The organism is Acidaminococcus sp. AM05-11, assembly GCF_003472805.1.
GTDB classification, from domain to species: Bacteria; Bacillota; Negativicutes; order Acidaminococcales; family Acidaminococcaceae; genus Acidaminococcus; species Acidaminococcus hominis.
Genome location: NZ_QRMX01000014.1, coordinates 1 through 57,433, shown reverse-complemented (window position 1 = coordinate 57,433; position 57,433 = coordinate 1). Strand labels below are relative to the sequence as shown.

At 55.4% G+C, this 57,433-nt stretch carries 49 protein-coding genes and 1 tRNA gene; 45 read left to right on the top strand and 5 right to left on the bottom strand.

The annotated features are described in order from the left end of the window. Positions 1 to 597 precede the first annotated feature (597 nt). A complete protein-coding gene (locus DW089_RS07975; RefSeq protein ID WP_118287053.1) occupies positions 598 to 1,449 on the bottom strand; it encodes a LysR family transcriptional regulator in 852 nt (283 codons plus the stop codon). 117 nt (positions 1,450 to 1,566) lie between these two features. Here DW089_RS07975 and DW089_RS07970 point away from each other — a divergent pair, with 117 nt between their 5' ends. The 21 genes from DW089_RS07970 (at position 1,567) to DW089_RS07875 (ending at position 29,960) form a co-directional block, all read left to right on the top strand. Further along, the gene (locus tag DW089_RS07970) at positions 1,567 to 2,718 is read left to right on the top strand and encodes an iron-containing alcohol dehydrogenase (protein WP_118287052.1); all 1,152 of its coding nucleotides are present in this window, start codon (positions 1,567 to 1,569) and stop codon (positions 2,716 to 2,718) included. Between the two features lie 10 nt (positions 2,719 to 2,728). Continuing rightward, the gene (locus tag DW089_RS07965; protein ID WP_118287051.1) at positions 2,729 to 3,235 is read left to right on the top strand and encodes an HD domain-containing protein; all 507 of its coding nucleotides are present in this window, start codon (positions 2,729 to 2,731) and stop codon (positions 3,233 to 3,235) included. Then, complete coding sequence (locus tag DW089_RS07960) at positions 3,232 to 4,095, top strand: alpha/beta fold hydrolase (protein ID WP_118287050.1); 864 nt, start codon at positions 3,232 to 3,234, stop codon at positions 4,093 to 4,095. Before DW089_RS07965 ends, DW089_RS07960 begins: the two co-directional genes overlap by 4 nt. Positions 4,096 to 4,116: 21 nt before the next feature. Further along, positions 4,117 to 4,665: a nitroreductase family protein gene (locus tag DW089_RS07955; RefSeq protein WP_118287049.1), complete on the top strand. Its 549-nt coding sequence runs from the start codon at positions 4,117 to 4,119 to the stop codon at positions 4,663 to 4,665. A 164-nt stretch (positions 4,666 to 4,829) separates the two neighbouring features. Beyond that, positions 4,830 to 5,369 carry a flavodoxin family protein gene (locus DW089_RS07950; RefSeq protein ID WP_118287048.1) on the top strand — a complete coding sequence of 180 codons (540 nt, stop codon included), beginning with the start codon at positions 4,830 to 4,832 and terminating at the stop codon, positions 5,367 to 5,369. Between the two features lie 223 nt (positions 5,370 to 5,592). Further along, positions 5,593 to 7,065: a glucose-6-phosphate isomerase gene (locus DW089_RS07945; RefSeq protein ID WP_118287047.1), complete on the top strand. Its 1,473-nt coding sequence runs from the start codon at positions 5,593 to 5,595 to the stop codon at positions 7,063 to 7,065. A 166-nt stretch (positions 7,066 to 7,231) separates the two neighbouring features. Beyond that, positions 7,232 to 8,107 carry a DUF2971 domain-containing protein gene (locus DW089_RS07940; protein WP_118287046.1) on the top strand — a complete coding sequence of 292 codons (876 nt, stop codon included), beginning with the start codon at positions 7,232 to 7,234 and terminating at the stop codon, positions 8,105 to 8,107. Between the two features lie 36 nt (positions 8,108 to 8,143). Continuing rightward, on the top strand, positions 8,144 to 9,580 hold the full coding sequence (locus DW089_RS07935) for a hypothetical protein (RefSeq protein ID WP_118287045.1): 1,437 nt from the start codon (positions 8,144 to 8,146) through the stop codon (positions 9,578 to 9,580). Then, on the top strand, positions 9,546 to 9,707 hold the full coding sequence (locus DW089_RS11485) for a hypothetical protein (protein WP_160101811.1): 162 nt from the start codon (positions 9,546 to 9,548) through the stop codon (positions 9,705 to 9,707). The genes DW089_RS07935 and DW089_RS11485 overlap by 35 nt, the downstream gene beginning before the upstream one ends. Positions 9,708 to 9,928: 221 nt before the next feature. Next, entirely contained in the window at positions 9,929 to 12,070 is a 2,142-nt protein-coding gene (locus DW089_RS07930; protein WP_118287044.1) for an NAD-dependent epimerase/dehydratase family protein, read from the top strand. Next, the gene (locus DW089_RS07925; RefSeq protein WP_118287043.1) at positions 12,067 to 12,963 is read left to right on the top strand and encodes a hypothetical protein; all 897 of its coding nucleotides are present in this window, start codon (positions 12,067 to 12,069) and stop codon (positions 12,961 to 12,963) included. The genes DW089_RS07930 and DW089_RS07925 overlap by 4 nt, the downstream gene beginning before the upstream one ends. Further along, on the top strand, positions 12,956 to 14,797 hold the full coding sequence (locus DW089_RS07920; RefSeq protein WP_118287042.1) for a DUF2194 domain-containing protein: 1,842 nt from the start codon (positions 12,956 to 12,958) through the stop codon (positions 14,795 to 14,797). Before DW089_RS07925 ends, DW089_RS07920 begins: the two co-directional genes overlap by 8 nt. A gap of 12 nt (positions 14,798 to 14,809) precedes the next feature. After that, complete coding sequence (pelF, locus tag DW089_RS07915; RefSeq protein WP_118287041.1) at positions 14,810 to 16,261, top strand: GT4 family glycosyltransferase PelF; 1,452 nt, start codon at positions 14,810 to 14,812, stop codon at positions 16,259 to 16,261. Further along, entirely contained in the window at positions 16,237 to 17,706 is a 1,470-nt protein-coding gene (gene pelG / locus DW089_RS07910) for an exopolysaccharide Pel transporter PelG (protein ID WP_118287040.1), read from the top strand. The genes pelF and pelG overlap by 25 nt, the downstream gene beginning before the upstream one ends. Beyond that, positions 17,703 to 18,194, top strand: a complete 492-nt coding sequence (locus tag DW089_RS07905) for a hypothetical protein (protein ID WP_118287039.1) — start codon at positions 17,703 to 17,705, stop codon at positions 18,192 to 18,194. Before pelG ends, DW089_RS07905 begins: the two co-directional genes overlap by 4 nt. After that, positions 18,134 to 19,771 carry a hypothetical protein gene (locus tag DW089_RS07900; protein ID WP_118287038.1) on the top strand — a complete coding sequence of 546 codons (1,638 nt, stop codon included), beginning with the start codon at positions 18,134 to 18,136 and terminating at the stop codon, positions 19,769 to 19,771. Before DW089_RS07905 ends, DW089_RS07900 begins: the two co-directional genes overlap by 61 nt. 11 nt (positions 19,772 to 19,782) lie before the next feature. Further along, complete coding sequence (locus DW089_RS07895; protein ID WP_105326003.1) at positions 19,783 to 20,766, top strand: endo alpha-1,4 polygalactosaminidase; 984 nt, start codon at positions 19,783 to 19,785, stop codon at positions 20,764 to 20,766. A 143-nt stretch (positions 20,767 to 20,909) separates the two neighbouring features. Beyond that, positions 20,910 to 23,429 carry a GGDEF domain-containing response regulator gene (locus tag DW089_RS07890; RefSeq protein ID WP_158572341.1) on the top strand — a complete coding sequence of 840 codons (2,520 nt, stop codon included), beginning with the start codon at positions 20,910 to 20,912 and terminating at the stop codon, positions 23,427 to 23,429. 184 nt (positions 23,430 to 23,613) lie between these two features. Continuing rightward, the gene (locus DW089_RS07885; RefSeq protein ID WP_118287037.1) at positions 23,614 to 25,287 is read left to right on the top strand and encodes a GGDEF domain-containing phosphodiesterase; all 1,674 of its coding nucleotides are present in this window, start codon (positions 23,614 to 23,616) and stop codon (positions 25,285 to 25,287) included. Positions 25,288 to 25,600: 313 nt separating this feature from the next. Further along, positions 25,601 to 27,298 (top strand): sensor domain-containing phosphodiesterase, encoded by a 1,698-nt coding sequence (locus DW089_RS07880; RefSeq protein ID WP_105326000.1) that lies wholly within the window; start codon positions 25,601 to 25,603, stop codon positions 27,296 to 27,298. A gap of 142 nt (positions 27,299 to 27,440) precedes the next feature. Next, positions 27,441 to 29,960 (top strand): GGDEF domain-containing response regulator, encoded by a 2,520-nt coding sequence (locus DW089_RS07875; RefSeq protein ID WP_118287036.1) that lies wholly within the window; start codon positions 27,441 to 27,443, stop codon positions 29,958 to 29,960. 204 nt (positions 29,961 to 30,164) lie between these two features. On the opposite strand, the gene DW089_RS07870 is transcribed toward DW089_RS07875, so the two are convergent. Then, positions 30,165 to 30,241: transfer RNA gene (locus DW089_RS07870), tRNA-Val, on the bottom strand. A 216-nt stretch (positions 30,242 to 30,457) separates the two neighbouring features. Here DW089_RS07870 and DW089_RS07865 point away from each other — a divergent pair. The 10 genes from DW089_RS07865 to DW089_RS07820 all read left to right on the top strand — a co-directional run bounded on the left by DW089_RS07865 (position 30,458) and on the right by DW089_RS07820 (position 37,868). Next, positions 30,458 to 31,039, top strand: coding sequence for a peptidylprolyl isomerase (locus DW089_RS07865; protein ID WP_105325998.1), 582 nt, complete (start codon positions 30,458 to 30,460; stop codon positions 31,037 to 31,039). A 16-nt stretch (positions 31,040 to 31,055) separates the two neighbouring features. Next, positions 31,056 to 32,066, top strand: coding sequence for a PhoH family protein (locus DW089_RS07860; RefSeq protein ID WP_118287035.1), 1,011 nt, complete (start codon positions 31,056 to 31,058; stop codon positions 32,064 to 32,066). Further along, positions 32,044 to 32,526, top strand: coding sequence for an rRNA maturation RNase YbeY (gene ybeY / locus DW089_RS07855; RefSeq protein ID WP_105325996.1), 483 nt, complete (start codon positions 32,044 to 32,046; stop codon positions 32,524 to 32,526). Before DW089_RS07860 ends, ybeY begins: the two co-directional genes overlap by 23 nt. Position 32,527: 1 nt before the next feature. Beyond that, a complete protein-coding gene (locus DW089_RS07850) occupies positions 32,528 to 32,908 on the top strand; it encodes a cytidine deaminase (protein ID WP_105325995.1) in 381 nt (126 codons plus the stop codon). 2 nt (positions 32,909 to 32,910) lie between these two features. Then, complete coding sequence (gene era, locus DW089_RS07845; protein ID WP_233547576.1) at positions 32,911 to 33,861, top strand: GTPase Era; 951 nt, start codon at positions 32,911 to 32,913, stop codon at positions 33,859 to 33,861. A 190-nt stretch (positions 33,862 to 34,051) separates the two neighbouring features. Then, on the top strand, positions 34,052 to 34,876 hold the full coding sequence (locus DW089_RS07840) for a hemolysin family protein (protein WP_233547575.1): 825 nt from the start codon (positions 34,052 to 34,054) through the stop codon (positions 34,874 to 34,876). After that, on the top strand, positions 34,866 to 35,615 hold the full coding sequence (gene recO / locus DW089_RS07835; RefSeq protein WP_105325992.1) for a DNA repair protein RecO: 750 nt from the start codon (positions 34,866 to 34,868) through the stop codon (positions 35,613 to 35,615). Before DW089_RS07840 ends, recO begins: the two co-directional genes overlap by 11 nt. After that, positions 35,605 to 36,318, top strand: coding sequence for a hypothetical protein (locus DW089_RS07830; protein ID WP_105325991.1), 714 nt, complete (start codon positions 35,605 to 35,607; stop codon positions 36,316 to 36,318). Before recO ends, DW089_RS07830 begins: the two co-directional genes overlap by 11 nt. Positions 36,319 to 36,320: 2 nt before the next feature. After that, positions 36,321 to 37,076, top strand: coding sequence for an exodeoxyribonuclease III (locus tag DW089_RS07825; RefSeq protein WP_105325990.1), 756 nt, complete (start codon positions 36,321 to 36,323; stop codon positions 37,074 to 37,076). Positions 37,077 to 37,088: 12 nt separating this feature from the next. Next, positions 37,089 to 37,868 (top strand): ADP-ribosylglycohydrolase family protein, encoded by a 780-nt coding sequence (locus DW089_RS07820; RefSeq protein ID WP_105325989.1) that lies wholly within the window; start codon positions 37,089 to 37,091, stop codon positions 37,866 to 37,868. An 82-nt stretch (positions 37,869 to 37,950) separates the two neighbouring features. Here DW089_RS07820 and lgt read toward each other — a convergent pair whose 3' ends face one another. Next, on the bottom strand, positions 37,951 to 38,799 hold the full coding sequence (gene lgt / locus DW089_RS07815) for a prolipoprotein diacylglyceryl transferase (RefSeq protein WP_105325988.1): 849 nt from the start codon (positions 38,797 to 38,799) through the stop codon (positions 37,951 to 37,953). Positions 38,800 to 38,820: 21 nt separating this feature from the next. Next, the gene (locus DW089_RS07810; protein ID WP_255419950.1) at positions 38,821 to 39,507 is read right to left on the bottom strand and encodes a metallophosphoesterase; all 687 of its coding nucleotides are present in this window, start codon (positions 39,505 to 39,507) and stop codon (positions 38,821 to 38,823) included. A gap of 170 nt (positions 39,508 to 39,677) precedes the next feature. Here DW089_RS07810 and leuS point away from each other — a divergent pair, with 170 nt between their 5' ends. The 6 genes from leuS (at position 39,678) to DW089_RS07780 (ending at position 48,078) form a co-directional block, all read left to right on the top strand. Beyond that, a complete protein-coding gene (gene leuS / locus DW089_RS07805) occupies positions 39,678 to 42,170 on the top strand; it encodes a leucine--tRNA ligase (RefSeq protein WP_105325986.1) in 2,493 nt (830 codons plus the stop codon). A gap of 142 nt (positions 42,171 to 42,312) precedes the next feature. Then, positions 42,313 to 42,951 (top strand): ComEA family DNA-binding protein, encoded by a 639-nt coding sequence (locus DW089_RS07800; protein ID WP_105325985.1) that lies wholly within the window; start codon positions 42,313 to 42,315, stop codon positions 42,949 to 42,951. Between the two features lies 1 nt (position 42,952). Beyond that, a complete protein-coding gene (locus DW089_RS07795; protein ID WP_105325984.1) occupies positions 42,953 to 45,271 on the top strand; it encodes a DNA internalization-related competence protein ComEC/Rec2 in 2,319 nt (772 codons plus the stop codon). 2 nt (positions 45,272 to 45,273) lie between these two features. Then, a complete protein-coding gene (holA, locus tag DW089_RS07790; RefSeq protein ID WP_370450907.1) occupies positions 45,274 to 46,371 on the top strand; it encodes a DNA polymerase III subunit delta in 1,098 nt (365 codons plus the stop codon). 37 nt (positions 46,372 to 46,408) lie between these two features. Then, complete coding sequence (gltS, locus tag DW089_RS07785; protein WP_105325982.1) at positions 46,409 to 47,611, top strand: sodium/glutamate symporter; 1,203 nt, start codon at positions 46,409 to 46,411, stop codon at positions 47,609 to 47,611. Between the two features lie 194 nt (positions 47,612 to 47,805). Further along, on the top strand, positions 47,806 to 48,078 hold the full coding sequence (locus DW089_RS07780) for a hypothetical protein (RefSeq protein WP_118287033.1): 273 nt from the start codon (positions 47,806 to 47,808) through the stop codon (positions 48,076 to 48,078). A 132-nt stretch (positions 48,079 to 48,210) separates the two neighbouring features. Here the strand turns inward: DW089_RS07780 and DW089_RS07775 are convergent, their stop codons facing one another. Beyond that, complete coding sequence (locus DW089_RS07775; protein WP_231086443.1) at positions 48,211 to 49,164, bottom strand: YitT family protein; 954 nt, start codon at positions 49,162 to 49,164, stop codon at positions 48,211 to 48,213. A 190-nt stretch (positions 49,165 to 49,354) separates the two neighbouring features. Between DW089_RS07775 and ispE the strand changes: the two genes are divergently transcribed. From ispE to galU, 8 genes are all read left to right on the top strand, one after another. Next, positions 49,355 to 50,221, top strand: a complete 867-nt coding sequence (gene ispE / locus DW089_RS07770; protein ID WP_105327510.1) for a 4-(cytidine 5'-diphospho)-2-C-methyl-D-erythritol kinase — start codon at positions 49,355 to 49,357, stop codon at positions 50,219 to 50,221. Between the two features lies 1 nt (position 50,222). Beyond that, a complete protein-coding gene (locus tag DW089_RS07765) occupies positions 50,223 to 50,939 on the top strand; it encodes a GntR family transcriptional regulator (protein ID WP_105327509.1) in 717 nt (238 codons plus the stop codon). Next, positions 50,939 to 51,751, top strand: coding sequence for a pur operon repressor (gene purR / locus DW089_RS07760; RefSeq protein ID WP_105327508.1), 813 nt, complete (start codon positions 50,939 to 50,941; stop codon positions 51,749 to 51,751). Before DW089_RS07765 ends, purR begins: the two co-directional genes overlap by 1 nt. A gap of 85 nt (positions 51,752 to 51,836) precedes the next feature. Further along, positions 51,837 to 53,048 (top strand): threonine ammonia-lyase, encoded by a 1,212-nt coding sequence (gene ilvA, locus DW089_RS07755; protein WP_118287032.1) that lies wholly within the window; start codon positions 51,837 to 51,839, stop codon positions 53,046 to 53,048. Positions 53,049 to 53,078: 30 nt separating this feature from the next. Then, positions 53,079 to 54,449 (top strand): bifunctional UDP-N-acetylglucosamine diphosphorylase/glucosamine-1-phosphate N-acetyltransferase GlmU, encoded by a 1,371-nt coding sequence (gene glmU, locus DW089_RS07750; protein ID WP_105325966.1) that lies wholly within the window; start codon positions 53,079 to 53,081, stop codon positions 54,447 to 54,449. A 77-nt stretch (positions 54,450 to 54,526) separates the two neighbouring features. After that, a complete protein-coding gene (locus DW089_RS07745; RefSeq protein ID WP_105325965.1) occupies positions 54,527 to 55,492 on the top strand; it encodes a ribose-phosphate pyrophosphokinase in 966 nt (321 codons plus the stop codon). A 93-nt stretch (positions 55,493 to 55,585) separates the two neighbouring features. Next, entirely contained in the window at positions 55,586 to 56,167 is a 582-nt protein-coding gene (gene pth / locus DW089_RS07740; RefSeq protein WP_105325964.1) for an aminoacyl-tRNA hydrolase, read from the top strand. A 38-nt stretch (positions 56,168 to 56,205) separates the two neighbouring features. Next, entirely contained in the window at positions 56,206 to 57,087 is an 882-nt protein-coding gene (galU, locus tag DW089_RS07735) for a UTP--glucose-1-phosphate uridylyltransferase GalU (protein ID WP_105325963.1), read from the top strand. Positions 57,088 to 57,433 lie beyond the last annotated feature (346 nt).

The window sequence follows — 57,433 nt, the reverse complement described above, 5'->3', positions numbered from 1 at the left end:
CCATTGGTGATTCTTCATGAGCAAGAACAGCTTTGACAGCCTTTAATTTATCCTCTGCACTGACTTTCGATATAGACATTTTACATACTCTCCTTTCAACGAATCCAGGAGGTTTAACTATATGCCAGTCTACTTTATTCATAGCATACCACGCTTGAAGGAGGCATGCTAGGCCGCTGCTGGTCAAGTAAAGTCTGAACTATAGTTATAGTACCCGTATTGATAAACACTGGAGTTCTGACGGTTATGAATGGCCCCTGAGCGGTTCGCTGCTAGCCAAAGTGGTTCGCGGCTCGCTGCGCAGCTTCACCCTGCGGGTTCGCTTTGCAGGCCGCTATCACACGGCTCATATTAACCAATTCTCTGCGGCATATAGCCTTGAGAATTGGAGCTGAGCGCCAAGCGTTGTAGGGGCTGACAGTCCGCAGGACTGCCTGAGGAAGTTTGTTAGGATACAGTTATAAAGAACAAGAAAAATGGCTTGCGAACTCATTTAAGTTCGCAAGCCATTTTTCTTTCGGGGGTAAGTATTATTTTCCCCCCCCATTTTTTATTGCCTCTTTATTTTTTGCTTTCCTTTGCTATGATAGAGTTGTATTACAAAAGAGCCAAAAGCTGGCGCAGGGATTGTTCCATGAAGCCGTCCTTACGGTAGATGAACAGGGTGGGAAGGGTATCAAAGGGCTCGGGCAGGGGCTGCAGGTCCAGGGTGCCGGCGGCCGCAAAGGCACTGACCACGGCTTCGGGGAACAGGCTGATGCCCAGGCCGGCGCTGACGCTGGCCAAGATGGCTCCCAGGGAGGTAAATTCGATAATCTTTTCGGGAAGAAGTTCCCGGGAGGACAGGCAGGCTTCCAGGGTTTTGCGGTAGGAGCAGCCCTGGGGGAACACCAGAAGGGGTTGGCGGAGCAGGGCTTCTGCAGGGGTCCGGCTGCTGCCTTTGGGGGTTACCAGCACCAGCCGTTCGGTCTGCACCAGTTTGGTGCCTAACCCAGGGTGGCGCAGGGGACCGGCAGCAAAGGCTCCGTCCAGGGTATGGTCCAATACGCCCTGGAGGGAAGCGGCGGTGGTGCCGGTCTGGATGCGCAGGGCTACCTGGGAGTTTTCTGCATGATAGCGGGACAGGAGCGGGGGCAGCAGGGTCATGGCGGTGGATTCCATGGAGCCCAGAGTCAGGCTGCCTTTGGCGGTGCCGTCGTCTTTCAGGACGGCTTCGGTTTCGGCGGCCAGGTTCAGGAGTTTTTCTGCATACTGGAGCAGCTGTTCTCCTTTGGGGGTCAGGGTGACGCCGTGGCTGCAGCGATGGAACAGTTCGGTATGGAGTTCTTTTTCCAGCTGGCTGATTTTGGTGGAAAGGTTGGATTGGGCGTAGTTCAGTTTTTGGGCGGCTTTGGACAGGCTGCCTTCAGCTGCGACGGCCCGGAAAAATTTTAGTTCTTGGAGATCCATGGTCTGCCTCCTGTTTTTTGATGTGATATATAAAAATAAGATTACAGGTTATATATTTAATAATATACCACAGCCCTGAATGGGTGTAAACTAGCATTAGCAAAAGGAGAGAAGCATATGAGCAGAGTATTTTGCATTCCGAAAAAGGTGGTTACGGGCCAAGGGGCCTTGGAAGTTCTGGGCAGCGGGCTGGAAAGTTATGGGAAAAAGGCTCTATTGGTTACGGGCAAGCATGCGGTAAAGGACGGTACGGCGGGCCGGGTGGAAAAACTGCTGGAACAGCAGGGTATTGGGCTGGCGCTGTACGACGGGATTTCCGGGGAACCCACGGATACCATGATTCTGGAAGGGCTCCGGGAATACCGGGCTGCGGGCTGTGATTTTCTCATAGGTCTGGGGGGCGGCAGCCCTCTGGATGCCATGAAGGCCATTGGGGTGCTGGCGGTGCACCCTGGGAAGCTGTCGGACTACTTGGGCAAGGAGATTGCCGGGCCGCTGCCGGGAATGGTTGCCATTCCCACCACGGCGGGCACTGGGTCGGAAGCTACCCAGTTTACCATTATTACGGATACGGCAACCCAGGTAAAAATGCTGCTGAAAGGGGCGGCCCTGCTGCCGGACCTGGCCGTGGTAGATTCGGCGCTGTCGCTGTCGGCTCCTGCCAGGGTAACGGCTTCCACGGGCCTGGACGCACTGACCCACAGCATTGAGGCCTATACCTCCAAAAAGGCCCAGCCTCTGACGGACACCCTGGCGCTGTCCGCGGTGAAACGGATTTTTGCCAATCTGCCCACCGCCTATCGGGAGGGGCAGAATGCTGAGGCCCGGGAAGAAATGGCTATGGCGGCCCTGGAAGCGGGCATGGCTTTCAACAATTCTTCGGTGACCCTGGTCCATGGCATGAGCCGGCCCATTGGAGCGCTGTTCCACGTGCCCCATGGGCTTTCCAACGCCATGCTGCTGGGGGTCTGCCTGGAATACGCCCTACCGGGAACGTATGAGCGGTTTGCTGCCTTGGGCCGGGCCGTGGGGGCTGCAGAGGCCTCTTTACCGGACCACGCGGCTGCGGAAGCCTTTTTGGCAGCGGTGCGGGACCTGTGCGAGACCTGCCAGGTGCCCACTTTGGCCGAATACGGCGTTGACCGGGCGGCTTTCTTTGCCCAAATCGACAAGATGGCAGAAGATGCCATGGACAGCGGCAGCCCTGCCAACACCCGGCGGGTACTGAATGCGGGCGTGCTGAAAGAATTGTACAAGAAATTGTGGTAAGGAGGCCTTTATGCTGGAACCCTTGGAACGGCTGAAGCTTGCTATGGCGATTTATAATCAGGGAGATCCCAAACGGCTGCAGCACCTGCTGAAGGTGCACAGCCTGGCCCGGCTTTTGGGGCAGCTGGAGGGGCTGGACGGAGAAACACTGTTTCTCCTGGAAACCACGGCCCTGGTCCACGATATAGGCGCCCGGAAGGCGGAGGCCCTGCATGGGGCGGCGTTCCGGCGATACCACGAAGCCCTGGGGGTACAGGAAGTTCCTTCCGTACTGGAACCCTTGGGGTATACCCGGGAGCAGGTAGAGCGGGTGCAGTTTATAGTGGGGCACCATCACCAGTACGGGGCCATTGACAGTTTGGCTTTCCAGGTGCTGGTGGAGGCGGTTTTTATGGTGAATGCCTACGAAAAGCAGCTGCCGCTGACGGCTGTGGCCAATTTTCGGGATAGGATTTTTCGGACGGCCGAAGGCCGCAAATTGCTGAATACCATGTTTGGTCTAAAGGAGAAATCATGACAACATTTCATACCATCAAAGTGCAGGGCCTAGATATTTTTTATCGGGAGGCTGGAAATCCGGAGAAGCCGGTACTGGTGCTGCTCCACGGCTTCCCCTCGGCCAGCCATATGTTCCGGGACCTGCTGCCCCGGCTGGAACAGGATTTTCATATGTACGCCCCGGATTACCCGGGCTTTGGCCAATCGGCCATTCCTTCCCGCAAGGCTTTTGCCTATACCTTTGACCACCTGACAGAAGTGGTGGAGGGCTTTTTGGAGGCTTTGGGGCTGCATTCTTTCTTTCTGTATGTGTTTGACTATGGGGCGCCCATTGGTTTTCGGATTGCCAGGAAGCATCCGGACTGGATCCGGGGCATCATCAGCCAGAACGGCAACGTGTACGAGGAAGGACTGGGGGCCAAGTGGGCCGCTCGGAAGGCGTATTGGGAGCATCCCACGCCGGAACTCCGGGAGCAGTACAAAAGTGCTTTTGTCCCGGAGACCATTTATGGCCAGTATACCTTTGGCACGGAGCCGGGCAGTGTGTCTCCAGACGGGTATTCCCTGGATATTTTCTACACCCAGCGGCCGGAGTATGCAGAAATCCAGGCAGATTTGCTTTTCGACTACCAAAACAATGTGAAGCTGTACCCGGCCTTTCAGGAGTACCTGCGAAAGGAGCAGCCGCCGCTGCTAGCGGTATGGGGGAAGAACGATCCATCCTTTATCCCCGCTGGGGCGCTGGCTTTCCAGCGGGATCTGCCCCAGGCCGTCATCAAACTGGTGAACAGCGGCCATTTTGCCCTGGAATCCTGCTGTGAGGAAATTGCCCAGGCCATCCGGGAGTTTGCCAAGCCCTTGTGCCAAGGAACAAAATAAAAAAGAACCAAAGGAGTCAGTATGGAAACCATCGATTGCATCAAAACGCGCCGGTCCGTCCGGCAATTCACCGACCAGCCGGTAAGTCATGAGGAGCTGGAACAGATTATCCAATTGGCCGCCTATGCGCCCAGCTGGAAGAACACCCAAACTTCCCGGTTTATTGCGGTGTATGATCGGGCCAAGCTGACCCAGCTGGCGGAAGAATGTATTCTGGGTTTCAAAGGCAACTACAACACCATTTTGCACGCTCCCTGTCTGGTGGTGCTGACCACCGTGGACGGCAGGTCCGGGTACGAACGAGATGGTTCTTTCACCACCTCCAAGGGGACCCATTGGCAGTCCTTTGACGCGGGAATTTCGGCCCAGACCCTGTGCCTGGCCGCTCACCAGCTGGGGCTGGGAACGGTGGTCATGGGCATTTATGATGAGGCCAAGGTGGCCCAGGTGGTGGGGGTGCCGGAAGGCCAGTCCGTTTCGGCGCTGATTGCCCTGGGGCATCCGGCAGCGGTACCGGCCATGCCCAAACGCAAGGAGCTGGATACGCTGCTGTCCTACCGGGAAGGCTGAAACAAAGCAAAACAAAGTAAAACAAAGTCAGCTGGTCACTACTTTTATACGTTTTAGGCATGACTCTGCATAAAGGCAAAGTATTTGTTATAGAACCGGTATAAGCTTATAATATATAGCGATACGATGACAAAAAACGAGGTTAAGCTGTAGGGGGAGGAAATATGTCTAAAAAAGTTCTTGTGATTTCCAGCAGTTTGTGGAAAAACAGCAATTCGGAGGCGTTGGCCCGGGCCTTTGCCAAAGGGGCTGAGGAAGCGGGAAATGAAGTGGAGTTTGTGAGCCTGCAAGGCAAGGAGCTGCAATTTTGCATTGGCTGCCTGTCCTGCCAAAAGACCCAGCAATGCGTGCTCAAGGATGCTGCTCCGGCGATTGTGGCTAAAATGAAGGAGAGCCAGGTGCTTGCCTTTGCATCTCCCATCTATTATTACAGCATTTCCGGGCAGCTGAAGACGCTGCTGGACCGGGCCAACCCGCTGTTTCCTGCGGATTATCAGTTCCGGGATATTTATTTTCTCAGCGCAGCGGCGGAAGAGGATCCTGCCACCCCGCAGGGGGCGGAAACGGCCATCCAGGGCTGGGTGGACTGCTTTGCCAAGGCGCAGCTCCGGGGTACGGTGTTTGCGGGAGGCGTGACCCTGCCTGGAGAGGTAGAGGACCAGCCGGCGCTTGCGGAAGCAGAGGAACTGGGCAGGAACGTGTAACGGCGTTAAGGGAAAAGGCTTGGAAAATGAACGTTCATTTTCCAGGTCTTTTTTGTTGCGTACAAACTTTTCTTTGCTTTACTTTGCTAAAGATTCCCCGGTACTTTGTTCCAACTGGTGCAAAATTTGCAGGGTTTTGCAGGGTTGGGCACTTTCCTCTTTTCGGCAGGGATATTAGATGATATAGTAACAATAACGAATATGGCTGGGGGAAGGGATTTTTATGGAGGAATGTAAACGGTTTACGCTGCCTTCTGGTTTTGTGTTTGATGTGTCTAGGCTTGTGGGGGAAGGCCGCATTGACGCTGAGGAGCTAGAGCAGTTAAAAGAGCGGGTGCAGCAGGCGGCGGAAGGGCTGGCACAGTTGCGGCAAGCGGGTTTGGCCAAGGGGCATTTGTCCAAGGATGGGTCCCCGGAGCCGGTGTACTATGCCTGGCTGCCCTATGTGGCAGAGGGGCACCCCAATACCCCGGAGCTGCTCCGGAAACTGAAGGACTTTGGCCGGGGGGTGCGGCAAAAGTACGATGCGGTGGTTTTTTGCGGGGTAGGGGGCTCCTATCTGGGGGGTAAGGTGCTGTATGATTGTCACGCCAGCGCCTATTGGCCCCGGGAGGAAAAGGGCCGGGAACCGGAAATTTTCTTTAGCGGCAACAACCTGGATGCGGAAGATTTGGAACGGGTCTATGAGCGGCTGGTGCTGGCAGCCCGGCTTTTGCAGGTAACGGAACACCGGGCGTACCGGGTACTGCTGCTGCCCATTTCCAAGTCGGGAACCACCCTGGAGACCACGGCGGCCTTTCTCCATTTCTGGGCTGCGCTGCACCGGGAGGCGCAGCTGTTTCAGGTGGGAGGCGCAGTGGTGACGGACGCCCGGGCAGCAAACGGGCCCCTCAACCGGCTGGCGGCGGAGCACCAGTGGCCGCTTTTTGACGTGCCGGAGGGTGTGGGGGGACGGTTCAGCGTGCTGTCCACCCCGGGGCTTTTGACCGCAGCGGTGCTGGGCATGAATCTGGAGAAATTGCTCCAGGGCGCCCGGGATATGGACCAGTGGTGCCAGAAAAGCACCGTGTGGGATAATCCGGCCCTGTGCAATGCGGTGCTGAAGTATGCGGCGGCCAAAAATCACGGCTGTCCGGTGGAGATTTTCATGCCCTACGTGATGCGGCTGAAGGCCCTGGGGGAATGGTATGTGCAGCTGCTCTCGGAATCCCTGGGAAAACGGCAGAACCGGAACGGGGAGACGGTGTTCTACGGCCGGACGCCGGTGGTGGCCATTGGCACCACGGATATGCACGCCCAGACCCAGCTCCACCAGGACGGGCGCCGGGACAAGGTGGTGCAGTTCCTGTTTGTGGAGAATCGCCAGGACAAGATTGCCCTGCACAATCCTTTCCCGGAAATCCCGGAGTACAATCGGTACGAAGGGCTGGATGTGGGGAAGGCCCTGAAGGCGGCCCTGGAGGCCAACCAGGAGGCCCTGGCCGGGGACAACCGGCCAAGCGGACTGATTTCCCTGCCGCTCCTCAACGAATATTATTTGGGGCAGCTGTTCTACTTCCTGATGCTGAGCATTGGCTACGAAGGGGAGCTGGCCAATGTAGATGCCTATGATCAGCCCGGGGTGGAAGTGTATAAGAAATTGATGCAGGGGAAACTGGTTCCCCCTTTGCAGGCAGCGAAGCCCGAGCCTAGCTGAAATATAGAACAGACGTAGCGCTTTCTAGTATCTAGAAAACGGTACGTCTTTTTGCTTTGCCCAAAACTCTGCTTTCTGCGTCAACAAATCCGGCGGGATTCCTTTTTATCCAGGGGAAAATATGATAAAATCTATGCTGGAATCGTGTAGAAAGGAAGCCTGAACTATGTCACCCATTGCGGAAGATCGAATCATCTACCACTATTGTTCTGTAGATGGATTTATGAATATTATGAAGAACCGAAATCTGTGGCTGACAGAGGCTTCATTTACCAATGACGCCTGGGAGAATCAGATGCTGGATCCGGTGTTTGAACGGGCTTTGGCAGAGCTGGTATGGGACGGAGAAGTGGCCCAGGACCAGATGGCCCAGGCCAGGGACTTGTATTATCACCATTCGGCCTGCTTTATTTTTCTGGGGTGCTTTTCTTCGGAAGGGGATTTGCTGCCCCAATGGCGTTCCTATGCGGACGATGGCCGGGGCTTTGCCATTGGGTTTGCGCCCTCCAAGATGAACTTCGATACCCACAGCGTGCATTTGAATGCGGATTTCCCCAACAAGTATTTTTTGAAGGAAGTCATCTACATGAACGAGGCCCATACGGAACGGTTTATGCCTTTGGCCAAGAACTGGATCCGGATGCGGCTGACCCGGGGAAGACATTTCACCGGGCCGGAAATTCGCCGGGCCATTGCAGATGATGCGGCTTTTTCTTCCCTGCGCTACTACTGCAAAAACGACAGCTTTCAATTTGAGCGGGAACTGCGGGCACTGTGGCTGCCCATTCTCCTGAAAGATGAGAACGGGAACATGGTAAAGCAGAATGAAAAAGCCTATCAGCAGATCCGGTTCCGGGGTGAGCGGGATCAAATCATTTCCTATACGGAGATGCCCTTTGCGGCGGACTGTATCAAACGGATTGTCATCGGGCCGAAAAACGAGATGAAGAATCATCAGGATGTACTGAAGATTTTTCTGGGTGCTTCTGGCTATGACGATAAAAACATTGAAATTGGAGTTTCTATGAGTTCCTATCGCTAGGACTGGAAACTCTGCTGAACCAAAAGGAGAACTCGGATGACGGAAAAAGTAATGAATCTGCCAAGCCCTTCCATTTATGAAGTAATTGAACACAATTTGGACCCCAATCTGAAGCTGCCTCGGGAGTTTTCCCTGCGGGCCCATCGGCGCAGTCCAGGGGAAAAACTGGTGTATGCCGATGGTTTTATGGAGGGCAACCTGACGGGACCGGATCCGGGAGAAGAGACCAGCCAGGAACTGCTGGAGATTTTGGAAAAGCTGCGGGACAAGCAGTTTGGAGAAGCCCTGAAAGCCCTGAATGCCTTCTTTGACGAAGATGAGGAGCTGATGAATCCTTTGGTGGGCATGGTCCACGAGTTCATCGGCCAGCAGGATCAGGCTGTGGTAGGCGACCTGATTTATTTTGCCAAGCATCTGTTAGTGGAAACGGACCGGATTGAGCTGGTGAAGTTTGCTCTTACCCTGCTGGAATACTATCCTTCGGAATACGATATGGAAGTGGGCCGCCAGATTTTGGACCTGGCCCAATGCAATGAATTCACGCTGTTTGCCCTGCGGAATATGGTCCAGTGGGATGATTCCCAGGAAATGATTTTTGAGCTGATTCAGCACGTGTATGGCTGGGGCCGGATTTTTGCCATGGAAGTGCTGGATCCGGAGCCTGCGGAGGTACAGCACTGGATGTTGGAACAGGGCTGGGACAACGATGTGAACCCGGAATATACGGCTCTCATGATTGCCACGGATGTGAAGCTGGATGAGGTGCTGCGCCAGGCCGAGAAAATTTCGGAAGCAGCCTTCCGGGGGGCCAGCGTATTGGTTGAAGGGCTGCTCCAGGATGAGCCCATTCCGGGGATTTCGGAGTGGCCGGATCCCTTGGGGCTGCTGAACCATTATTTGGAACAGGCCCTGGAACGGAAGCTCAGCTGGAAGGAATACCAGACCATTTGGCATGTGGTCCAGTTCGGGGAGCAGCACAAGGACCAGCCGGGCATGACGGGGCTGGTCACCAAGGGCGGCAAGCTTTTGACCACCTTCGCCTGTGCGGAAGTGGTAATCAAGGCCATGGAGCAGGGGGAAGGGTTTGAACTGGCCCGGGCCCTGGAACTGCCCTACCACCCGGCGGCGGAAAAGCTGGTGCGGGAAGACCCGCTGGGGAATGTGGAACTGCTGTCCTATGCGTTAACCACGGACCAGCTGAACAATCAGGAGCTGACGGGGCTGTACGAAAAGGCACTGCCGTTAGAAGCCCTGGCAGCGGGAAGGGTGCAGCCGGGCGGCGACGAATTGGAGCTGGAACTGGCCTATATGCAGCTGGCTATGGTAGTGGGACAGCTGTATGGCTTCCCCGGAGTGGGGGAAGACCTGGTCCATGCGGCGCTGCACTGCGGCAATGCTTTGTGCCAGGAAGTGGCCCAGCAGGTGGAAGAACAGTGGCATGATTTGGGCTGGAGCCACCAGCTGTGTAATTAAAGAAGAACGCGTCAGGGAAAAAATGGAAGCATTTTTCCCTGACGTTTTTATTTGGAAAGAAGGAATTTCTTTCGCTTTTTATTCTTTTTGGCAGGGGATAGCGTTAAAAGAATTGGCCAACTCCTAGTCAACTATGGTAGAATGATTAGAAGTATAATATAACGAATGTTTGTTGCTAAAATACAGGAATGCCGTTTCTCTTAGTGAGTCTCCTGAAAAATATTCCTAAAATCCAGGGGACTGACGAAAGGAGCTAAGGGAAAACGGCTGGTGGGAAAATGCCGGCAAGGAAAAAAACAGGGGCCCTTTTGGGCACTGAACTGGTGATAAAGGAAAGGAGGCGGGTCCATGACGGCAGCTAGGCGCAGAACGGTATTGTGCATTGGAATGCGGGAAACGGTGGCCCTGAACCTTTCCAATTTGTTTCAGAAGGAAAATTGGCAGGTGCTGTTTCTGGGTAAGAACCCGGGAACATATGAAGGGGCACGGACGTATCAGGTGGACGTAATGGAGGAGGGGGCCGCCCAGGTCTTTCAGGTCCAGAAACCCAATCTGCTTTTGGTGAATCTCCGGGCGGCACAGGGACCGGATACGGCTGCCCATCTGGAAAGAATCCTGTCCCTGGCAGAAAAAAGCAAGGTGGACCGGATTCTCCTGATTTCCGGGGCTGAGGTGTTTGCCCCGGGAACCCAAGATGCCACGGAAGAACTGGCACCCAACCCGGCAGAGGAGCATGGACAGCTGCTGGCCCGGCTGGAAGCGCTGGCACTGGCCTGGAAAAAATACAGCAAGCTGAAACTGACGATTTTGCGGGTGCCGGAGGTGTACGGGCCGGGCAAGCGGGCCCAGAGTGGCTTTATCGGAAGCTTTTTCCGGGCGGTGGCAGGCAATACCCTGATGCCCCGGTGTGACCAGGAATATCCCCGGGATTTTTTGGCCACCCAGGATCTGTTTTACGGGATTATCCAGCTGCTCCAGCGGGATTATCAGGGCGACCTGCTGCATTTGGGTACGGGCCAGGGACTGACCTATGACCAGTTTTGCCAATTGGCCGCTACCTTTGTACCGTACCTGCCCAAGGTGGACCCGGACCAGTTCCAGCCCTACGGCCAGGCCCAGCTGAACAGTGACCGGGCAGCCCGGGAAATTGGCTGGCGGGCAAAGCAGCCGTTAAAGACGGGGCTGCAGAGCATTTATGCCAGCTTGCAGGAAGCGCTGCGGCTGGAACAGGAGAACGCAGAAAAACGGCAGCACCATTCCTGGCAGGACCGATTCAACCAGGAGCGGCTGCCCTATGCGGAAAATGTGGCCGGAGCGCTCCTGATGCTGGGGTTCCAGTATCTCCAGGGGGACACGGTAAGCAGCCTGACGGGTTTTGATTTGTGCTATGTATATATTGCCGTGATGGGGCTTCTCTACGGCCAGCGACAGGCGCTGATTGCGGTATTGTTTTCTGTTTTGATTTTTGCCCGGCGGATGTTGGTGCTGGATTCCACCCTGCTGACGCTGCTGTACCTGCCCCAGCATTTGATCCATCTGGTATCCTATGCCTTTGTGGGGATGGTAACGGCATACTTTCGGGAAGAAGAAAACTTTAAGCTGGCGGCGGCCAAGTGGCAGGAAAAGCACGACCAGGAGAAGTATGCCTTTTTACGGAATTTGTTTGAAGAAAATGTCCAGGTAAAGGACCAGCTGTACCGGCAAATCGTCTACTCAGACGACAGTATTGGCCGGCTGTACTATATTTTGCAGAAACTGGATTCGGCGGAACCGGAAAACCTGTACACCCAGACGGCGGTGGTAACGGCGGAGATTTTGAACGTGGAGAATGTGATCATCTACGTGGTGAGCCACAACCGGCAGTATCTGCGCCAAAAGGTGCGGGTGGGGCAGGACACGCTGAAGCAGTCCCGGTCCCTGAAGGTGGCGGATTATCCATATTTGAAGTCCGTACTGGCCGGCAAGAGCCTGTTTGTGAACCGGGAGCTCAGCGCCAATGCTCCAGACCTGGCGGCTCCCATTTTGTATCAGGGGCAGGTTTGGGCAGTAATCCAGGTGTACGACCTGAATTTTGACCAGTGGAGCCTGTACCAGCAGAATCTGCTTTCCATTACGGCCCGGCTGGTGTCGTCTTCTTTGGCCCGGGCCTATGCCTGGGAACTGGAAACCCAAAAAGCTCGGTGCCTGCCAGGAACTCGCATTCTCAAGGAAGCAGAATTTGCCAAAATCCGGGAAGAATACCGGAAGCGCCGGGAGCTCCAGCGGGATTATGCCATCAAGTTGCTGGAGGTGGCGGCGCCCCAGGGCGGGGACTACGAACAGCTGGATACCCTGCTGGAAGGAAAAACCCGGGCCGAGGACTTTATTGGCCTGTGGGAAAACAAAGCCTGGGTACTGCTGCCGGACTGCACCGAGGCTACCCTGAAGCTGGTGCGGGACCGCCTGGAAAAGGCTGGCCTCAGGACGGGAGAAAGCAGGGATATCCTATGACCGGGAGTGAACTGTTTGGGGGCCTTTATGCCCTGACGGCAGTCCTGTACGGGGGCTATCTGCACTGGTCCGGCAAGAACCGGTACCAGAAGCTGGCAGAACTGCTGATTGTTTTGCTGGTGCCCGTGGCCGGCGTGGTGCTGCTTACCCTGGTACAGCTATTTTCCACCTTTTTTGGCATCAACGGGGGCCATACCCTGGAAGACCGGGACCCGGGGACGGACTTTGCCCTGGGGGACCGGGACTACAACGGGAATATGGTGCCGTTAAATGATGTGTATCTGCTGGGTAATTCCCAGCTGAAGCGGCAGCTTTTTACGGATTCTATCAAGCAGGATGTGGTCACCAACCAGGCCATTTTGCGCCGGGCCATTCAGGATGAGGATCGGGAAATTGCCTATTATGCCGTGTCCCTGCTGACGGCCAAAATGGAAAGCCTGGGGGAGAAAATCCACCAACTGGAAGAACAGCTAAAGACGGCAGCTCCCGACAACCATGAACTGATGGACCGGTACGCTGGGTGCCTGAAGCGGTTTTTGTCCAGCGGCTACGGAGATGCAGCTACCCGGGCCCGGCAGCAGGAAGCCTATATCCGGGTACTGGAGGTGCTGGCCCAGAAAATGCCGGAAAAATCCATTTACTACGAAGAAGAAATCAAGGCCCTTTTGGCCCAGCACAGAATGGAGGAGGCGGCAGCGGTGTGCCGGAGCTTCAGGGAAAGTCACCCGGACGACGAGCGGCCCATTTTGATGGAAATCCGCCTGCACCAGGCCAAACGGGAGCCGGAAGCGCTCCAGGCCTGCATCCAGGAACTGAAGGCACTGCCCAAGGCGCTGTCGCCGGAGGCTCTGAAGGTGCTGCGGTACTGGGACCGGGAGGTGCACCATGAATAAGCGGGGAATTTACGCACTGTTTTTTGTGGTGGTCCTTTTGGGGTGCTTTTTCCAATATACCCGGCTGGACGGCTTCCTGCACCTGAACCCGGCGGCCAACAAGTTCCGCCGGATTGAAAATCTGCCGGTGCAGGTGGATTGGAGCCAGGTGGAAAATCTGCCGGTAGAAAACTATATCGTCATTTATGATCCCACCAGTGTCCGGAGTATGTTCTGCCGGCACAATGCAGAACGGACCCTCCAGGCCAAAAAGAAACATTTTGAGAGTGTGGACCTGCGGCAAAGCATGGCCATTCCCCAGGATACCCAGGGGGTTGTGGTAACTACTGGCCGGCTGGGGGCCGTTGCGGCCCTGCCCCAGATCCTGCAATATGTGCAGCAGGGGGGAACGCTGGTGGTGCTCCAGCAGCTGGAACTGGGCGGGGATAAGCCCCTGGCCCCGGAAACCCTGCGGCAGCTGGGCATAACAGGCCTCAAGGGGAACGGAAAGCCCCAAAGCGTGACGGGCCTATCCATGCGCACCAATTTTCTCATTGGGGCCAAGGGTGAAGAAATTGTCACCGGCCGGTCCTACAATACCTATGTACTGCCTGTGGAATTGGGCCCGGAGGCGGTGGTCCATATCACCGACCGGAGCGGCAGCGTGCCCCTGGTGTGGCAGGAACCCCTGGGCCAGGGAGAAATGTATTTCTACAACGGGGTGGAACGGGAGGACAAGTCCAACCGGGGAATCCTGATGGCCATGCTGGCCCACTGCGGTACGGACACCCTATATCCGGTGGTGGGGGTAAAGATTTTCTTTATCGACGATTTCCCGGCACCGGTGCCGGAGGGCTACTATGAAAAAATCTACCAGGAAACGGGACTGTCCACCTCGGACTTTTACCGGAAGGCCTGGTGGCCGTTTATGAAGCAGCTGGCCCAGCGGGAAAAAATCAAGTTTACCGGGGTCATTATTGAAAGCTACAATGACCGGGTGCATCCGCCCTTTGACCCGCAAAACGGCCGGAATGCCCGGGACGCGCTGGTGGTCTATGGCCACGATCTGCTGAACATGGGCGGGGAAATGGGCCTGCACGGGTACAATCACCAGCCTCTGGTGCCTCCGGGCTACCAGGACCATGAGCCGGACTACGTGCCCTGGACCAGCGAAGAAGATATCCAGGCAGCCCTAACGGAGCTGCGCCGGTATGTGTACCAGGCCTATCCGGAATATAGTTTTGAAGTTTACGTGCCGCCTTCCAATATTCTTAGCCCCATGGGCAAGGACGCCCTGAAAAAAGTGTTCCCGGAACTGAAGATTTTTGCGTCCCTGTATGATGGGCCGGCGGACGAGCACGCCTATTACCAGGACTTTCGCCGGGAACGGGGCGGGTATTACGATATTCCCCGGATTTCCTCGGGGTATGTGCCGGACCAGTCCGCCGTCTACGGGGAGATCAGCGCCATCAATGACCTGGGGGTCTTCAACCATTTTATCCATCCGGACGAAATGTTCTACGAGGAAAGTGCCAAGCTGTCCTGGAAACAGATGCACGACAGTCTGGAGGACTTTGTCCGGGAGCTGTCCCAGCGCTATCCCTGGCTGAAGGCGGTAACGGTGTCGGAAAGCCTGCCCTATTTTGACACGTATTACGATTTGGATTACCGGGTGGAGCGGTCTCCTGAAATGCTGGTGCTCCATTGCCGGAACTATATCCGGTCGGCCCGCTTCCTGCTGCGTTCCCAGCGAACCTTGGACCATGTCCAGGGCTGCCGGGTGAACAAGGTGGAGGACGGGGTGTATTTTGTGGAAGTGACGGATCCGGTGGCCCGGATCTACTGGAAAAACTAGAAAGGAGAAGCCATGAGAATTTGCCTTTTGACCGAAGGGTCCTACCCCTATGTGGTAGGGGGCGTTTCTTCCTGGGTGCAGATGCTCATGGAAGGGCTGCCGGAATATGAGTTTGTGGTGTACTCCATTGGGGCGGAAGCCAAGGACCGGGGACACTACAAGTACAAGCTGCCGCAAAACTGCGTGGGTATCCAGGAGGTGTTCCTGGACGAAATCCTGAACCTGAAGGCAGGGACCATGCAGGAACACGCCCTGACAGAAGCCCAGCAGCAGGTGCTGGAGGAACTGGTCAAGGGGGACCAGCCCATCAACCTGGACGGGCTGGTGGATATTTTCCGGAACAAGCACTGGGAAAGTCCGTTGGATATTTTTATGACCGGGGACTTTTTCCAGGTTATCCGGAAAATTTATGCGGAGCGGTACGATTACCTGCCCTTTACGGAATTTTTCTGGACCCTGCGGTCCATGCTGCTGCCCCTTTTCTACCTGCTCCAGCAGGAGCTGCCGGAAGCGGACGTCTACCACAGTGTGGCTACGGGCTACTGCGGCGTGCTGGGGGGCATTGGGGCGGCGGTGTACCACAAGCCTTTTATGATTACCGAGCACGGCATCTATTCCCGGGAGCGGGAAGCGGAAATCATCAAAAGCGACTGGGCCAAGACGGATTTCAAGTCCGTGTGGATCCGGTATTTCTACAACCTGGCCAAGCTGGCCTACGAAAAGGCGGACCATGTGTTCACCCTGTTTGAGCATAACGGGCAGATTGAAAAGGAACTGGGCTGTGACCCTAAGAAAATTGCCATTGTGCCCAACGGCATCCATATGGAGCGGTTTGCGCCCATTCCGGAACTGACGGACCACGGGGGCACCATCAATGTGGGGGCAGTAGTGCGGGTGGTGCCCATTAAGGATATCCTGACCCTGCTGCGGGCATTTTTCCTGGTGCACCAGGATATGCCGGACACCCATTTGTACGTGATGGGAAATATGGAAGAAGACCCGGAATATGCCCAGCTGTGCCTGAACACAGCGGAGCTGCTGGGGATTACGGAAGCGGTGACCTTTACCGGGTCCATCCAGGTAACGGAATACCTGCCCAAAATGGATATTCTGGTGCTGTCCAGCATCAGCGAGGGGCAGCCGCTGTCGGTACTGGAAGGCTTTGCCGCCCATCGGCTCTTTGTGACCACGGATGTGGGCTGCTGCCGGGAACTAATCTACGGGGACAGCCAGGATACCCTGGGGGATGCAGGGATTGTGGTGCCGCCTTTGGATTTTGAGGCTATGGCCCGGGAAATTCTCCGGCTGGCCCGGAACTTCCCCCTGCGGCACCAAATGGCCCAGGCCGGGTACGAAAGAACCCTCCGGGGCTATACCTACGAGCATTTTATTGATTCATATCGCCGGATTTACCGGGAGGAAGGAGAGCTGGGAGCATCATGGCAGGCGTTGGCTTCGAATTAAAAAAACTGTTCAAGGCCCGGACCGCTACCGGGAAGCTGAAGGCGTATTCTGCCTCTTTGGTGATTACCACAGGGCCGTTTATCCTGCTGGCGGGGATGATGCTGACCATCCAGGGGCTGTTTGCCAAGGCCCAGGTGCCCCAGTCCGAATCCCTGCTGTTTATCGGTACTACGGTGTACGCCTTTGTGTTTTCCCAGATTCTGTCCAGTGGGTTTGTGACGGCGCAGACCCGGTATCTGGCGGATTGTCTTAGTGAAAAGCGGTACGGGGACATTACGGCGTCCCTGTTTGGTATCAACGCCCTGCTTTTGGGACTGGGGGCCCTTGCGGCCTTTTTGTTCTATTTGCCCAGTCCCCTTCCCTGGGTGGACAAGGTGCTGGGATACCTGTTTTTCAGTGAGATGCTGCTGATTTGGAGCCAGGGGGTGTACCTGACGGCGGTGCGCCAGTTTAAGGGGCTGGTGCTGGGCTATCTGGCAGGGGCAGTGGCAGGGGTATTGGTCACCGGGGTTTTGCTAACCGGCGGAGAGCTGCCGGCTGCCCGCTGCGGCGTGGCTGGAGTGGATGTGGGCATGGGCATGATTGTGCTGACCTTCTACCTGGCTTTGTACGATTATTTTGGACCGCCCCGGCAGGGCCGGGTGTTCTGGTTTCTCTCCATTTTGGACCAGCATTGGAAGGTGTTCCTGGAGGCCATGGCTTATTCCCTGGGGCTGTTTCTCCCCAACCTGATGATTTGGCAGGGTTCCTGGGGCACGGTGGTGGGAGGAACCTACCGGTTTGCCCCGGTGTACGACATCATTACCTGCTATGCCTTTTTGTCCATTCTGCCCCTTAGAACCATGTTTGTGGTATCTGCAGAAACGGAATTTTACGACCGGTACGCCATTTATTTTGATGCCATTATCCATAAGGGCAATTATCGGGATATTGAGGATGGCCGGCAGACCCTGCTGTTTACCATGTGGTTTGAACTGCGCAAGCTCATGGGCTTCCAGTTCCTGTTTACCCTGCTGGCTTTGGCCGGGGGAACCTATGTGCTGACTCTGGCCAACGTGGATTTTGAGGCAGCCAATTTGTATGATATTCTTCTGATGGCGGCGTATTTTACCGGGGTTACGGAAGTCATCAGCATCCTGTTCCTGTACTTTGATGCCCAGGAGCAGGCCCTGCGGTTGATGGGGCTGTACTTTCTGGGTACCCTGGTACTGGGGCTGGGGGGCATTGCCCTGTTTGGGGAGAGCAGCTACGGCTTTACCTTCTTCCTGTCCAGCGGCCTTGCCCTGTTCTACGGGCTGCACAGCCTGGACCATTTTGCGGACCGGCTGAATTATTATATTTTCTGCGGCCAGCCCATGTTTTACCGGCCCAGGGTTTCGTTTATGACCCATTTGCGGGATAAACTCTATGGGGTGAAGGAATCCCAGAAAGGAGGGTCCTTGTGAACCAGCAAACGAAGCGGAAAGCAGCGGGCCTTCTGGCGGTGATTACGGGGCTTGGAACCTGGGGCGTGCCGGCCCTGGGGTTTGCGGCCTCCCGGGATGTGCTCCACGATGTCCGGTCCCAACTGGACAGCCTGCGCCAATCCCGGGAGGAAATCCGGTATTATCACCAGGCCCAGGCCGATGTGAAACGGGCTCGGGTGGATTTGGAACAGGCCAGGGCAGGTCTTGCTGAGGCCCAGAAAGGCCGCCGGGAAGCGGCAGTGAACCTGGGACAGGTGCTGGCCAATTTGAACGCGGTGAAAAAAGCCCTGGCAGAAACGGAAGCCGCCCTGCAAAAGGCCCAGGCAGAAAGTGCCAAGCGGACCGGGATGCCAAGGAGGCGGCTGCCAAGGAACGGGAAGCGGCCTACGAGGCCAAGGAAAAGGCCGTGGAGAACCGGGATACGGAGGCCCTCCGGGCGGAGGACGCCCAAAAAGAAGCTTTGGTAAAGCAGGCGCTGACTGCCGTAAATTATGAACAGAACCGGCTGTTGGACGCAGAAGATATGGTGAACGATGCCCTGGACAAGCTGAACGGGCAGGAGGATGCGGCGGAGCAGGAAGCCCAGGCAGAACTGGACCGCTTGGCCCAGCAGATGGATGCGGCCAGCGAGGCTTTGGATGCAGCGGACCAGAGACTGGATGCGCTCCAGCAGCAGCTGGACGCTTTGACGGATGCCCGGGAGCAGGCGGAAGACGCCGAGCGGGATGCCCGGGAACAGGTCCGGGACTACCAGCAGCAGGCCGTGGAACTGACGGTGGAAAAGCAGCAGGCGGAAAAAGACGAGGCAGAAGCCCAGGCCTACGATTCCGAAGCGGCCAAATGGCTGGACGACGCGGAGAACTGGGCCCGCAGCGCCCTGAAGGAGCGGCAGCGGGCGGACTACGCCCTGGCCCATTTTGGGGAAGGGGCGGGCTGGCAGACCGGCGTGGAATTTGACAGCTGGAAGGGCCGGGAATCCGGGCATCAGCTGTTTATTCCCTTGAATTTTTACCAGGCAGGACGGATTAGCGGCCACCGGGTGGATATTGGCCTTTCTACGGGCTATGTGCAATCGGATACCCATAAGAGCCACGGCAGCGTGTCGGGCTGGGCGGATACCCAGCTGAGTGCCGAACTGCGCAATGACCACAAGCAAAACAGCGTCCGCTACCAGCTGCTGTTTAATCTGCCTACGGGGCAGAGTGCCATCTACCAAAATGCCGTGGTGGGAAATGATTTGGCCCGGATGACGGATTTTGGTGCAGGGTTCCAGGTGACCCCGGGCCTTGAACTGATCCACCACTTTACGGAGCGGGACAGTCTGGCGGCCAGCGTCCAGTACACGCTCCGCCGGAGCTACGACTATTCCAAGGAAGTGCCGGGGGCCCAGGTGGACCCGGGGAATGCTTTCCAGCAGGAGGTCAGCTACCTCCATGCAGGGCCCAAAACCCAATACCGTTTGGGGGTGGTCCACAGCCATGCGGAGAGCTCCTACCAGGACACCATTTTCAGTGAGCTGCGGGAAGTGGAAGTGCCCAGGACGCTGCATAACGGTAAGGGCGGCCCCCAGGGCGGCGAAGGGGGCACCCAAACTGTAACCCGGGAATTCTGGGGCCGGGACAGCCGGCTGCACTACCGGGAAGGGGACGATTGGGAGCTGAGCTGGTTCTACAATGACCAAATTACAAAGCGGGACGAACTGTCCCTGTACGGCATTTGGAACCTGGTCAGTGCCGGCTGGGGCTACCGGAATCAGGCGGTACACCGGCTCAGTGCCGGGGCCGGTTGGCTGCACCATATGAATGAGCGGCAGGAATGGCATATCCTGGCGGGGTATAAAGATGTGACGTCCAACTGGGATCCGCTGCGGCTGGAACTCAACAGCGGTGCCTATAAATACTATTCCCTGCTGCTGGGCTTTAGCTGGCAGCTGGGCGCCAAAAATCGTCTAAGTCTGGACGGGGAACGGTTCCGTCGGAAGGATGACCGTGGCGGTTCCTATCGGGGCTGGAAGGTGCTGTGCACCCTGAACCAGTCCTTCTAAAAGGAGAAGGTATGCGTAAGAAAATTTTAGGCTGGCTGCTGGGAGGTCTCCTGACCTTCACAGCGGGCTGCGGGGAAGCAGCGGTGGCGCCGGAAGCGGCAAACCCGGTGAATCCCCAAACGGAAATGATCCAGCTGGCGGGAGAACTGGGGCAGTATGCCAAGGCAAAGCGGCCCGGCTTCCAGCTGGTGGGCAACGGGGCGGCGGGCCTTTTGGAGGTAACGCCGGACAACCCCAAGGAAAATGTGGACAAGCTGGTCCAAGCTTTGGACGGCTTTCTCACGGAATCCGTATTTTATACAGAAAGTGACCAGGGACCCCAGCCCCAGGAGAAGTCCATGCTGGAATTCCTAAAAGGGGTATTCGCCCTGCCCCAGAAGGCGGGGAAGGCGGTGTGGACCCTGGATTATATACCGGACCCGGAGCTGCAGGAAAAGGATGAGGCCCTGGGGCACAAAAACGGCTATGTAAGCATGGCCGTAGGGGATAGAAATCTGGCCCAGCTGCCCCAGGGACAGGTGCCCCGGGTAAGCAGCCGGGACATCCGCAGGGTGCAGGACGCAGAGAATTTTCTGTTCCTGCTGAATCCGGAAAATTTTGCGACTCGGCTGGACTATTTGACTGCCCTGCAAAAGACGCCCTACGACGCAGTGGTGGTGGATTTGTATTACGGGGATAAACCGCTGACTCCGGCAGAAACGGCCATGCTCCAGGACAAGCCCCAGGGCGGGCGGCGGCTGGTGTTGTGCTATCTGAGCGTAGGGGAGGCGGCGGACTACCGGCCCTACTGGCAGCCTGACTGGAAGACCAAGCCTCCGGACTGGGTGGGCAAACCCAACCCGGACTGGCCGGGAAGCTACCGGGTGAAGTACTGGCGGCCGGAGTGGAAGCACCTGCTGTACGGCAGCGACGGGGCCTATTTGGACCAGATTCTGAACGCTGGCTTTGACGGGGTGTTTTTGGATGTAATGGATGCATGGCAAACCTATAAATAGAATCACGAAACGTTGGCAAAGGGTACGCTTGCTATAGACAACGGGGATTTTCGTCTTTAAGGGGAGTGCGGCCGAGCAGGGAAGGAATTCCCTTCCCCCTGGCCGGAACCAGTTCCAGGGCTGCCTGGGAAGGGATGGAGAGTATGGCAAAGAAAAAATTTAAATTGCTGGCGGTGGGGGATAGTCCCAAACGCCGGGAACTGGCGGAGCTGATCCGGGATCAGTTTACCATTGTGGAAGCGGATACCGGGGCCCAGGCCGCAGAACTGCTCTGTCAGGAAAATCATATTGATGCCATTGTGGTGGTGCTGGCGCCGGGACAAGCGCTCCAGGACTTTCAGCAGCTCCACGACGATCCGGAGTACCATCGGATTCCCGTATTATTTGTGGTGCAGCAGGCCAGCTCCCAGAAAATGGAGGAGAGTTTCTCCTTTGGAGCGTTTGATGTAATGCCCCTGCCCATGGGGGACCCTTTTGTCCAGGCCCGGTTTGCCCATTTGCGCTACGCTTTGGAAAGTAAGAAAAACAGCGAGCTGCTCCAGAAGCTGGTGCGGCGGGCCATGAAGCAGGAAGACCCGGAGCAGTCCTTCCACTGCTTTTTGCGGTATGTGGGGCTGATGACGGGGGCGGAGCGAGCTTTTATTTTTGAAGGGCACTCCCGGGCTCCTTACGCCTGGTTCCGGAAGGATAACCTGACCACCCGGCTGAGAAGCGTGGCACCCCAGGATTTTAAGGCCATGGAAAAGACCATGGAAGCTTTGTTTGCCCAGTACGGCAGTCTGGCCATTGAGGATACGAGCCAGGTGGCCCAGGGCCGCAGGGAGACCCAGCAACTGTTCCGGAAGCTGGGCATACGGAATCTGGTGGCGTTTCCGGTGGAATTTCGTAATCGGCGGCTGTGCGTCATCTCCCTGGAGAATGTGCCGGAAAACCGGATCCGGGAAATGCGCCGGCTGCTGGAGCAGGCCATTACGCCGCTGATCATGCTGTTTGCCAACCGGAATACGGTGTTCCATCTCCGGGCCAACAGTGCGGTGGACCAGATGACGGGGACCCTGAATCGGAATGCTTTTGACCGGGTGAGTACTTCTTTGGAACCGGAAAAGAGCCTGGGGGTCATGTTTGCCGATGTGGACAATTTGAAGCGGGTAAACGATGAACAGGGCCATGACTGGGGGGACCGGCTGATCTGCGATGCAGCAGAAGCCCTGCTGCGGTTCCGCCATGGGGGCAACGTGTTCCGCATTGGCGGGGACGAATTTGTCATCTTGTGGCAGGGCCTGACGGAAAAGGACTTCCAGGACATTGGCCGGCGGCTGGAACGGCAGCTGGCAGAACGGAAGCTGCAGCTGTCCTTGGGCTTTACCTGGGCGCCGGATCTGGCCCAGGGGTTTGAAGCCATTCTGCGGCAGGCGGACCAAAAAATGTATGCCAACAAGCAGCAGCGGAAGGCCCAAGCGGAAAGCCCGGACACGCTGGTAAAGCCCTTTGAGCAGGCCCTGCAAAAGGGGGAATTTACCTTTGGCATTCAGCCGGTGGTGAATCCCCAGAACCGGAAGGTAATCGGCGGCGAAGCGCTGGCCCGGTGGGTCCGGGGCGGGGTGGTGCTGGAACCGGTACAGTTCCTGGAGGATATGGCCAAAACGTCCTTTATCTTCCAGCTGGACCAGTATATTTGGGAACAGGTGTGCAGGTACCAGCGGCAGCTGCTGAATCAGGGGATTCGGCCGCTGGCTTTATCTGTGAACATCCACGCCCGGGATTTTTCTCAGGGCGATGTACCCGGAACCATCCAGAAGCTGCTGCAAAAATACGGGCTTACCCGCAGGGAAATATTTTTTGAAATCCGGGAAGCGGAATACCGGTCGGATCCTTTGGTGCGCAGCGGGGCAGATGCCCTATATGACGCAGGGCTGGTTGTTTTTTTGGACGAGTTCGGGCTGGAGTACGATTCCCTGCAAACCCTGGGCAGCCTGAAAATCCGGGGCGTGAAATTCAGTTACCATCTGCGGCTGGATATTGGCGAAGACTACAAGCAGCAGATTATCAGCAGTATGCTGAATCTGGCGGAGCGCTACCGGCTTCTGGCGGTGGTGACGGGAATTGAAACTAGCGAACAGGACGAGTTTCTGGTCAAGAAGGGGTGCAACTGCGCCCAAGGGTTCTACTGGTATCATCCGATGAGCCCCCAATCCTTCCAGGCTCTTTTGGGCAAGGCGGATATGGTGCAGAATATGGAACGGCTGCTGATGGAACACAATGTGGGCAGCCTGACCGTGTACAGTCTGCTGAACGAGAATATTCTCAGCGAAACCAAGCTGAACAATTTGATTGGCCCCATGGCCATTGTGTCGGTGAAAAACGATGACAGCGTCGTGCGGGTGCGTCAGGTAAACCAGGCCTACTATAACCTGTTGGGCCAGGACGCCATGAGCCCGGAAAATTCCCAGCTGCCGGATATCCCTTTGGACCGGCGGGGAGAGACCCTGGTCAGCGCTTTCCGGAAAGCGGACAAGCGGCTGAGCAAGGGGCACGTCATTTCCTTCTATTACCGGGTGCCCCGGACTCAGGAGCGCAAGCACCTGGCAGCCAAAATTATTCCTATTGTGAAAAATCAGGAGTATCGGTATTATCTGGTACTGCTGCACAAGTACCGGCGGTAGGCCGGAATAAGCCGGTTATTTTTACTATAAGGTCTTTCTTTTATATTGAAATCAGTGTATAGTATATGCTAACAGAGTTAAAACTATTCTTTTCTGCAACTACTTGCAGAAGGCTCGCGGGCAAGAAGGTTTTTGCGCTGGCCATACTATATTGCGGCCCCTTTGTCTATTGAGGAGAATTGCTATGAATGCAAGCGAGCAAGAAAAAAACAAAAAAGAGCTGCTGGCCAGCTGTCTGGATCATTTACCCGGGGGTGTCCTCATCTGCGTGGAGGATCCGGAAGGCAGTATTTTATACGTAAATAAATATGTAATTGAGTTTATGGACTGTGCCACTGAGGCAGAGTTTCGTCAGCTGACGGGGGGCGTGCTTACCGGGATGGTCCGGCCGGAAGAACGGCGGGAGCTGTTCCAGGTGATGAAGCAGTTCCGGGAAGGCACAAGCACTTTTCAGCATATCCGCTACGCCGTGAAGACCCGCATCGGGCGGCTGCGCTACGTGGATGCCCTGGACTACCTGGTGGTGGAAGCCTCAGGAAGGCGGCTCCATTATATTTTCAATGTGCCGGGGGATGATCCGGTACTGAATCAGGACGCCCTGCCCGGGGTACGGAAGTTTTTTGACTATGCCAGGCAGCTGCCGGCGCTGATGCAGCAGGGAGGGAAAAATCCCAACCTGGCGGTGGTGGCCTTTCATGTGGACCATTATAAGATCTACTCCCTGAAGTATGGGGCAGCAGCTACGGAAAAACTGATCAGCCGCTGCGCGGCCATTCTTCAGGAAGTTTTTTCCGAAACCTTTCTGTTCAATTTATCGGAGGAACGGTTTGCCCTTTTGGCGCCGGTGAAGCAGCTGGAAGAAAAAATCCAGCAGGCCCATGCCAAAATGCGGGAAGAATATCCTGACCAGGTGGTGATGTTCCACTTTGGCAGCTACCTGCCCAGGATGGGCGGGGAGGATATGTACCGTTCTCTGCTGTGGGCGGAAACGGCCTGCGACAACCTGCGGGAAAAGCCGGAGGAGTTTTACCAGGAAGCTACGGCTCCTGTCCGGGAAAAGGTGCAGATTCGCCGCTATGTGGTGAGCCACATTGATGAGGCGGTGGAGAAGGACTGGATTCGGCCGTATTATCAGCCCCTGGTCCGGGCCAAAACCTTGGAACTGGTCGGGTTTGAAGCTCTGGCCCGCTGGCAGGAACCCAGCTGGGGAACGCTTTTGCCCGATGCCTTTATTGGGCCTTTGGAAACGTCCCACCAAATCGACAAGCTGGATCAGCAGATGATCCGCTGCGTGTGCCGGGAGTACCGGCAGCGGGTGGACGCCGGCAAGCCGGTGTATCCGGTATCGTTAAACCTGTCCGGGCTGGACTTTTTCCTGATTAATGCCTTTGCCACCCTGGAAAAATATGTAAAAGAGTACCGGGTGCCCCGGAATATGCTTCGGGTGGAAATCACTGAAACTCTGCTGGTAGGGCAGGAAGGTCGGATGGCCGAAGAAGTGAACCGGTTCCGGGAAGCGGGCTACCAGGTGTGGATGGACGATTTTGGCAGCGGCTATTCGTCCCTGCATACCCTGAAAAGCTGCAATTTTGACCTGATGAAGCTGGACAAGAAATTTCTCAGGCCCTTTACGGAGCGGGGAAAGAAAATCCTGGAAAATGTGCTGGAGATGACCCGGCTTTTGTGCATTCGTTCCCTGGGAGAAGGGGTGGAGAACCGGGAGCAGCTGGAATTTTTCCGGGCCCAGGGCTGCGAGCTTGTGCAGGGGTATCTGTTAGGGGTGCCATTGCCCTATGAGGACAGTATTACGGCTTGCCAAAAGCGGCTGCAGCAGCTGCGGAAAGCAGGTTTGAAATAAACGTACAAGAAGGCAGTGTGCGGCTTGAGGGCACTTGCCAACAATGAAAATCGACTTTTCTTTTTGGATAAAATATAGTATATTATAATCCTGATAAAATAATTGCAAAGGGATTTGTTGAGCCCTTCAGGGTCTCATTCTAGGGCTTGCCAGGATAGAAAGGAGTGCGGGCAGCCATCCACAGGGATATTGTACAACTACAGGATAAAAGCAAGCAGAAAAGCGGCTTTTCCTGGAATCTTGTAGCAGACATTGTACGCACAACAGGGCTGCTGCCGCTGTTGCTGTTACCTGAAGCTGCGGAGGAAGAGACATGACAGATAAGGAAAACAAAAGGGGTATTGCCATCGCCCAGGGCTTGGACTGTATGCCGGGGGGCGTGGTCATTTCCCGGGAAACCGGGGAACTCCTGTATGTGAACCCGTATATGGTGGCCTTCTACGATTGTGCAAGTGAAGAAGAGCTGCGGGAATATCTGGCTGACAATATGTACACCATGGTACGGCCGGAAGACCGGGAAAGCCTGCGCCAGCGCCTCCAGAAGGAGGAAAAGGGCCGGGAGCTGTACTACCGGATGCGGTATACGGTGGTCACCAAAAAGGGCCGGATCCGCCACGTAGATGCGGTGGACCGGCTGGTGGTGACACCGGAGGGAGAACGGCTGCACTATGGCTTCAGCCTGCCCATGTCAGAAACCGGGGTGGAGCAGGATGCCATGACCGGCACCCGGCGCTTTTTGTCCTATGCCAGCCAATTTTTGGAGATGTATCAGGAAGGGATGGCCATGCCGGCCCTGAATCTGATTTTCTTTAATGTGGAGCGGTTCAAGCTGTACAACATCAAGTACGGCATAGAGGCAGGAAATCAGCTGATTGCCCGCTGTGCCGCGGTGCTGCAGCAGGTCTTTGCCAATGATTTTGTCTTTTGCATTGCGGACGACCGGTTCGCCATCCTGACGGATGCTCTCCGGGTCCGGGACCGGGTCCAGGAGGTCCGGGAGATTCTCCGGCAGGAATATTCCGACCGGGTGGTGGCCTTCCACTTTGGAGGCTACCGGATTATGGATCCCCGGGAAGATCTGCACCAGGCGCTGGACCGGGCCAGGATGGCCTGCGAAAGCATCCGGGGACGGTTGGACACCTATTTCTATGAATGGACCGACCTTATGGCCGGCCGTATGGCCATCCGCAGCTATGTGGTGGGACATATTGACGAAGCGGTACAAAAGGGCTGGATTCGGCCCTACTACCAGCCGGTGGTGCGGTTGGACACCCTGGAGCCCGTGGGCTTTGAAGCCCTGGCCCGGTGGATCGATCCGGAGCGGGGGCTGCTGATGCCGGCGGACTTTATCGGTTCGCTGGAGGATTCCCAGCAGATTGACAAGCTGGACCGGCATATGATTGCCTCTGTTTGCCGGGAGTACCGGCAGCGGGTGGAGGCCGGAAAGCCGGTGTACCCGGTTTCGATAAACCTGTCCCGGCTGGACTTCTTCCTGTGCGATGCCTATGAGGTGCTGGAAGAAAATACCCTGAAGTACGGGGTGCCCCGCAATATGCTCCAGGTGGAAATTACCGAAAGTCTGCTGCTGGACCAGGGCCTTCGCATGACGGAGGAAATGGAACGGCTGCGCCGGGCTGGGTACCAGGTGTGGATGGACGACTTCGGCAGCGGGTATTCTTCCTTGAATACCTTGAAAACTCACGATTTTGACGTGGTGAAACTGGACCGGATGTTTCTGGAGCCCTTTACGGTGAAGGCCCAGAAAATCCTGGCGGCAGTGCTGGCCATGAACCATGCCCTGGGGATTCGGACCCTGGGTGAAGGTCTGGAGACGGAGGAGGAATTGGACTTCTTCCGCCGGGAACACTGCGAGCTGGCCCAAGGCTATTTGCTGGGACGGCCCCAGCCTTACGACGAAAGTTTGGCGGAATGCAGCAGGAAATGCCAGGCACTGCTGGGCAAAGAGAAAGACAAAAAAGAAATGGCGGCAGGGCTGGAAAAGCCTGTCTGAGAATAGATTTAGAGAGAAAGCTGTAACAAGCAAGCTAAGTAGGATAGCAGCGCCTGTTTTGTGGGGAAACGGGCAGAAACCATGAAAACGGCAGGGGTGCCCGCTGGGCGGCTCTGCGTACCAACCGAGTGAGGTTACAAGGATGAGAGGGAATACTATTCGTTTATTATTGGTGGCCGATGATCGGCGCCAAGCCTGGCTGAAAGGGCTGCTGCAGGAGAATTTTCGCTTTCTGACAGAGTCCGATGCTGCGTCTGCCCTGGCGCGGCTTCACCAGGAACGCCGGGTGGATGCTATTATTCTGGCACCCACCCAGGGGCGGGGGCTTGACGCCCTGCGCCGGATGCACACAGATCCGGTGTGTCACCATATTCCGGTGGCTCTGCTGTTGGAAAATGCCAGTGCGAAAGAACAGGAAGAAGCGTTCTCCCTGGGTGCAGTGGACGTGATTTCCCTGCCGGCGGAGGATGACCTGATCCGGGCACGGTTTACCCATTTGAAATACGAATTGGAAAAACAGAATACCCTGCGGCTGCTCCAGCGGATTGTCCGCCGGGCCATGAAACAGGAAGATCCAGACCAGATTTTCCTGCATTTTCTGCGGTATTTGGGACTGTTTTCCCAGGCAGAAAAAGTGTTTATTTTTGAAGGGGATTCCCATGCCCCGTATTATTGGAGTACCAGCGGCGAGGCCGGGGTGGGGGAGCGGACGGTTCCCCAGCGGGATTACGCAGCACTGCGAGAGACCATTGATGGCCTGTTTGCGAAATACGGCAGTGTGTTTATCAGTGATTTGTCCCGGTGCCCGTGCGAAGATGAAAAAGCGCTGGCGGTGCTGACTTCCTATGGGCTCAAGAGCCTGGCGGCGCTGCCCATTTATTTCAACCACCGGCGGCTGTGCGTGGTATGCCTGGAAAACGTGCCCCGGGACCGGATGAGACCTACCCGGATGCTGGTGAGCCATTTGAAGACGTCCCTGATCATGATGTTTGCCAATCGGAACTCGGTGTACCACCTCCGGGCCAACAGTTCCATTGACCAGATGACTGGGGCCCTGAACCGGAATGCCTTTGACCGGTACAGCCAGACCATTGATCCGGAAGAAAGTATTGGGGTGCTGTTTGCGGACCTGGATAACCTGAAACAGGTCAACGATCAGATGGGCCACAGCTGGGGGGACCGGCTGCTGTGCGATATGGCAGAGGCTCTGATGCGCTACCGGTTTGGGGGCACGGTATTCCGCATAGGCGGGGACGAGTTTGTGGTGGTGTGGCAGGGCCTGTCCAAAGACGCTTTCTACGCCCTGGGCCAGCAGATTCGCCGGCATTTGGCGGAGCGGAACCTGAACAATTCCATGGGCCTGTATTGGGCCCCTGATGTGCGCAAGGGCTTTGATGCGGTGCTCCGGGCTGCGGACCAGCAGATGTACAATGAAAAGAGCCAGCATCGGCTGATCTGCCGCAGCACCAATAAGGAAGAAAGCCTGTTTGTGGAAGCTATGGCCAAGGGAGAATTTACGCCGTTTTTGCAGCCCATTGTGAATCCCCAGACCAATAAGATTATCGGGGCAGAGCTGCTGGCCCGGTGGATTCGGGGCGGGGTGATTCTGGAACCGTCCCATTTCCTGGACGAAATGGAACAGGACGCCTTTATTTTCCAACTGGATTCCTATCTGTGGGAAGAAGCCTGTAAGCTCCAGCGGGAACTGCTGGACAAGGGGCGGAAACCCATTCCGCTGGCTGTGAACGTCAATGCCAAGGATTTCTATTTGGGAAACGTCCCCCGGCTGATTCGGCAGCTATTGGAGAAGTATGACCTGCCCTATGAGCTGTTGATTTTAGAAATCAAGGAGCGGGATTACCGGCGCAACTCCCTGGTCCACAGCTGCGTGGACAATATGTACGATAAAGGGGTCTTTACGGTCATGGACCAGTTTGGCATGGAATATGATTCCCTCCAGGTACTGCCCACCTTGAAGGTGCGGGGGGTAAAGTTCAGCTGGAACCAGCGCCAGGATATTTCGGAAGAGTATAAGCAGAAGGTGCTGGAAAGTCTGATGAACTTGGCCGAACGCCAGGGGCTGATTGTCAACGTGGCTGGCATTGAAACCGCGGAGCAGGCCCAGATGGTGATCCGGCAGGGCGGCGGCTGCGCCCAGGGCTTCTACTGGTACCGGCCGCTGGAATGCCGGGCTTTCCGGAGACTGCTGGCAACGCCGGGGCTGACCCAGCCGCCCAAGGACCAGTCCATGCTGAGCCTGAACGTAGGAACGCTGACGGTGTACCACCTGCTGGCGGAGAATATCATCAGCGAGGCCCGGCTCAACGATATTATTGGGCCCATGGCCATTATTTCCGTGAAAAATGATGACAGCCAAATCCGGATGCGCCAGATGAACCGGGCGTACTACCGGCTGGTGGGGCGGTCCCCCCAGGATCCTTCCCTGAGCGTGGTGGACAACATTCTGACCGATGAACCGGGACAGGACCTGCTTACGGCCTTCCATCGGGCAGACGGCCGGCCGGACAGCGGCCATTTGATTTCCTTCCGGTATACCTGTCCGGGAGAATTGGAGCCCCGGCATTTGGTGGCCCGGATTCTGCCCATTGGTAAGAACGACCATTTCCGGTACTACCTGGTATTCCTGCACAAGTTCCGGTGAAAAAATTTTAGAAACAAGTTTTTGTACACTAACTTATATGTAGAAAACCCCTGTGGGGCTAACAGGGAAAGATACGCAAAAAAGGCATACTGCTCAAGCTGCTGGCGGCGAGAGCGGTATGCCTTTTTGTCCGGGGCGGGGTTAGGGGAGCGCCTTTCAGACGAAAAAAAATCCTGCCGCCGCAGCGACAGGATAAATTTTCAATGGTGGAACTAACTGGACTCGAACCAGTGACCCCCACGATGTCAACGTGATACTCTAACCATCTGAGCTATAGTTCCTTAAACAATGAGATAATTTTACCCGAAAGTGGCGTTATTGTCAAGGGCAATACGGGGTTTCCTGTTTCTTTTTTACCTTAGAAACGATATAATGATTACATATGCAAGTTTGCAGACTGCCGGAGAAAACGGCCGGAGGTCTTTTTTCCTGAGCCGCGGAAAGCCTGAAACCGGGCGGCTGGGCAGCTGCTGAAGACAATAAGGGAGGTATTCTCTATGTGGAAAAAATTTGTGACCCTGCTGCTGTTCGCCGTTTGTGTGGCAGTGGCTGCCTGCGGCAGTGCGGAGGCTCCCAAGGCTGCCAGCACCAAGGCAAATGCCAAACCCCAGCGGGTGCTTGCGCTGTTTGATACCAGTAAAGGAAAGTTCCAGGTGCAGTTAGCCACGGAGGCAGCACCCAAAACCTGCGCCAATTTCATCAAACTGGCGGAATCGGGCTTCTATAATGGGCTGACCTTCCACCGGGTGATTGATGGCTTCATGATCCAGGGGGGCGATCCCCAGGGCAATGGCACCGGGGGGCCTGGCTACACCATTCCTGATGAGTTTTCTGACCAGATTCGTCACAGCGGCCCGGGCATCCTTTCCATGGCCAACCGGGGCCCCAATACCGGGGGCAGCCAGTTCTTCATTACCCTGGAAGCCACGCCCTGGCTGGACGGCAAGCATGCGGCTTTTGGCCGGGTCGTCGAAGGCATGGACGTGGTCCAGGCCATTGGCAAGGTAAAGACCGATGCCCAGGATAAGCCGGTGGAACCGGTAATCATCAAGACCATTACCATCAAAACGCTGGACTAGACAGGAGGAGCGGAGTTTGACAGAACAACTAGAAAAACGGTTTGCTTTCCGGGATTCCCGGGAAATGGTGGCCGTGCTGGGAGAAAATGACGAATACCTGCGTCTTTTGCAGCAGCAGTTGGACTGCACCCTGATTCCCCGGGGCAATGAATTGATTGCTTCCGGCTCGGAAGAAGCGGTGGGTTATACGGAAAAGTTGGTTTCTGAACTGCTGTACCTGTACCGCCAGGGGCTGCCGGTTACGGAGCACGATGTAAAGTACGGGCTGCGGCTGGTGCTGGAGGGCAAGGAAAGCCAGCTCCATACCCTGTACACGGATACGGTGCTGACCACCTTCCGGGGCAAGCAGGTCAAGGCCAAGACCCTGGGCCAGCTCCAGTATCTGAAGACCATTGGGGAAAATGATATTACCATTGCCATTGGGCCGGCGGGCACGGGGAAAACGTACCTGGCAGTGGCCATGGCGGTGAAGGCGTTAAAAAATAAGGAAGTGGAACGGATCATCTTGACCCGTCCTGCGGTGGAAGCCGGAGAAAAACTGGGTTTTCTGCCGGGGGATTTGCAGGAAAAGGTGGACCCGTACCTGCGGCCGCTGTACGATGCCTTGTACGAAATGCTGGGTATGGAAGTATTCCAGAAGCACCTAGCCCGGGGCACCATCGAAGTGGCGCCGCTGGCCTACATGAGAGGGCGTACCCTGAACGACGCCTTTATCATTTTGGACGAGGCCCAGAACACCACGGCGGAACAGATGCGCATGGCCCTGACCCGGTTTGGCTTTGGCTCCAAGCTGGTCATCACCGGGGACGCTACCCAGGTGGATCTGCCCAGCGGGAAACAGTCAGGGCTTACCAATGCGGCATATGTGCTGCGGAACGTGCCGGGAATCGGGATTATCCAATTTTCCGAGCGGGACGTGGTGCGCCACGAGATTGTAGGGGCCATTATCAAGGCCTATGAAAACTACGACCGGAAGAAGAAAGAAAAGGAGCAGGCGAAAAACCATGATCGTAACACTGGAGAATAACCAAGAAGAAATTCAGGTACCGGAAGAACTGGAAGCAACCCTGAAAAAGGCCATGGACATCATTGCCCGGCTGGAGAAGCTGACGGACAACACGGAAGTGGATATTACCATTGTGGACAACGACGAAATCCACCAGCTGAACCGGGATTACCGGGGCATCGACCGTCCCACGGACGTGCTTTCCTTTGCCCTGGACGAGGGGGACGAGGAACCGGAAGTGGAAGACGGGGAAGCCGAGCATCTGCTGGGGGACGTGATCATTTCTGCTCCCCGGGCCGTAGAGCAGGGGGAAGAGTTTGGTCATGGGCTGAACCGGGAAATGACCTACCTGGCGGTCCATGGGATGCTGCATCTCCTGGGCTATGACCATATGGAAGAAGCGGACAAGCAGGTAATGCGGGCCCGGGAGGAGCAGGTGCTCCGGGAACTGGACCTGGCGGAAGAAAAGTACGGAGGCTGAGATGGCGCTTGATGCGGAATTGTTCCAGGCGGCGGTGAAGGCCCGGGAAAACGCCTATATTCCCTATTCCCACTTTGGGGTGGGGGCGGCAGTACGAGCCAAGGACGGACGGATTTTCACCGGCTGCAATATCGAAAACGCTTCCTATGGGCTGACAGTGTGTGCCGAGCGGAACGCTATTTTTGCGGCGGTAAAGGAAGGGGTACGGGAATTTGCGGCCCTGTGTGTAACGGCGGACACCCCGGCGCCGGTAGCTCCCTGCGGGGCCTGCCGGCAGGTGATGGCGGAATTTCAGATTCCTGTAATTTATTTGACCAACCTGAAGGGCGACGTGAAGGAAACTTCTTTGGAAGAACTGCTGCCCTACAGTTTTGACCTATAAGCATGACAAGCAGAAAGGAAATTTGCATGGAAGCTGCTGAACAAAAACAACATCGGGCGGGCTTTGTGGCTGTGGTAGGCCGCCCCAACGCAGGGAAATCCACCCTGGTGAATAAACTGGTGGGGGAAAAGGTGGCCATTATTTCTGACCGGCCCCAAACCACCCGGAACCGGATCCTCAGCATTTTGAGCACCGCTGAGGCTCAGGTGATTTTCCTGGATACTCCCGGGCTGCACAAGCCCCAGGACAAGCTGGGGGAACATATGGTGCGGGCTGCGGAAGGCGCCATCCAGGATGTGGACCTGGTGCTGTACGTGGTAGATGCCAGCGAGAAATTCGGCAAGGGTGAGGAAACCATTCTGGAACGGCGGCGCAATTCCTGCCGGGTACCGGCTATTCTGGTGCTGAACAAGATTGACCAGCTGGGGGACAAGAGCCGGCTTTTGCCCATCATTGCCCGGTTCCAAAAGGAATACGATTTTAAGACGGTGGTCAGCCTGTCGGCCCTGGAAGATACGGATTTTTCCGCCCTGCTTGAGGAAATCATCGGCTGCCTGCCCTACGGACCGGATTTCTATCCGGAGGATATGTACACGGACCAGCCGGAAAAGGTCATGGCCGCCGAAATCATCCGGGAAAAGGTGCTGCAGCTGACCCGGGACGAAGTGCCCCACGCTGTGGCGGTGCAGGTCCAGGAAATGAAGACACGGGACAACGGCATGGTCTACGTCCGGGCCGACCTGTTTGTGGAACGGGATTCCCAAAAGGCCATTCTGATTGGCAATAAGGGCAGTATGCTAAAGGAAATCAGCAAGCGTGCCCGGCTGGATATTGAAGACCTGGTGGGCAGCCGGGTGTACCTGGAGCTTTGGGTGAAGGTACGGCCCAAATGGCGGGAAAAAGAGGGCGATTTGAAGCGCCTGGGCCTGGCCAGCGACCATAACCAATATTGACCGGAATGGGCTGTTATTGTATAATTATTTACTAAGTAGTGCTGTAATTTATAAAAATTGTTATGTTAAAATACTATAGAAGGAGAGATGTCCTATAGACTCGGGGCCTTTACTAGGGCGCATATTGAAACCAATTTTATATCCTTTTGCCTATGTCTTTTATCATCTGGGGCGGGGTCTGTTCCATTTTATGGGAATTGAACCGGTCCATCCCGGCACCAGCCATTCCGAAGATGATCTGCGGAAAATGGTCAGTGCCAGCGAAAAGGGCGGCAGCATCGACCCGGTGGAAAGCCGGCTGATCGATAATGTCTTTGACTTTGCGGACCGGGTGGCCCGGGAGGTCATGGTGCCCCGGCAGGATATGGTCTGCCTGTTTGTGGATGATACGGTGGAGGAAAACCTGGCGGTCATCAAGGAATCGGGCCATACCCGGTATCCTCTGTGCCGGGAAGACCGGGACCACATTCTGGGGATTATCCATATCCGGGAACTGATGAATGCGGACTATCAGAAACCGGATTTCAACTGGACCAGCATCATGCGGGAAATCGACGTGGTGCCGGAAAGTATGTCCATTGCCAAAATCCTCCAATTGATGCAGCACAAGCACGTGCAGATGGCTGCGGTGGCCGACGAATACGGCGGCACGGCGGGACTTGTTACCATGGAAGACCTGCTGGAGGAAATCGTTGGGGACATCCAGGACGAACACGATACGGATATGCCGGAAATCAACAAGATGCCGGACGGGTCCTATGTGTTTGACGGGCTGGTGCTTTTGGATGAGGTGTCCGAAATCATGGGCATCCAGTTTGATGAACCGGAAGAGGATACCATCGGGGGCTATGTGTTTGGCCTCATTGGCCGGCAGCCCGTGGTGGGTGACAGTGTGGAAGCCAACGGCTACAAGTTTGAGGTGCTGGATTCTACCGGGTTCCGGGTGCTCCGGGTCCGGGTCATTCCCCTGAAAAAAGACGACCAGGAGAAAGAAGCGGCTGTCCATGAGCAGTGAAGTATATCAAGACGAAGCAATTGTATTGCGGGTGAAAAATTGGCAGACTGCGGATAAGTTCGCAGTCTGCTTTTGTCGTGAACACGGGAAAATCCCGTTTATTGCCTACGGGGCGGCCTACGCCCGGAACCAGAGCGGGCGGCTGGTGCAGCCCTTTGCCCATTTGCAGGTTTCCCTTTTGCCCGGGCGGCGTTTTGCTACCCTGCGGGGCTGCGAAAGCCTGGAGCGGCCGGCGGAAATGGATTGGGAAGGGCTGGCCTACGGGGCCATTATCGGAGAAACGGCGGAAAGTCTTTTGGGGGACGAAGAACCCCAGGAGGAGATTTTCCAGCTGCTGGTAGATGCCTACCGGCTGCTGCCCAAACGGAACAAACGGCTGGTAACGGACAGCACGCTGCTGAAGCTGCTGGCCCTGTGCGGCTTGCAGCCTATTTTGGATAGCTGCACCAGCTGCAATGAACCGGTTACCGAGGACGGCTTTTTCAGCCTGGTCCAGGGGGGCTTTTTGTGCAAAAACTGTGCCCTGGGGGAGGAGCTGCCCATGTCCTTGGGGACCCGGGACCTGATGGAGCAGCTGCTGCAGCTGGACCTGGCCCAGCCGCCCAACTTTACGGTGCGGGGCCGGGAACTGATGGAAATGGAGAAAATCCTCCATGCGTTTATTGTGTACCAGACGGACCGGCCCCTGCACAGCCTGGACTTTCTGGCCCAGATGGAGAATACTGCTCATGGCCAATAAGGAAGTCCTTAAACTGATTTTAAAAGAGCGGGTGGACCTGCTCTTTTGGGTGATGCTGCTTTTTAACTGCGTTACCACTTTCGTGACCCCGGCGGTGGATTGGTACGCTCCCTATAAACTGGTGCTGCTGCTGTGGCTGTGTTCCGGGGCCTGGCTGCTGCTGCCCTTGGCCAGCCGGCTGCGGCAGGAAGGGACCAGCTGGGGGCTGGCGGTTTTGGCGCTGCTGGTGGGTACGGTGTACCTGCTGCCTCTGAGCTGGCCCCTGAAGGTGGAGTATCCGCTGCTAGAAGGGTGGTTCCTTTTGACGGTGCCCCTGATTTTGTGCAATGTCTGGCGGCACTTCGGCTGGCGGGAAATGCTCCAGCCCCAGGGCCTGCTGTGGACCCTGTGGCCGGTGCTGCTCCTGGGCGGAGCGGTGTGGTGCGTGGAGGATCCGGACCTGGGAAGTCTGGGGGCGGCCCTGCTCCAGCAGGTGTTCTACCTGCTTTTGGGCTGCCACTATGCAGCCTGCGGGGTGACCTACCGGAAACGGTGGCTCTTTACCCTGGGGCTGCTGCTGGTTACCCTGGGCTTTTGGGCCTGCGTGGTAAGTTATTCTTTCGTACTGCCCTTCTACGCCTACTATCTGCTGTGGGCGCTGGGCTTTTTGGTGCTGGAACTGGTCTTTCCTCTGATGAAGCCAGGGGAAGGAGATAGGAGATAAATATGAAACTGATTACCTGGAATGTAAACGGGCTGCGGGCCTGTATGAATAAGGGCTTTGCAGATTTTATGCAGGCAGCGGATGCAGATATTTTCTGCGTCCAGGAAACGAAAATGCAGCGGGAACAGGCGGCTTTTGCCTTTCCGGGCTACTATGAGTACTGGAACAGTGCCGAGAAAAAGGGGTATTCCGGTACGGCTATTTTCAGCAAGACGGAGCCTCTCTCGGTAACCTATGGCCTGAATATCCCGGAGCACGACAACGAAGGCCGGGTGATTACCGCCGAGTACCCCAGCTTTTACCTGATTTGCGTGTATACCCCCAATTCCAAGCGGGGCTTGGAACGGCTGGATTACCGGATGGTGTGGGAGGATGCCTTCCAGGCCTATGCGGAAGAATTGGCCAAAACCAAGCCGGTGATTGTCTGCGGGGATTTGAATGTGGCTGCCCAGCCCATTGATCTGAAGAATCCGGACAGCAACCACCATAACGCCGGGTTTACCGACGAGGAGCGGGCCAAGTTCCAGCAGTTCCTGGCAGGGGGCTTTGTGGATTCTTTCCGGCGGCTGTATCCGGACAAGGCGGAAGCCTATACCTGGTGGTCCTATATGTTCAAGGCCCGGGAACGGAACGCAGGGTGGAGAATCGACTATTTCCTGGTATCCCAGAACGGGGCGGAAAATATTGAAGATGTGATCATTCATTCCGACGTACTGGGCAGCGACCACTGTCCGGTGGAGCTTCAGTATAAGGCGTAAGGAGGCGGGCAGATGGAAGGGGTATTTATCGGGGACCTGGTAGGTTCGGCCTACGAATGGACCGGGTTTAAAAGTAAGGAGTTTCCCTTGTTTTCTGCCAAATGCCGGGTGACCGACGACTCCCTGATGACCTGTGCGGTGGCGGAGGCCTTTGCCAAGGCCCAGCAGGAAGGCAGGCTGGGGGAGGACGCCTACGTGGAAGGTCTTTTGGCCCACTTTATGCGGAACATCGGGCTGCGGTACCCTGACGCCGGCTACGGCAGCAAGTTTTTGTACTGGCTGCAGCACAAGGAGCTGGGGCCCTATGGCAGTTTTGGCAACGGAGCGGCCATGCGGGTGGCTCCGGCGGCGTATTTTGGCCGGACCCTGGAAGAAGTGGAACATCTGGCGATGGTGTCCGCCCGGGTAAGCCACAACCATCCCAGTGCCTATAAGGCCGCCAAGGCGGTGGCCGGGTGCGCGTTTCTGGCCCGCAAAGGGGCGGACAAGGACGGCCTGGGCGCCTATGCCGGCCGGTACTACAATCTGCATTTTACGGTGGAGGGCATCCGGGACAGCTACCGGGGAGATTCCTCCTGCGACAACTCGGTGCCCCAGGGAATTGTTTCGTTTCTTGACGCGGACTCCTTTGAGGATGGGCTGCGCAATGCGGTGTCATTGGGCGGGGACAGCGATACCCTGGCGGCCATTGCAGGCGCTATTGGAGAACCGTTCTTTGGCATTCCTCCGCTGCTAGTGGTGGAAGCAAGAAAGTATTACCTGCCGGAACTGAAGAAGTGGGAAAATGCCTAAGCAAAAATGGACTAGGAAAACGTGGCTTTCACGTTTCCTAGTCCATTTGTTTTAGGGGGTTAGCCCCAATCCCTGAGAGTGCTTATTTCCGGTTTTTGCCCTTCCCCTTGGCTTTGGTGCCGGCAGCTTCTTCCGGGGATATTTCCACAGGCTGGGGGGCAGGGGGCTTTTGGGTCCCGGCCCAGATAAACAGGGCGAGGGCCGCCAAAAAGAAGAACAGGCTGGTGACCTGGGCGGATTTCAGCCCAAAGAGCATGGGGCGTACGTAATCTCCCCGGAGAAATTCCAAAAAGAACCGGAGCAGGGAGTAGAGCATCACGTACAGGCAGCTGGGCTGGCCTTTTTTGGGACGGGTGGTCTGGAACAGCAGCAGGATGGCAAAGAGAATCACGTCAATCTGGCCTTCCCAGACCTCAGCGGGCCACAGAGGCGCATTGCCGTAGGTGCTGTGGGCCAGGGTGCCTTCCGGATAGAGCAGCCCGAAATTGCCGCCGGTGGGGTGGCCAAAGGCGTCCCCGTTTAGCAGGTTGGCCATGCGGCCGATGGACTGGCCGATGAACAGCGCTGGGCAGATGATATCCAGCATTTCCAGCCAATTCACCTTGTGATAGCGGCAGTACAGGGCGCCAGCCAAAACACCGCCTACGATGCCGCCCTGGATGGCCATGCCTCCCTGCCAGACGAAGGGGATTTCGCTGAGGTGGTGGCTGTAATAGGCCCAGTCAAAGAAGAAGACGTCCCAGAGCCGGGCGCCAACCAGGCCGCAGAAGCCGCCGTAGATGCCGATGTCCGGCAGGTACTGTTCCCAGCCCCGGCCATCCCGCCAGGCCAGGAAATACGCCACGGAGGAGGCCATAAAAATGGCGATGCACAGCATGATGCCGTACATACGGATGGGGAAATTTCCAATGAAAAATAGGTATTGATGCAAATTCAGGTGCCTCCTTTGGGGCTACAAAATCTTTACAGGCCGAAAGTCGATATAGTCTGCGGCTACCAGCCGGTACTGGGTGCCGTCCCGGACGCCCTGGAACAGGTTGAGAAAATGGGCGGCGTCTCCGTGGACGTGGCCGTAGATGCATTGTTCCACCTGGTACTTGCGGCACAGTTCCGTAAAGCCGGAGACTTCTTCGGGATTGTACAGGGGCGGGTAGTGGAGGGCGGCAATGAGATGCACCGCTCCGGCTGCCCGGGCACCGGCCAGGGAGCGCTCCAGCCGCTGGATTTCCCGGTTGTAGATCAGCTCGTCGTGTTCCCCGAACTGGGGCATGGAGGGCAGGTTCCAGCCCCGGGTGCCGCAGACGGCCACGTCCCCCTTTTGGTAAAAGGTATTGTGGAGAAAATGGATTTTCTCCGGTACGGCCTTTTGCATTTTGCTCAGGGACGTCCACCAATAATCGTGGTTTCCCTTTAAAATTACAATTTGCCCGGGCAGGGCGGCCAGGGCTCCCAGGTCCCGGCGGACGGCGTCCTCCAGTTCCATGGACCAGGAAGTATCCCCGCACAGCAGCATGGTGTCGTCCTCGGTCAGGGTTTCCTGCCAATTGGACAGCACTTTCTGGCGGTGGTGGAGCCACTGGTCTCCAAAGACTTCCATGGGCTTTGTAGGGGGTTCTCCTGAAAAATGCAGATCTCCCATGGCGTATAGAGCCATTTGTACCACTCCTTCCTGCGTTGACTTTATCCCATACGAAATATATAATAAATCTATTATACATGGGTAAAACCACTGTAATACTCATATGTTACTGAATTTCGGAGACTTATGCAAGGTGTACAGCTGGGTTTTCTTCTCTAGGAGGTATGTGCATGTTTAACGAAAAGTACGAGCCGCACGAGATTGAATCGCGCTGGCAAAAGTATTGGGCCGAGCACAAGACCTACAAGGTCAATAATGATGATCCCCGTCCCAAGTATTATGTGCTGGAAATGTTCCCTTATCCTTCCGGCAATCTGCATATGGGCCATGTCCGGAACTATTCCATCGGTGACGTGGTAGCCCGCTTCCGCACCATGCGGGGCTTTAATGTTCTCCATCCCATGGGCTGGGATTCCTTTGGCATGCCTGCCGAAAACGCAGCCATCAAACACCACATTCCCCCTGCCAAGTGGACCATGGAAAACATTGCCAACATGACCCGCCAGCAAAAAGAGCTGGGTCTGTCCTACGATTGGGACCGGGAAGTGACCACCTGCAAGGAAGATTACTACAAATGGACCCAGTGGTTCTTTGAACTGATGTACAAACGGGGCCTGGCTGTAAAGAAGGAAGCTGCCGTAAACTGGTGCGACCACTGCAACACGGTACTGGCCAACGAACAGGTTATCGACGGCAAATGCTGGCGCTGCGACAACCCGGTAGAGAAGAAGAACCTGTCCCAATGGTTCTTCAAGATTACCGATTACGCAGAACGGCTGCTGGAGGACCTGGATAAGCTGCCGGGCTGGCCCGAACGGGTAAAGACCATGCAGCGCAACTGGATTGGCCGCAGCGAAGGTCTGGAATTTGCCTTTGACTGCCCGGATCTGGGCACCAAACTGGCTGTGTACACCACCCGGCCGGATACCATCTACGGGGTTACCTTTGTGGTTATTCCGCCGGAACATCCGCTGGTAGCCAAACTGCTGGAAAACAACCCCAAGAAAGCTGAATTGGAAGCTTTCTGCGACAAAGTGCGCAATACCTCCGATATTGAAAGAACCTCCAGTGAATCGGAAAAACTGGGTATGTATACGGGTCACGACTGCATCCATCCGCTGACTGGCGAAAAGGTGCAGATCTGGATCACCAACTACGTACTGGTGGACTACGGCACCGGCGCTGTAATGGGCGTGCCCAGCGGCGACCATCGTGACTGGATGTTTGCCACCAAATACGGCATCAAGAAAATCCTGACCCTGCAGCCCAAGGACAAGGAACTGAAGCTGGAAGAAATGACCGACGCCTACGAAGAAAAAGACGGCGTGCTGGTCAACTCCGGTCCCTTCACCGGCATGGAAATGCACAAGGCTGTTGGCGCCATCATCGACTATATGGAAGAAAAGGGCCTGGGCAAGAGACGGGTGAACTACCGTCTGAGAGACTGGCTGATCAGCCGGCAGCGGTATTGGGGCTGCCCGATTCCTGTGGTCTACTGCCCTCACTGCGGCGAAGTGCTGGTTCCCGAAAAGGACCTGCCGGTACGGCTGCCCATCGATGTGAAGTTTGATGCCGGGGCCAAGTCTCCGCTGGCAACCAGCGAAGAATTCGTCAACTGCACCTGCCCCAAATGCGGCGGTCCTGCCAAACGGGAACTGGACACCATGGATACCTTCCTGTGTTCTTCCTGGTACTACCTGCGCTACACGGATCCCCACAATGACCAGGCTCCCTTCAGCGAGGAAGCGGTCAACCACTGGATGCCCGTGGACCAATACATTGGCGGCATTGAACACGCCATTCTCCATCTGCTGTACTCCCGTTTCTTCCTGAAGGTGCTCCACGATGCAGGCCTTGTGAAAGCGGACGAACCCTTCACCAACCTGCTGACCCAGGGCATGGTTATCAAAGACGGGGCCAAGATGAGCAAATCCATCGGCAACGTGGTTTCTCCGGAAGAAATCGTAGGCAAGTACGGCGCCGATACGGCCCGGCTGTTCATCATGTTCGCAGCTCCGGTAGAACGGGAACTGGAATGGAGTGACCAGGGCGTGGAAGGCTCCTTCCGCTTCCTGAACCGGGTATGGCGGATTGTGTACCACTTCAAAAATGAACTGGCTCAGCACGTGACCAGCTACGATACCCAGAACCTGAACGAACAGGATCAGGAACTGCGCCACATTCTGCACACCAGCATCAAGAAGATTACCGAGGACATCGACACCCGGTTCAACTTCAATACGGCCATCAGCACCATGATGGAACTGGTGAATGCCCTGTACGCCTACAAGGAAAAGGCAGAAAACGTCAATGCGGGCCTGATTTACGAAACCATTTCCAAGCTGCTCTTGGTGATGGCTCCCTTCGTGCCCCATATTACGGAAGAACTGTGGCATGATGCCATTGACAGCACCCAGAGCATCCATAAGGAACCCTGGCCCAGCTACGATCCGGAAGCCATCAAGGTCTCCGAGGTGGAAGTGCTGATCCAAATCAACGGCAAACCCAAGGTGCGGATCATGACGCCGGCTGAAATCACCAAGGAAGAGCTGGAAAAACTGGCCCTGGCCAATGGGGAAATCAAAAACGAAATCGGCGCCGGCAAAGTGGTGAAGGTAATTGCCGTTCCCGGCCGTCTGGTAAACATTGTCGTAAAGAAATAAGCAGGCTGCGCTAGACGCCTGGCAAAACTGTATATAGAAACTACCTACTCATATCCTGTACACATCGAACTCCGGGCAGATTCTTTCCTATCGAAACGACAGGAAGGGACCTGCCCTTTTTGCTGCAATAAAGGAGGTACCTATGAACTTATGGGAAAAGAAAAAATGGCTGGTGATTGGCGGCATTATTTTGGCTTGTCTGGGGTTTGGCCTGTGGGAACAGCAGCCCAGGGAGCTGCACCAGGGGACCCTGCCGGTAAGCCAGGAGGCGACGGAAACCCAGAAGCGGCGGGAAACGGCGAAAATCTGCGTGTATGTCAGCGGTGCGGTCCAGGCTCCGGGCCTGTACTACGTCAAGCCGGGCATCCGGTACCAGGAGGCCATTGTTCAGGCCGGGGGAATGACGGAAGACGCTGATGAAACCCGGGTGAACCTGGCCAAAAAGTGCAAGGACGGGTGCCAGGTGAATGTACCCTTTCAGAAGGGAACCAAAAATAAGAAAAGCAGCAGTAAGGGCAGCTTGGCAAAAAGCAGCTCCGGCAGCAGTTCCGGGGCGGCCGCAGGCGCCGCTGCCGGCACAGCCCTAACGGGCGGAAAGGTCAACGTAAACACGGCCACGGCGGAGGAACTGGAAAGCCTGCCGGGCATTGGTCCTTCCCTGGCCCAGCGGATCATTGCCCAGCGGCAGAAGGCATCGTTCCAGTCGGTGGAAGACCTGCTGCAGGTGTCCGGCATCGGCAGGGGCACCCTGGCCAAGTTCCAGGACCGGCTGGAGGTGTGAAATGAACGCCATGCTGCTGGCTTCGTTGGCGTTTGCGGCGGGAATTGCGGCAGGGGTAAACCAGGTGGTGCCCTGGCCGGTTTGGGCGGCTGTAACGGCAATTTTGGCCCTGGGGGCGCTGCTGGCGTCACCCCGGGTCCGGCAGAAACGGCTGCTGCTGGCGCTGTATCTGGGAACCGCTTTGGGGGCGGGAGGCCTTTTGGGAGGCAGGGCCGTCCCGGCAGCCCAGAGAATGGCCCATTTGGCGGACCGGCAGGTGGTCCTTACCGGGCGGCCGGTGCCGGGCTCCTTTTCCCAGGGACAGTACGGCTCCCTTTCCTTTCAGCTGGCGGAGTCCCGGGGAAGGGTCCGGGTATACCTAAAAAAGTGGCAGGGACCGCCTTCTTTTGGAGGCCTGGTCCAGGTTAGGGGCAAATTCCAGCCCCCGGATGGCTTCTACAATCCGGGGCAGCCCCGGCCGGAGGTCCAGGCGGCGGCCAACCGCCAGGGGGGCAGCCTCCAGGGAGAAGGGAAGGACCTGACTTTTCTCAGCCGGGAGGAAAACTGGCAGGAGAAAATTTATGGCTTTGGGGAAAAGCTGCGCCAGGGGGTGCGGGAGGCCATGGCGCCGGGGGACAGTGCGCTGCTGGAAGGGATGCTGCTGGGGGGCAGCCGGGCAATCGCGGCAGACACCCTGCGGCTGTTCCAGCGCTGCGGTCTCAGCCACCTGCTCTCGGTGTCGGGCAGCCACGTGGCCCTGTTTTTGGGGCTGCTGCTGACCCTGTGCAGGCAGCTGCGGCTGCCCCGTCCGGCGGTGGTGGTTTTGGGGCTGGGGTTCCTTTTGAGTTACACCATTCTCTGCGGGGTGCGGCCCTCCGTATGCCGGGCGGCCCTCTTGGGAGCGGGCGTGCTCCTGGGGCAGGTGCTGGACCGGCGGGCGGACGGAACGGCTTTCCTGGGCCTTGCTGCCATCCTCCTGCTGTCCTGGCATCCCTTTTGGATCTGGGATATCGGGTTCCAGCTCTCTTTTACGGCGGCCCTGGGCCTGATGCTGCTCCAGAAACCCGTGGCAGAACGCTTAAATAAATACTTAAACCTTCCCCTGAGTGAAGCACTTTCAGTTCCCCTCAGCGCCCAAGTGTTCAGCTTGCCGCTGCTCATTGCCCATTTTCATTTCCTATCACTTGTATCTGTCATCGCTAACATTATTTTGGTTCCACTGCTTTCTGTTTGCATGGCTGGGTCTGCTTTGGGAACCCTTTTATTTAACCTTGGCGGAGGGGTGCTGGGTCGTGTAATTCTGACAGGAACAGCGCAGCTATTAGGATTCTCCCTAGGTTTAGGGAAAATTCTGTCTAATTTGCCTGGGACCCAAGTGACCACTGGAAGTGGACTGTGGGGAGGAATGCTCCTGTATTTTCTCATTCTTTTTGCCATTTTTGGACCTTGGAAAAAACGCGAAAAAATGCAAAAATTAAGATTGTATACAGTATTATGTTCGGGTATTTCTCTCTGCATCCTATTTGCTTATAATTCTTGGCGTTCTCAGCCGTTCTCCGTATATTTTTTGGATGTGGGCCAGGGAGACTGCGCCTTGGTGGTAACCCCGGAAAGAGAAACAATTTTAATCGATACGGGAGGATTGACCAAAAATTTTGATACTGGGGAGAGAATCATCGTGCCCGTGCTCCGGCATCTGGGAATTGAATACATAGATGTTGCCATCCTTAGCCACGGGCACCATGACCACGCAGGAGGACTAGCTGGTGTGGCCCGGTGGGTAAAAATACATAAGCTTTTTTTGCCAGTGGAAAAGCCCAGTTCGGACGTGGAAAAAGCAATCAGAATCGGTACAAAATTCAAATCTGTCGAAATTGTATCCAAAATACGCACAAAGCAAACAATTAGGTTAAAACAATGTATAATATATGTTGTAGAAGCACCTAGTACAATAGGGGAAGGAGGCGACGCAAACGAAAGCTCTGCAGTGGTGCGTGTAAGTCATGGCACGGACAGTGTTCTGTTTACCGGCGATGCGCCAGTAAGTATTGAATTGTCCGCAGCCACTGCTCCGATTGCAAGCGATGTGCTGAAGGTATCCCACCACGGATCCCGGACTTCATCGGCAGAAGCTTTTTTGCAGGCGGTCCATCCCCGTTTGGCTGTCATCAGCGCAGGACGGAGAAACCGCTTTGGGCATCCCCACCAGGAAACCCTGGACAAACTCCACCGGTTAGCGATACCGGTGGCCAGGACGGATCAGCTGGGGGCCATCAAAGTGATTTTTGACGGTAATGGGCCCGAATGGGTTAGCTGCCGCTGGCAGCAAGAATTTTTCTAGGAGTGGATAGCGTGAATGTAGCAGCGGATCAATTCCTGGAAAGCCTGCGGCAAACTTCAGACCTGCCCCACGCAGTAATTATCTGGGGGGACGAGGACTATTACAAAAAAGCCGGCAAAGCTGCCTTAGGCAAACTCCTGAAGGAGAAGGCAGATGCCGAGGGTCAGGAAGTTTCCGTATGGAGATTCCAGGACAAGTTTGAAATCAACGCACTGCGGGAAGCCATCAACACGGAATCCTTCTTTGGGGGAATCAATTTTGTGCTTGTGGAAAACCCGTGGCTGCTGCCCAAGCATGGCGCTGGGGAGCAGAAAGGCAAGAAAAAAAGCACCGGGGGGAAAACTGACAAAGGGCAGACGGCAGTGCAGCAGTTCATGGAACTGCTCAGCGACGTGCCCGCATACACTTTTGTCCTTTGCTTGTGTCCGAAATTGGATAAGCGATCAGCCTTTTTCAAAAACATGAGCAAAGCCGTGGTATTGGCAGAATGCCCCACCCTCAAAGCATATCAATTGCGGCCCTGGTTACTGGAACAGGCGAATTCCTACGGAGCCCGGTTTAGTCCGGAGGCTCTGAACCTGGTCCTGGATTATGTCTCTGCTTTTGACACTGTACCCCTGCTGCAGTTGCAGCAGGAAATCGCCAAAGTGAACCTTTACGCAGGGCAGAGAAAAATCTGGCAGGCCGAAGATGTGCTGCAGATGTTTTCGCAGGCACCGGAAATTTCCGGTTTTGCCTTAGGGAACGCAGTGGAGGAACGGAACCTGACGAAGGTTTTGGACCTTCTGGCGGAAGAAAGAAAAAATGCCGGCAGCGGCGGGATTGTTCCCATTCAGCTCCGGCTGGTCTCCAGTATCCGCAAATTGCTTTTGGTAAAAGAAATGATGGAAAAAGGTGCTCGCCAAGAAACGATCACCGCCCAATTGAAGATGCATCCGTACGCTGTCAAGGTGACCATGGCCCATTGCAATAATTTTAGCCTTGAATCCTTACAAAAATGCATGGTCGCTTTAGCACAGACAGCGGCGGATTCTCGTCAAGGGGGACGGACCTGGTCGCGGCTTGAGGAAATTTTAATTGACTTGGTAGCAAAGAAGTGAATCAAAACAAAATATGAGTTGTTAGGGGGAAAAGCAAATGGCATTGGCAATGAATTCCTATCAAACTTTGGCCGTTGGTATTCTACTGTATTATTTAGGGAAATACCTGAAAGCCCATATCAAATTTTTGCAAACCTATTGTATTCCTAACCCTGTAATCGGCGGTATCCTGTTCGCCTTGGTCAACCTGGCCTTGCATCAATCCGGCGTTGGGCCAATCAAACTGGATACGGTGCAGCAGAGCTTCTTCATGAACATCTTCTTCACCAGTGTTGGTTTCTCCGCCAGCGTTGCGTTGCTGAAAAAAGGCGGCCGTGACGTACTGATTTTGACCATCATCTGCGCAGTTCTGATTACCTTACAGGATATCGTGGGTGTAGGCATGGCTTCTGCTTTTGGCCTGCAGCCTCTGCTGGGCCTGTGCGCAGGTTCCATTCCTCTGGTTGGCGGCCATGGTACTTCCGGTGCCTTTGGTCCTTTCCTGGAAAGCATTGGCGTGCAAAGAGCTACCACCGTGGCTATTGCCATGGCTACCTTCGGTTTGATTTCCGGTTCCTTGATGGGTGGTCCTATTGCCCACAAACTGCTGGTAAAACATAACCTGAGAAGCAAGGAAAACGAATCCGATCCTAACGGTGAAGGCAGCAACAGCATGGAAGAAAAAGTGGTCATCCCTATGACCGGCGAAAAAATCATGCTGGCTACCGGCGAAATCCTGGTTGCCATGGGTATTGGTACCATCGTTTCCAAAGGTTTCACCAGTGTTGGCCTGGTGTTCCCTGGGTACATCGGCTCCATGCTGGTTGCCGCTGTTATCCGGAACATTGCCGATAACGTTGACGGTCTGAACGTTCCTATGTCCGAAGTTGGTACCGTGGGTGATGTTGGTCTGAACATTTTCCTGTCCCTGGCCCTGATGAGCCTGAGAATTTGGGAACTGTTCGACATCGCTGGCGCACTGACCGCTATTGCAGTCGTTCAGGTTGTGGTAATGGCTTTCTTCACCTACTTCGTAGTATTCAATGTTATGGGCAGAGACTACGATGCAGCTGTTGAAGTATCCGCAGTCTGCGGTTTCGGTATGGGCGCTACGCCTAACGCCATGGCTAACATGAGTGCCATTACGGCTGTCTATGGTCCTGCTTCCCGTGCCTTCTTCTGTGTACCTCTGGTAGGCGCCATGTTCGTCGACTTTGTAAACTCCAGTATCATCATGACCTTCGTCAATATCTTCGGCTGATATTGAATCAGGCTCCTTTCGAGAAGGGCTTTCCCTGGGAAACCAGGGGAGGCTCTTCTTTTTTTGTTTTGAGTCAGCGGGCTAAATCGGAAACAGGGGGGCTGCGGCGGAAATTTGGCTGACAGGGCGGGCATTCTATAAAAAATCACCTGTCTAAGCGATGAAATTCGCTTGTAAGGAACGCTTTTTAAAAAATGGTAGGGGGGGAGATTTACCAATACAATAAAACGCCTGAAAAACGGAATTTGGGCTTTGTCCGCCGTCACTGCTTGGTGCTGCGGGGCTTTGGGGGCAGCAAAAGCAGCGGAAAAAAATGGGCTGCCCAGGGACGGCTGATTTCCAGCAGTCAGGGAATGTTTACCCGGCAGGACCCCAGGGCTGGCCTTGGCGGTGCTTTGTGTAGCTGCACCTCCAGGCATCTTACCCTGCTGGTTGGAAAGGTAAGCGGGGAAGAACTTTTGGCATAAGTGGGTGCAAAGCAGGGAAAAGGCCCGAGCGTAGGGCAATTTCCCTTGGCCGAAGGAAGTTCTTTGCCAATAAAACAAAAGAAGCTGTGAAAAATGAAAGATCATTTTTCACAGCTTCTTGGGGTGTTTGGTTTAATTTTCTTTGTGGGTGGCTTCTTGGGCCTCAGCCTGGGCTTTTTTGGCAGCCCATTCGGGAGGCAGGGTACCTTCCACATTGGGGGCGGTAAAGCCCCGGCCAAATACATCGTTGGTATCCTGTACGGTAACAAAGGCCATGGGGTCCACTTCCTTGATGATGGTGTTCAGGTGGGCCAGCTGGGTGAGCTTTACTACCACCAGAATAATATCCTGGGGCGCGTGGGAGTAGCCGCCTTCCCCGTGGAGGATGGTGATGCCCCGGTTGACCTCACTCATAATCCGCTGGCCGATTGCGTCGGACTGGCTGCTGATAATCAGCACCGTCTTCTTGTAGTCAAAGCCCAGCATAAAGAAGTTGGTGGCCTTAAAGGCCAGGAAGAAGATGACGGTGGAATAGAGCACCGGTTCCAGGCCGAAGAAAAATACGGCCACGGCCATCAGGAACAGGCTGTAGATAAAGTTGGTGGTGCTGACGCTGATGTTGTAGTATTTCTTGGTCATAAAGCCCAGAATGTCGATGCCTCCGGTGGAGGTTTCTGCCCGGTACACCAGGGCGCAGCCCAGACCTTCCATAACGCCGCCGGCAAGACAGGAGAGAAGGGGATCGTCCACATAGACCAAGGACTGGAGGAAAGAGGTGCCGTCCAGAACCACGGAGAAAATCAGGCTGCCTACCAGACTGTCAAAGCAGAAGAGCTTCCCTATGTAACGGTAGGCCAGGAAAAACAGGGGGATATTCATAAGAAAGCTGGTGGTACCGGCGGGCCATTGGAACAGATAGTACAGAATCATGGAAAGCCCAGCCAGGCCTCCGGAGAGAAAATGGTGCTGGAGAAAGAAACAGTTGATACTGGCGGCCATGAGCACACAGCCAAGGGTGGTCATGCCGTACTTGTAGAGTAGCTTGCCTGCAGCCATTCCAGCCTTACGTTTTTTTGTAGTGGTCACAAAATCGCCCCGCTTTCCTTCAGTTGAATTGTATATATTGTAGCACTTTTCGTATCAACTAGACAGAATATTTCAAAGGAAGAACAATATGCAAAAAAATCTCCAAAAACGTTCATAAAATCTCTTGCGGCAAAGAGCTAAACAGGCTACAATAGGAGAATATGCATACAAAATACGCAGGAAAGGGGCGATGCCGATGAAGCAGGAAGCATACGGGAAAATCAACCTAGGATTAAAAGTCACAGAAAAACGAGCGGATGGATTTCACACCGTGGATATGATTATGCAAAGCATATCCCTGTGTGATACCATTTCCCTGGAGACAGCCGAACGTTTCGGTATGCGGACGGACGATCCGTCCCTTCCCTGCGATGAACGGAACCTGATGGTGAAGGCGGCCCTGGCCTTCCAAAGAAAGACGGGGTGCAGCCTGAAGGTCCAACTGGAATGCCAGAAACGGATTTTCCAGGCAGCAGGGCTGGCAGGAGGCAGTACGGACGCTGCGGCGGTACTGCGGCTGCTCAACAAGTATTACGGCAGTCCCCTGAGCCTGGAAGAACTGGAAACCGTGGGAGCAGAGGTGGGCAGTGATGTGCCTTTCTGCATCCGGGGCGGTACCCAAAGGGCCCGGGGCCGGGGCGAGCTGATGACGGTGCTGCCAGCAGCACCGGAGCTCCAGCTGGTACTCCTAAAGCCCAGGGAACTGGCAGTTTCCACGGCCTGGGTCTACCAGGAAATCGACAAGGTAAAACACAGGCAGCCCCAGAATATTGACGGGCTGGAGGCAGCCCTGAGGGCCGGTGACCGGAAAGCCCTGCTGGAGCAGCTGGGCAACGACCTGGAAGCTGTTACCCTAAGAAAATACCCGCTGCTTCAGGAAATGTCCCAGGCCCTAAAGGACCAGGGGGCAGAGAAGGTCCTGATGAGCGGCAGCGGTCCCACCTTATTTGGCATTTTTCCCAGCGGGGCAGCCGCCCAAACGGCAGCCCAGGCGCTGCGCCGGCAATACCCGGACGCAGAATTATTAGCAGCACGAACTGTACAGGAGGTTAATTGATATGGTGCAGCATTTGAATCAGATTCCTTTGGATAACTACAAGCCCTTACGGGAAGTGGTGGTGGAAAACATCCGCAACGCCATTGTCAGCGGGCAGTTTCCCCCGGGCATGCGCCTGATGGAGCTGCACCTGGCCAAGGACATGGGGGTCAGCCGGACTCCCGTGCGGGAAGCCATCCGCAAAATGGAACTGGAAGGTCTGGTAGTGATGATTCCCCGCCGGGGCGCCTACGTGGCCAATATTTCCATTAAGGATATCAATGAAGTGTACGAAATCCGCATTGCCCTGGACGTATTGGCGGCAGGGCTGGCAGCGGAACGGATCAACGACGAGGAAATTGCCGAAATGAAGCGGCTGCTGAAACTGGATGAGCCTCTCATTGCTTCCCGGGATTTCCCCAAGATTATCGAAAATGATACGGCTTTCCACGACGTAATCTACAAGGCCAGCCGGAACAAACGGCTGATCAATATTGTCAGCAACCTGCGGGAGCAGATTACCACCATCCGCGGCCGGTCCATGCCGTACCCCGGCAGACTGGAAACCATGGGTGAGGAGCATAAGGAAATCATGGAGGCCATTGGCAGCCGGAATGTGGAACGGTCCCAAAAGGCCGTACGGGTCCACCTGGAAAACGCGGAAAGAACCCTTTTGAAGGTCATCGAGGAACAGAACCTGATGCCTTCTGGAGAAGATGAAAAGAAAGAGGTTAAATAATGGCTAGAATCAAACGTTTGGAACGCATTGTGGCACTGACCAAGGAATTGACGGACCATCCTTTTCAGCTGTATCCTTTCTCTTATTTCTGCGAAAAATTTACGGTAGCAAAATCGACTTTGAGTGAAGACGTGCAGACCGTGCGCAACGGGCTGTCCGCTTACGATTTGGGCATCATTGAAACGGTGGCCGGGGCCAGCGGCGGAGTGCGCTTTATCCCGTACCACACCACTGATTCCAACAACAAATTTCTGGCCGACCTGGCGGAAAAGCTCAACGATCCCAGCCGGGTACTGCCCGGCGGCATGATTTATATGAATGACCTGCTGTTCAATCCCCAGATTGCTTCCCGGCTGGGTGAAATCATTATGCAGCGGTCCCTGGACCTGAAGCCGGAATATATTATGACTGTGGAAGCCAAGGGGATTCCTCTGGCCCTTAGTACGGCCAGAGCCTTCAATATTCCCATGGTCATGGCCCGGAAGGAAGCCCGGATTACGGAAGGCCCGGCAGTGAGCATCAGCTATCTGTCCGGCTCTACCAAAAAAATCCAGTCCATGTCCCTGCCCCGGAAAGCCCTGCCCTTTAAGGCCAAGGTGCTGATCATCGATGACTTTATGCGGGGCGGCGGTACGGCCAGCGGTCTGCGGGAGCTGGCGGACGAGGTGGAAGCCGAGGTAGTGGGTACGTTCCTGTTCATCGCTTCCAAAGAACCGGCCAAAAAGGCCGTTACGGATTATGCTTCCCTCCTGACCCTGCGCAGCGTGGACGAAAAGAACAAGGTCATTGATATCGTTCCGGAGCTGTTCTAAGGAGAAGACGCAAGTTTTTACCATTGCTTACGGGACCCCAAGGGTCCACACAAAAAAACATTACATCACCAAGGAGCATCCTGTCATGACTGAATTGCTTGCTTTGAAAGACATTCAGGCTGCCCGGGAAAGACTGGCAGACCTGGTTCACAAAACACCCCTGGAGGGAAGCCATACCTTCAGTAAGATTGCGGGGCGTGAGGTTTATCTGAAATTGGAAAATCTTCAGCGGACAGGGTCCTTCAAGGTACGCGGTGCCTCCAACTGCATTTTGACGCTGACGGAAGAACAAAAGAGCCGGGGCATTATTGCAGCCTCTGCCGGCAACCATGCCCAAGGGGTGGCCCTGGGCGGCACCATGGCGGGCTGCAAATCCACGGTGGTCATGCCGGAAGCGGCTCCTTTGGCCAAGGTGGAAGCTACCAAGGGCTATGGGGCAGAAGTTGTCCTTTATGGGAAAACTTTCGACGCTTCCCTGGGAAAGGCACAGGAAATCCAAAAGGAAACTGGTGCATATTTTATCCACCCTTATGATGATCCGGCCGTGATGGCTGGCCAGGGTACCATTGGCCTGGAAATCCTGGAACAAAATCCGGAGCTGGACAGCATTGTGGTGCCTGTAGGGGGCGGCGGCCTGCTGGCTGGGATTGCGGCTGCAGTGAAGCAGACCAATCCCAGGGTCAAGGTCTATGGGGTACAGACGGAGCAGGCTCCGGCCATGTATCTCAGCAAAAAAGAAGGCTACTGGGTAAGCCATCCAGCCAGCAAAACCATTGCCGACGGAATTGCCGTGGGCCTGCCGGGAAAACTGACCTGGGAAGTCATCAACCAGTACGTGGATGATATGCTGCTGGTCAAGGAAGAAGACATTGCAGCTGCTATGCTGCTAATGCTGGAACGGGACAAGATGGTGGTGGAAGGTGCCGGAGCTACGCCGCTGGCAGCCATTCTGCACCATATCGTACCCGGTTCTGACAAGACCGCCGCGGTAATCAGCGGGGGCAATATTGACGTGAATACCATTTCCCGGATTATTGAAAAGGGGCTGATCCGCACAGGCCGCCGGATCAAGCTGACCACCTGGATGGCGGACCGTCCCGGGGAACTGGTAAAATTTATTACCCACCTGGAAAAACTCCAGGTAAATATCCTGTACATCAACCATGTCCGGGCCGACCGGTCCGTTGCCTTGGGAGAAACCCGGGTGGAAATGGATGTGGAGACCCGGAATCAGGAACACGTACAGGAAGTGGCGCGCCATTTGCGGCAAGCCGGCTATAAAATCGAAATCAAATAGAACTACAGGAAGAACTAGGAGGCTGGAATTATGGCAGAATTGGCTGCGATTATTCTTGCAGCAGGCAAGGGAACCCGGATGAAATCCAAGCTCCCGAAAGTATTGCATCAGGTATGCGGCAAACCCATGCTGGAACACGTGCTGGAAGCAGCAGATGAGGCAGGGGCGGACGATAAGGTAGTGATTGTGGGCTTTGGCTCCGAAAAGGTGACGGATTTTCTGGGTACCCGGGCCCGGGTGGCTATCCAGTCCGAGCAGCTGGGTACAGGGCACGCCGTGCTCCAGACCAGGGACCTTTTGGGTACGGAACCGGGAACAGCCCTGATTCTCTGCGGAGATACGCCGCTTTTGGAAGGGGCAGAACTGAAGAAGTTCTACGAGACCCATCTGGCAAGCGGGGCAGGCGTCAGCGTGCTGACGGCTATAGCTCCGGAGCCTTTTGGCTACGGCCGCATTCTCCGGAATGAGCTGGGCCAGGTAACGGGCATTGTGGAAGAAAAAGATGCCACGCCGGAGCAGCGGAAAATCCAGGAAATCAATACGGGAATCTACTGCGCGGAAATGCCTCTGTTGTTTAAACTGCTGGGCCATCTGTCCAACGACAACGCCCAGGGGGAATATTACCTGACAGATATCCTGGACCTGTGCCGGAAAGCGGGCAGAACCGTAGCTGGTATCCGCACCGAGGATTTTGACATGGTCATGGGCATCAACTCCCGCCGGCAACTGGCCCAGGCCCAAAAGGTCATGAACGCCCGGCTGCTGGACAAGCTGATGGACGAAGGGGTGACCGTGATGGACCCTGCCAGCACCTTTGTGGAAAAAGACGTAAGGGTGGGCCGGGACTCCGTGCTGTATCCCTTTACCTGGCTGGAAGGGGAAACGGAAATCGGGGAGGACTGTGAAGTAGGTCCCCAGGTCCGGCTGACCAATGTAAAAGTGGGAAATGGCACCCATATCCAATTTACCTACGGCCACGACTGCCAGGTAGGCAATGGCGTTACCATGGGACCCTACGACCATCTGCGGCCCAATACCGTTATTGGCGACAAGGTGAAAATGGGCAACTTTGTGGAAGTGAAAAATTCCACCGTTGGCGTGGGCACCAAATTGCCCCATCTCCAGTATATTGGGGACAGTGACATTGGCAGCGGGGTCAACATTGGCTGCGGCTGCATTACCGTCAACTACAACGGAAAAATCAAACAGCGCACCACCATTGAGGACGATGCCTTTGTGGGCTGCAACAGCAATCTGGTGGCGCCGGTAACCATCGGCAAAGGCAGCTATATTGCGGCTGGCTCTACCATTACCAAGGATGTTCCGGAGAATGCACTGGGGGTTGCCCGGGGCAAACAAGTGAACATTCCGGATTGGGCAGAGAAGTATCGCAAAAAATAACGGTTGTCTTATGCTTGAATGAGTTGTATACTTTGTAAGAGTATTAACAAGAATATAGCTGTGGGGGTATTAAAAGTATGTTGGGTGATAAAACAGGCGAAGACATGAAAATCTTTTCCGGCAACGCCAATCCTGATCTGGCGCGGGAAATCGCAGCTTATCTGGGAACCCAGGTAGGCGACGCTGTCATCAACCGTTTCAACAATGGTGAAGTACAGGTCATGATCAATGAGAGTGTCCGTGGCAAGGATGTATTTGTTATCCAACCTACTTGCGGACCTGCCGTAAATGACAACATCATGGAACTGCTGATTATGTGCGACGCTTTCAAGAGAGCCAGCGCCAGACACATTACGGCGGTAGTGCCTTTTTATGGCTATGCTCGTCAGGACAGAAAAGCCAGAGGCCGTGAACCGATTACGGCAAAACTGATGGCTGATCTGATGACCGTGTCCGGGATTACCCGGCTGGTTACCATCGATCTGCACGCAGCCCAAATCCAGGGCTTCTTCGATATTCCCGTGGATCATATGCCCGGCGGCCCGATTCTGGCCGACTATATCAAAGAGAAAAACTTTGCTCCGGAAGAAATGGTTGTGGTTTCTCCCGACCTGGGCGGTGTGAGCCGTGCCCGGAACATTGCAACCCGTCTGAATTGCGGGATTGCCATTATCGATAAGAGACGCCCGGAACCGGGTGTTGCTGAAGTTATGAATCTGATCGGCAACGTAGACGGCAAGATTGCCATCATGGTTGACGATATTGTGGATACCGCCGGTTCTCTGACCGAAGGTGCCAAGGCCCTGAAGAAGTTTGGTGCCAAGGAAATTTATGCTTGCTGCACCCATCCTATTCTGACGGATCCTGCCCTCAGCCGGATTGCCCAATCCAGCATCAAAGAGCTGATTGTGACCAACACGATCCCGCTGCCTCCCAACAAGAAGCATCCGAAAATCACCGTGCTGTCCGTGGCTCCGATTCTGGCAGAAACCATTCTGCGCATCTACAATCAGTTGTCCATCAGCCAATTGTTTGAAATTTAACAGTAGTATCAAAGAAGGCTGCCTAAGCGCAGCCTTCTTTTCGTCAGTGCCCCTAAGAAATAGGGGAAAAGTATGATTGAGGAGTTAGAAAATATGAAGTTAGTGGTTGCCTTAGGCAATATCGGCAAGGAATATGAGGGGACCCGGCACAACATCGGATTTATGACCGCGGATGTGCTGGCGGACCGGTGGAAGGAACAAAGCGGCTGGCGGAAGGCGGACAACGCCTTTTACCTGGAACGGCGAATGCCGGAAAAATGCTTTCTCATCAAGCCCACCACCTACATGAACAGCAGCGGGGCTGCGGTTGCGGATTTTGCTAATTTCTACCATATTGCGCCGGAAGACATTTTGGTGGTCCAGGACGATATGGACCTGCCGGTGGGCACCCTGCGGATTCGCCGGAAAGGGTCTTCCGGGGGCCACAATGGACTGAAGTCCATTGAACGGGCCATCGGCAGTCAGGCCTATCCCAGAATCAAGGTGGGCATCGGCCACCCGGTGCACCAGGAGCAGGCGGTGATATCCCATGTTCTTCACCCTTTCCAGGGGGAAGACAAGGCCAAAATCCAGGAAGCGGTGAAAGCAGCTGCTGACGCCGTGGAAAAGTGGCTGGCCGGGGCGGAAATCAGCGACCTGATGCAGGAATTCAACAAGAAGGCAGCGAAAGAGTAAAGCAGCAGACAGCCTAAAGTTTGGAGAGGAGCAGCAGCATGCAGAAAATTCGTAAGGCAGTGATTCCGGCAGCAGGCTTCGGGACCCGGTTTTTACCGGAAACCAAGGCCATGCCCAAAGAAATGCTTCCCATTGTGGATAAACCCACCATCCAGTACATTGTGGAAGAAATCCGCAGCAGCGGCATTGACCAGATCTTGATTATTTCCGGCCATGCCAAGCGGGCCATTGAAGACCATTTCGATTCTTCCCCGGAACTGGAGCAGCATTTGTACGAAAGCGGCAAGGTGAACCTGCTGAAGGAAATCCGGAAGATTTCCGACATCAAGATCCACTACGTGCGGCAAAAGTATATGCGGGGCTTGGGGGACGCCATTTTGTGCGCCAAGGATTTTATTGACGGCGAACCCTTTGGGGTTATCCTGGGAGATGATATTGTCTATACCGGGGACAAGGAGCCGGCCCTGCGCCAGCTAATGGATCAGTACGACAAGACCGGAGGTACGGTGATCGGCTGCCAGACGGTGCAGCCGGAACAGGTATCTTCCTACGGCATCATTGACGGGCTGGCCACCGATGACCCCAACCTGCTGAAGGTGCGGGATATGGTGGAAAAACCCAGTGTGGAGGAGGCACCCAGCCGCTTTGCTGCCCTGGGCCGCTACGTGATTACCCCGGATGTGTTTGAGATTCTGGAGCAGACCCAGCCCGGGAAGGGAGGAGAAATCCAACTGACGGATGCCCTGCGGGTCATGGCCCATAACGAGGCTGTCTATGCCTACAATTTCCAGGGTCAGCGGTACGATACCGGGGACAAACTGGGGTATCTGAAGGCTACGGTGGAATTTGCCCTGCGCCGGGAGGATTTGGGTCCGGCCTTTAAGGAATATCTGCTGGGCCTATTGCAGGATAAGAAATAGGCGTACAGAAGTACAGCTGCTCTGAATGCATAAAATTCGCTTGTGGACGGGAAATACTGTTTGGCATAGACGCAGGTGTAGCTGTGCTCTCAAAAATGGTTATAAGCGAAATTTGGGCGGAATAGCCCTATAGAAAATTGGAAGGGGCTGTGAAAAAGTTAAACTTCCTCAGTCAGCCATGCTGGCTGACAGCTCCTTCACGCTTGAAGGAGCCATTCGTACCCGTAAGGTTTCCAGTGTTTATCAATACTAGCACTATAGTTCAGACATTAGTTGACTAGCAGTGGGCTAGTATGCCTCCGTCAAGCTGGTATGCTATGAATAAAGTAGACTGGCATATAGTTAA

Excerpts from the sequence above, each read along its gene's own strand:
- DW089_RS07890 (WP_158572341.1), top strand. The coding sequence starts at position 20,910 with ATGGCAAAGAAAAAATTTAAATTGCTGGCGGTGGGGGATAGTCCCAAA.
- ilvA (WP_118287032.1), top strand. The coding sequence starts at position 51,837 with ATGACTGAATTGCTTGCTTTGAAAGACATTCAGGCTGCCCGGGAAAGA.
- DW089_RS07780 (WP_118287033.1), top strand. The coding sequence starts at position 47,806 with ATGGTAGGGGGGGAGATTTACCAATACAATAAAACGCCTGAAAAACGG.
- era (WP_233547576.1), top strand. The coding sequence starts at position 32,911 with ATGACAAGCAGAAAGGAAATTTGCATGGAAGCTGCTGAACAAAAACAA.
- DW089_RS07970 (WP_118287052.1), top strand. The coding sequence starts at position 1,567 with ATGAGCAGAGTATTTTGCATTCCGAAAAAGGTGGTTACGGGCCAAGGG.
- DW089_RS07765 (WP_105327509.1), top strand. The coding sequence starts at position 50,223 with ATGGTGCAGCATTTGAATCAGATTCCTTTGGATAACTACAAGCCCTTA.
- DW089_RS07810 (WP_255419950.1), bottom strand. The coding sequence starts at position 39,507 with ATGGGAGATCTGCATTTTTCAGGAGAACCCCCTACAAAGCCCATGGAA.
- DW089_RS07865 (WP_105325998.1), top strand. The coding sequence starts at position 30,458 with ATGTGGAAAAAATTTGTGACCCTGCTGCTGTTCGCCGTTTGTGTGGCA.
- DW089_RS07825 (WP_105325990.1), top strand. The coding sequence starts at position 36,321 with ATGAAACTGATTACCTGGAATGTAAACGGGCTGCGGGCCTGTATGAAT.
- DW089_RS07940 (WP_118287046.1), top strand. The coding sequence starts at position 7,232 with ATGTCACCCATTGCGGAAGATCGAATCATCTACCACTATTGTTCTGTA.
- pelG (WP_118287040.1), top strand. The coding sequence starts at position 16,237 with ATGGCAGGCGTTGGCTTCGAATTAAAAAAACTGTTCAAGGCCCGGACC.
- galU (WP_105325963.1), top strand. The coding sequence starts at position 56,206 with ATGCAGAAAATTCGTAAGGCAGTGATTCCGGCAGCAGGCTTCGGGACC.
- DW089_RS07975 (WP_118287053.1), bottom strand. The coding sequence starts at position 1,449 with ATGGATCTCCAAGAACTAAAATTTTTCCGGGCCGTCGCAGCTGAAGGC.
- ispE (WP_105327510.1), top strand. The coding sequence starts at position 49,355 with ATGCCGATGAAGCAGGAAGCATACGGGAAAATCAACCTAGGATTAAAA.
- leuS (WP_105325986.1), top strand. The coding sequence starts at position 39,678 with ATGTTTAACGAAAAGTACGAGCCGCACGAGATTGAATCGCGCTGGCAA.
- DW089_RS07895 (WP_105326003.1), top strand. The coding sequence starts at position 19,783 with ATGCGTAAGAAAATTTTAGGCTGGCTGCTGGGAGGTCTCCTGACCTTC.
- DW089_RS07920 (WP_118287042.1), top strand. The coding sequence starts at position 12,956 with ATGAATAAGCGGGGAATTTACGCACTGTTTTTTGTGGTGGTCCTTTTG.
- ybeY (WP_105325996.1), top strand. The coding sequence starts at position 32,044 with ATGATCGTAACACTGGAGAATAACCAAGAAGAAATTCAGGTACCGGAA.
- DW089_RS07850 (WP_105325995.1), top strand. The coding sequence starts at position 32,528 with ATGGCGCTTGATGCGGAATTGTTCCAGGCGGCGGTGAAGGCCCGGGAA.
- DW089_RS11485 (WP_160101811.1), top strand. The coding sequence starts at position 9,546 with ATGATTTGGGCTGGAGCCACCAGCTGTGTAATTAAAGAAGAACGCGTC.
- pelF (WP_118287041.1), top strand. The coding sequence starts at position 14,810 with ATGAGAATTTGCCTTTTGACCGAAGGGTCCTACCCCTATGTGGTAGGG.
- DW089_RS07875 (WP_118287036.1), top strand. The coding sequence starts at position 27,441 with ATGAGAGGGAATACTATTCGTTTATTATTGGTGGCCGATGATCGGCGC.
- DW089_RS07945 (WP_118287047.1), top strand. The coding sequence starts at position 5,593 with ATGGAGGAATGTAAACGGTTTACGCTGCCTTCTGGTTTTGTGTTTGAT.
- gltS (WP_105325982.1), top strand. The coding sequence starts at position 46,409 with ATGGCATTGGCAATGAATTCCTATCAAACTTTGGCCGTTGGTATTCTA.
- pth (WP_105325964.1), top strand. The coding sequence starts at position 55,586 with ATGAAGTTAGTGGTTGCCTTAGGCAATATCGGCAAGGAATATGAGGGG.
- DW089_RS07840 (WP_233547575.1), top strand. The coding sequence starts at position 34,052 with ATGGGAATTGAACCGGTCCATCCCGGCACCAGCCATTCCGAAGATGAT.
- DW089_RS07830 (WP_105325991.1), top strand. The coding sequence starts at position 35,605 with ATGGCCAATAAGGAAGTCCTTAAACTGATTTTAAAAGAGCGGGTGGAC.
- recO (WP_105325992.1), top strand. The coding sequence starts at position 34,866 with ATGAGCAGTGAAGTATATCAAGACGAAGCAATTGTATTGCGGGTGAAA.
- DW089_RS07880 (WP_105326000.1), top strand. The coding sequence starts at position 25,601 with ATGACAGATAAGGAAAACAAAAGGGGTATTGCCATCGCCCAGGGCTTG.
- DW089_RS07795 (WP_105325984.1), top strand. The coding sequence starts at position 42,953 with ATGAACGCCATGCTGCTGGCTTCGTTGGCGTTTGCGGCGGGAATTGCG.
- DW089_RS07820 (WP_105325989.1), top strand. The coding sequence starts at position 37,089 with ATGGAAGGGGTATTTATCGGGGACCTGGTAGGTTCGGCCTACGAATGG.
- DW089_RS07955 (WP_118287049.1), top strand. The coding sequence starts at position 4,117 with ATGGAAACCATCGATTGCATCAAAACGCGCCGGTCCGTCCGGCAATTC.
- DW089_RS07935 (WP_118287045.1), top strand. The coding sequence starts at position 8,144 with ATGACGGAAAAAGTAATGAATCTGCCAAGCCCTTCCATTTATGAAGTA.
- DW089_RS07800 (WP_105325985.1), top strand. The coding sequence starts at position 42,313 with ATGAACTTATGGGAAAAGAAAAAATGGCTGGTGATTGGCGGCATTATT.
- purR (WP_105327508.1), top strand. The coding sequence starts at position 50,939 with ATGGCTAGAATCAAACGTTTGGAACGCATTGTGGCACTGACCAAGGAA.
- DW089_RS07960 (WP_118287050.1), top strand. The coding sequence starts at position 3,232 with ATGACAACATTTCATACCATCAAAGTGCAGGGCCTAGATATTTTTTAT.
- glmU (WP_105325966.1), top strand. The coding sequence starts at position 53,079 with ATGGCAGAATTGGCTGCGATTATTCTTGCAGCAGGCAAGGGAACCCGG.
- DW089_RS07950 (WP_118287048.1), top strand. The coding sequence starts at position 4,830 with ATGTCTAAAAAAGTTCTTGTGATTTCCAGCAGTTTGTGGAAAAACAGC.
- DW089_RS07965 (WP_118287051.1), top strand. The coding sequence starts at position 2,729 with ATGCTGGAACCCTTGGAACGGCTGAAGCTTGCTATGGCGATTTATAAT.
- DW089_RS07885 (WP_118287037.1), top strand. The coding sequence starts at position 23,614 with ATGAATGCAAGCGAGCAAGAAAAAAACAAAAAAGAGCTGCTGGCCAGC.
- DW089_RS07930 (WP_118287044.1), top strand. The coding sequence starts at position 9,929 with ATGACGGCAGCTAGGCGCAGAACGGTATTGTGCATTGGAATGCGGGAA.
- DW089_RS07925 (WP_118287043.1), top strand. The coding sequence starts at position 12,067 with ATGACCGGGAGTGAACTGTTTGGGGGCCTTTATGCCCTGACGGCAGTC.
- DW089_RS07745 (WP_105325965.1), top strand. The coding sequence starts at position 54,527 with ATGTTGGGTGATAAAACAGGCGAAGACATGAAAATCTTTTCCGGCAAC.